At 73.1% G+C, this 56,312-nt stretch carries 51 protein-coding genes and 1 riboswitch (1 of these 52 running past the window's edge); of the genes, 21 read left to right on the forward strand and 30 right to left on the reverse strand.

All coding sequences use genetic code 11. The features are described 5' to 3' along the window. Nucleotides 1–93: 93 nt before the first annotated feature. The 5 genes from ACZ3KP_RS04285 to ACZ3KP_RS04305 form a co-directional block, all read right to left on the reverse strand. Complete coding sequence (locus ACZ3KP_RS04285) at nt 94–1,068, reverse strand: SMP-30/gluconolactonase/LRE family protein (RefSeq protein ID WP_467496183.1); 975 nt, start codon at nt 1,066–1,068, stop codon at nt 94–96. A 41-nt stretch (nt 1,069–1,109) separates the two neighbouring features. Beyond that, the gene (locus ACZ3KP_RS04290; RefSeq protein ID WP_467496184.1) at nt 1,110–1,232 is read right to left on the reverse strand and encodes a hypothetical protein; all 123 of its coding nucleotides are present in this window, start codon (nt 1,230–1,232) and stop codon (nt 1,110–1,112) included. After that, entirely contained in the window at nt 1,223–1,675 is a 453-nt protein-coding gene (locus tag ACZ3KP_RS04295; protein WP_467496186.1) for a hypothetical protein, read from the reverse strand. The genes ACZ3KP_RS04290 and ACZ3KP_RS04295 overlap by 10 nt, the downstream gene beginning before the upstream one ends. Nucleotides 1,676–1,767: 92 nt before the next feature. After that, a complete protein-coding gene (locus ACZ3KP_RS04300; protein WP_467496188.1) occupies nt 1,768–2,544 on the reverse strand; it encodes a polysaccharide lyase family 7 protein in 777 nt (258 codons plus the stop codon). A 123-nt stretch (nt 2,545–2,667) separates the two neighbouring features. After that, complete coding sequence (locus tag ACZ3KP_RS04305; RefSeq protein ID WP_467496190.1) at nt 2,668–3,882, reverse strand: carbohydrate-binding protein; 1,215 nt, start codon at nt 3,880–3,882, stop codon at nt 2,668–2,670. Nucleotides 3,883–4,127: 245 nt separating this feature from the next. On the opposite strand from ACZ3KP_RS04305, the gene ACZ3KP_RS04310 reads away from it, so the two are divergent. The 3 genes from ACZ3KP_RS04310 to ACZ3KP_RS04320 all read left to right on the forward strand — a co-directional run bounded on the left by ACZ3KP_RS04310 (nt 4,128) and on the right by ACZ3KP_RS04320 (nt 7,297). Continuing rightward, nucleotides 4,128–5,255: a GNAT family N-acetyltransferase gene (locus ACZ3KP_RS04310; RefSeq protein WP_467496192.1), complete on the forward strand. Its 1,128-nt coding sequence runs from the start codon at nt 4,128–4,130 to the stop codon at nt 5,253–5,255. 128 nt (nt 5,256–5,383) lie between these two features. Beyond that, nucleotides 5,384–6,211 carry a PP2C family protein-serine/threonine phosphatase gene (locus tag ACZ3KP_RS04315; protein ID WP_467496194.1) on the forward strand — a complete coding sequence of 276 codons (828 nt, stop codon included), beginning with the start codon at nt 5,384–5,386 and terminating at the stop codon, nt 6,209–6,211. Nucleotides 6,212–6,292: 81 nt separating this feature from the next. Continuing rightward, a complete protein-coding gene (locus tag ACZ3KP_RS04320; RefSeq protein WP_467496196.1) occupies nt 6,293–7,297 on the forward strand; it encodes an MASE1 domain-containing protein in 1,005 nt (334 codons plus the stop codon). Nucleotides 7,298–7,339: 42 nt separating this feature from the next. Here the strand turns inward: ACZ3KP_RS04320 and ACZ3KP_RS04325 are convergent, their stop codons facing one another. Next, nucleotides 7,340–7,831: a peptidylprolyl isomerase gene (locus tag ACZ3KP_RS04325; protein WP_358980788.1), complete on the reverse strand. Its 492-nt coding sequence runs from the start codon at nt 7,829–7,831 to the stop codon at nt 7,340–7,342. A 356-nt stretch (nt 7,832–8,187) separates the two neighbouring features. After that, nucleotides 8,188–9,111 (reverse strand): SGNH/GDSL hydrolase family protein, encoded by a 924-nt coding sequence (locus ACZ3KP_RS04330; RefSeq protein WP_467496198.1) that lies wholly within the window; start codon nt 9,109–9,111, stop codon nt 8,188–8,190. Between the two features lie 238 nt (nt 9,112–9,349). Here ACZ3KP_RS04330 and ACZ3KP_RS04335 point away from each other — a divergent pair, with 238 nt between their 5' ends. Next, nucleotides 9,350–11,485 (forward strand): discoidin domain-containing protein, encoded by a 2,136-nt coding sequence (locus ACZ3KP_RS04335; protein WP_467496200.1) that lies wholly within the window; start codon nt 9,350–9,352, stop codon nt 11,483–11,485. Nucleotides 11,486–11,489: 4 nt separating this feature from the next. On the opposite strand, the gene ACZ3KP_RS04340 is transcribed toward ACZ3KP_RS04335, so the two are convergent. The 5 genes from ACZ3KP_RS04340 to ACZ3KP_RS04360 all read right to left on the reverse strand — a co-directional run bounded on the left by ACZ3KP_RS04340 (nt 11,490) and on the right by ACZ3KP_RS04360 (nt 14,983). Continuing rightward, nucleotides 11,490–12,614 (reverse strand): acyltransferase family protein, encoded by a 1,125-nt coding sequence (locus ACZ3KP_RS04340; protein ID WP_467496202.1) that lies wholly within the window; start codon nt 12,612–12,614, stop codon nt 11,490–11,492. Nucleotides 12,615–12,914: 300 nt separating this feature from the next. Then, complete coding sequence (locus tag ACZ3KP_RS04345; RefSeq protein WP_467496204.1) at nt 12,915–13,415, reverse strand: hypothetical protein; 501 nt, start codon at nt 13,413–13,415, stop codon at nt 12,915–12,917. Next, nucleotides 13,399–13,890: an RNA polymerase sigma factor gene (locus ACZ3KP_RS04350; protein WP_366890609.1), complete on the reverse strand. Its 492-nt coding sequence runs from the start codon at nt 13,888–13,890 to the stop codon at nt 13,399–13,401. The genes ACZ3KP_RS04345 and ACZ3KP_RS04350 overlap by 17 nt, the downstream gene beginning before the upstream one ends. An 86-nt stretch (nt 13,891–13,976) precedes the next feature. After that, entirely contained in the window at nt 13,977–14,597 is a 621-nt protein-coding gene (locus tag ACZ3KP_RS04355) for a class F sortase (protein ID WP_467496207.1), read from the reverse strand. After that, entirely contained in the window at nt 14,594–14,983 is a 390-nt protein-coding gene (locus tag ACZ3KP_RS04360; RefSeq protein ID WP_467496209.1) for a sortase-dependent protein, read from the reverse strand. Before ACZ3KP_RS04360 ends, ACZ3KP_RS04355 begins: the two co-directional genes overlap by 4 nt. A 219-nt stretch (nt 14,984–15,202) precedes the next feature. On the opposite strand from ACZ3KP_RS04360, the gene ACZ3KP_RS04365 reads away from it, so the two are divergent. The 3 genes from ACZ3KP_RS04365 to ACZ3KP_RS04375 all read left to right on the forward strand — a co-directional run bounded on the left by ACZ3KP_RS04365 (nt 15,203) and on the right by ACZ3KP_RS04375 (nt 19,956). Further along, nucleotides 15,203–15,637: a Fur family transcriptional regulator gene (locus tag ACZ3KP_RS04365; RefSeq protein WP_358980775.1), complete on the forward strand. Its 435-nt coding sequence runs from the start codon at nt 15,203–15,205 to the stop codon at nt 15,635–15,637. Between the two features lie 35 nt (nt 15,638–15,672). After that, the gene (gene katG, locus ACZ3KP_RS04370; RefSeq protein ID WP_467496211.1) at nt 15,673–17,865 is read left to right on the forward strand and encodes a catalase/peroxidase HPI; all 2,193 of its coding nucleotides are present in this window, start codon (nt 15,673–15,675) and stop codon (nt 17,863–17,865) included. Nucleotides 17,866–18,099: 234 nt separating this feature from the next. Continuing rightward, on the forward strand, nt 18,100–19,956 hold the full coding sequence (locus tag ACZ3KP_RS04375; RefSeq protein WP_467496213.1) for a M1 family metallopeptidase: 1,857 nt from the start codon (nt 18,100–18,102) through the stop codon (nt 19,954–19,956). 52 nt (nt 19,957–20,008) lie between these two features. Here ACZ3KP_RS04375 and ACZ3KP_RS04380 read toward each other — a convergent pair whose 3' ends face one another. The 5 genes from ACZ3KP_RS04380 to ACZ3KP_RS04400 form a co-directional block, all read right to left on the reverse strand. After that, entirely contained in the window at nt 20,009–22,366 is a 2,358-nt protein-coding gene (locus ACZ3KP_RS04380; RefSeq protein ID WP_467496215.1) for a SpoIIE family protein phosphatase, read from the reverse strand. Nucleotides 22,367–22,474: 108 nt separating this feature from the next. Beyond that, nucleotides 22,475–23,179, reverse strand: coding sequence for a GNAT family N-acetyltransferase (locus tag ACZ3KP_RS04385; RefSeq protein ID WP_467496217.1), 705 nt, complete (start codon nt 23,177–23,179; stop codon nt 22,475–22,477). Between the two features lie 225 nt (nt 23,180–23,404). Next, a complete protein-coding gene (locus tag ACZ3KP_RS04390) occupies nt 23,405–25,237 on the reverse strand; it encodes a phospholipase C (RefSeq protein ID WP_467496219.1) in 1,833 nt (610 codons plus the stop codon). A gap of 150 nt (nt 25,238–25,387) precedes the next feature. Further along, nucleotides 25,388–26,635, reverse strand: a complete 1,248-nt coding sequence (efeB, locus tag ACZ3KP_RS04395) for an iron uptake transporter deferrochelatase/peroxidase subunit (protein ID WP_467496221.1) — start codon at nt 26,633–26,635, stop codon at nt 25,388–25,390. Beyond that, nucleotides 26,632–27,828 (reverse strand): EfeM/EfeO family lipoprotein, encoded by a 1,197-nt coding sequence (locus ACZ3KP_RS04400; protein ID WP_467496223.1) that lies wholly within the window; start codon nt 27,826–27,828, stop codon nt 26,632–26,634. Before ACZ3KP_RS04400 ends, efeB begins: the two co-directional genes overlap by 4 nt. A 241-nt stretch (nt 27,829–28,069) precedes the next feature. Here ACZ3KP_RS04400 and ACZ3KP_RS04405 point away from each other — a divergent pair, with 241 nt between their 5' ends. The 4 genes from ACZ3KP_RS04405 (at nt 28,070) to pgm (ending at nt 32,202) form a co-directional block, all read left to right on the forward strand. Then, complete coding sequence (locus ACZ3KP_RS04405) at nt 28,070–29,122, forward strand: enoyl-CoA hydratase/isomerase family protein (RefSeq protein ID WP_467496225.1); 1,053 nt, start codon at nt 28,070–28,072, stop codon at nt 29,120–29,122. Nucleotides 29,123–29,228: 106 nt separating this feature from the next. Continuing rightward, nucleotides 29,229–29,365, forward strand: a riboswitch (cobalamin riboswitch). A 37-nt stretch (nt 29,366–29,402) separates the two neighbouring features. Continuing rightward, nucleotides 29,403–29,624, forward strand: a complete 222-nt coding sequence (locus tag ACZ3KP_RS04410; RefSeq protein WP_132890727.1) for a CbtB domain-containing protein — start codon at nt 29,403–29,405, stop codon at nt 29,622–29,624. A gap of 22 nt (nt 29,625–29,646) precedes the next feature. Next, nucleotides 29,647–30,402, forward strand: coding sequence for a CbtA family protein (locus ACZ3KP_RS04415; protein ID WP_467496228.1), 756 nt, complete (start codon nt 29,647–29,649; stop codon nt 30,400–30,402). Between the two features lie 159 nt (nt 30,403–30,561). Further along, the gene (gene pgm, locus ACZ3KP_RS04420; RefSeq protein WP_467496229.1) at nt 30,562–32,202 is read left to right on the forward strand and encodes a phosphoglucomutase (alpha-D-glucose-1,6-bisphosphate-dependent); all 1,641 of its coding nucleotides are present in this window, start codon (nt 30,562–30,564) and stop codon (nt 32,200–32,202) included. A 493-nt stretch (nt 32,203–32,695) separates the two neighbouring features. On the opposite strand, the gene ACZ3KP_RS04425 is transcribed toward pgm, so the two are convergent. Next, complete coding sequence (locus ACZ3KP_RS04425; protein WP_467496231.1) at nt 32,696–35,995, reverse strand: BTAD domain-containing putative transcriptional regulator; 3,300 nt, start codon at nt 35,993–35,995, stop codon at nt 32,696–32,698. 228 nt (nt 35,996–36,223) lie between these two features. Here ACZ3KP_RS04425 and ACZ3KP_RS04430 point away from each other — a divergent pair, with 228 nt between their 5' ends. After that, nucleotides 36,224–36,916 (forward strand): hemerythrin domain-containing protein, encoded by a 693-nt coding sequence (locus tag ACZ3KP_RS04430; protein ID WP_467496233.1) that lies wholly within the window; start codon nt 36,224–36,226, stop codon nt 36,914–36,916. Beyond that, on the forward strand, nt 36,909–37,856 hold the full coding sequence (locus ACZ3KP_RS04435) for a pyridoxamine 5'-phosphate oxidase family protein (RefSeq protein WP_467496235.1): 948 nt from the start codon (nt 36,909–36,911) through the stop codon (nt 37,854–37,856). Before ACZ3KP_RS04430 ends, ACZ3KP_RS04435 begins: the two co-directional genes overlap by 8 nt. Nucleotides 37,857–38,087: 231 nt before the next feature. Here the strand turns inward: ACZ3KP_RS04435 and ACZ3KP_RS04440 are convergent, their stop codons facing one another. The 4 genes from ACZ3KP_RS04440 to ACZ3KP_RS04455 form a co-directional block, all read right to left on the reverse strand. Further along, nucleotides 38,088–39,344 carry an RNA polymerase sigma factor gene (locus ACZ3KP_RS04440; RefSeq protein ID WP_467496237.1) on the reverse strand — a complete coding sequence of 419 codons (1,257 nt, stop codon included), beginning with the start codon at nt 39,342–39,344 and terminating at the stop codon, nt 38,088–38,090. A gap of 7 nt (nt 39,345–39,351) precedes the next feature. Beyond that, nucleotides 39,352–39,693, reverse strand: a complete 342-nt coding sequence (locus ACZ3KP_RS04445; protein ID WP_467496239.1) for a YciI family protein — start codon at nt 39,691–39,693, stop codon at nt 39,352–39,354. Then, nucleotides 39,690–40,436 (reverse strand): nuclear transport factor 2 family protein, encoded by a 747-nt coding sequence (locus tag ACZ3KP_RS04450; RefSeq protein ID WP_467496241.1) that lies wholly within the window; start codon nt 40,434–40,436, stop codon nt 39,690–39,692. The genes ACZ3KP_RS04445 and ACZ3KP_RS04450 overlap by 4 nt, the downstream gene beginning before the upstream one ends. 97 nt (nt 40,437–40,533) lie before the next feature. Next, a complete protein-coding gene (locus tag ACZ3KP_RS04455; RefSeq protein ID WP_467496242.1) occupies nt 40,534–41,865 on the reverse strand; it encodes an FAD-binding protein in 1,332 nt (443 codons plus the stop codon). A 359-nt stretch (nt 41,866–42,224) separates the two neighbouring features. Here ACZ3KP_RS04455 and ACZ3KP_RS04460 point away from each other — a divergent pair, with 359 nt between their 5' ends. From ACZ3KP_RS04460 to hypE, 8 genes are all read left to right on the forward strand, one after another. Next, complete coding sequence (locus tag ACZ3KP_RS04460; protein ID WP_467496244.1) at nt 42,225–43,316, forward strand: acyltransferase family protein; 1,092 nt, start codon at nt 42,225–42,227, stop codon at nt 43,314–43,316. 20 nt (nt 43,317–43,336) lie between these two features. Continuing rightward, on the forward strand, nt 43,337–45,007 hold the full coding sequence (locus tag ACZ3KP_RS04465) for an enoyl-CoA hydratase-related protein (RefSeq protein WP_467496246.1): 1,671 nt from the start codon (nt 43,337–43,339) through the stop codon (nt 45,005–45,007). Next, a complete protein-coding gene (locus tag ACZ3KP_RS04470) occupies nt 45,004–45,585 on the forward strand; it encodes a hydrogenase maturation protease (RefSeq protein WP_467496248.1) in 582 nt (193 codons plus the stop codon). The genes ACZ3KP_RS04465 and ACZ3KP_RS04470 overlap by 4 nt, the downstream gene beginning before the upstream one ends. Nucleotides 45,586–45,693: 108 nt before the next feature. After that, complete coding sequence (hypB, locus tag ACZ3KP_RS04475; RefSeq protein ID WP_467496250.1) at nt 45,694–46,416, forward strand: hydrogenase nickel incorporation protein HypB; 723 nt, start codon at nt 45,694–45,696, stop codon at nt 46,414–46,416. After that, on the forward strand, nt 46,413–48,776 hold the full coding sequence (hypF, locus tag ACZ3KP_RS04480; protein WP_467496252.1) for a carbamoyltransferase HypF: 2,364 nt from the start codon (nt 46,413–46,415) through the stop codon (nt 48,774–48,776). Before hypB ends, hypF begins: the two co-directional genes overlap by 4 nt. Nucleotides 48,777–48,779: 3 nt before the next feature. Then, a complete protein-coding gene (locus ACZ3KP_RS04485; protein WP_467496254.1) occupies nt 48,780–49,070 on the forward strand; it encodes a HypC/HybG/HupF family hydrogenase formation chaperone in 291 nt (96 codons plus the stop codon). Continuing rightward, nucleotides 49,067–50,194 carry a hydrogenase formation protein HypD gene (hypD, locus tag ACZ3KP_RS04490; protein ID WP_467496256.1) on the forward strand — a complete coding sequence of 376 codons (1,128 nt, stop codon included), beginning with the start codon at nt 49,067–49,069 and terminating at the stop codon, nt 50,192–50,194. Before ACZ3KP_RS04485 ends, hypD begins: the two co-directional genes overlap by 4 nt. 67 nt (nt 50,195–50,261) lie before the next feature. After that, a complete protein-coding gene (hypE, locus tag ACZ3KP_RS04495; RefSeq protein ID WP_467496775.1) occupies nt 50,262–51,251 on the forward strand; it encodes a hydrogenase expression/formation protein HypE in 990 nt (329 codons plus the stop codon). Nucleotides 51,252–51,299: 48 nt separating this feature from the next. On the opposite strand, the gene hypA is transcribed toward hypE, so the two are convergent. From hypA to ACZ3KP_RS04535, 8 genes are all read right to left on the reverse strand, one after another. Continuing rightward, entirely contained in the window at nt 51,300–51,638 is a 339-nt protein-coding gene (gene hypA, locus ACZ3KP_RS04500; protein WP_132890742.1) for a hydrogenase maturation nickel metallochaperone HypA, read from the reverse strand. A gap of 7 nt (nt 51,639–51,645) precedes the next feature. Beyond that, nucleotides 51,646–51,840, reverse strand: coding sequence for a hypothetical protein (locus ACZ3KP_RS04505; protein ID WP_467496258.1), 195 nt, complete (start codon nt 51,838–51,840; stop codon nt 51,646–51,648). Between the two features lie 44 nt (nt 51,841–51,884). After that, entirely contained in the window at nt 51,885–52,091 is a 207-nt protein-coding gene (locus ACZ3KP_RS04510) for a hypothetical protein (RefSeq protein WP_358980723.1), read from the reverse strand. Between the two features lie 15 nt (nt 52,092–52,106). Then, a complete protein-coding gene (locus tag ACZ3KP_RS04515; RefSeq protein ID WP_467496260.1) occupies nt 52,107–52,709 on the reverse strand; it encodes a DUF5947 family protein in 603 nt (200 codons plus the stop codon). Next, nucleotides 52,706–53,257 carry a NifU family protein gene (locus ACZ3KP_RS04520; protein ID WP_467496262.1) on the reverse strand — a complete coding sequence of 184 codons (552 nt, stop codon included), beginning with the start codon at nt 53,255–53,257 and terminating at the stop codon, nt 52,706–52,708. The genes ACZ3KP_RS04515 and ACZ3KP_RS04520 overlap by 4 nt, the downstream gene beginning before the upstream one ends. Continuing rightward, nucleotides 53,250–55,040 carry a nickel-dependent hydrogenase large subunit gene (locus ACZ3KP_RS04525; protein ID WP_467496264.1) on the reverse strand — a complete coding sequence of 597 codons (1,791 nt, stop codon included), beginning with the start codon at nt 55,038–55,040 and terminating at the stop codon, nt 53,250–53,252. The genes ACZ3KP_RS04520 and ACZ3KP_RS04525 overlap by 8 nt, the downstream gene beginning before the upstream one ends. Nucleotides 55,041–55,109: 69 nt before the next feature. Then, nucleotides 55,110–56,198, reverse strand: coding sequence for an NADH-quinone oxidoreductase subunit B family protein (locus ACZ3KP_RS04530; RefSeq protein ID WP_467496266.1), 1,089 nt, complete (start codon nt 56,196–56,198; stop codon nt 55,110–55,112). Nucleotides 56,199–56,201: 3 nt separating this feature from the next. Further along, nucleotides 56,202–56,312 carry the 3' end of a hypothetical protein gene (locus tag ACZ3KP_RS04535; protein WP_467496268.1) on the reverse strand. The gene runs 1,386 nt beyond the window's last position, so only the last 111 of its 1,497 coding nucleotides appear in the window; its start codon lies off the right edge, out of view; it ends in the stop codon at nt 56,202–56,204.

Genomic DNA, 56,312 nt, shown 5'->3' on the forward strand with positions numbered 1-56,312 from the left:
CGCCCGGCGGCCCCCGCCCCCCCCCCCCGGCCCCCCGCCGCCCCCCCCCCGGCCCCCCCCCCCCCCCCCCCCCCCCCCCCCCCGCGTCCCCCGTCACGAGCGCACGAAGTGGGCGCGCAGTCTCGCCTTCAGCAGGTTGGGGTCGCGCTGGGTGGAGTAGGCGGCGCCGGCCACGTACACGTCCCGGCCCCGTACCGCCAGCGAGGTCGGGTTGGACAGGCCCTCCTGCACCGTGAGGACGGTGGCACGGGTGCCGTCCGGGCGGACCTGGACGACCTCGTTGGAGGGGTTCAGCGCGGCGAGCACGAGGTCGGAGTGGCCGGGGAAGACGAAGTCGTCGACGCCTGCGAGGCCGGTCGCCTTCGTCTCGACGGGCCCCGCCGTCCCGTCCTCGCCCACCGGGATGCGCAGCAGGGTTCCCAGGTCGCTGTTGGTCACCCAGACCGCGTCCTTGTGGACCTTGACGCCGTTGGCTCCGCCGCCGGCCGCACCCGGCAGGTGGGCCAGGGCGCTGCCCGTGGCCCACGCCGTGGGGGCGCCGCCCGCCTGCGGGACGCGCCACACGGTGCCGAGCACCGAGTCGGCGGCGTAGAGCACACCGTGCCGCTCGTCGAGGGCCAGACCGTTGGGCAGGCCGTCCGACGGCAGTTCGGCGATCTGCTCGGGCGTGCCGCCGCCGGCCGGGACGCGCCAGATGCCGGTCCTGTTGGTGCCGGTGGCGTAGTTGACGTACAGCGTGCCGTCGTGGGCGCGGGCCAGGCCGAGGGCGACGGCGCTGTTCAGCAGGGGCGTACGGGGGCTGCGCTCGGCCGGCAGGGTGGCGAGGACGCGTACCCGGCGCTCCCGGGTGACCCTGGCGACCTGCCGGGCGAACGCGAAGGACACGTCGACCGAGCCGCCGCGTTCGGCGACGACGTTCTCGGGTGTCTGGCCGGCGGCCAGATCGAAGTGCGCGACGACACGGGCGTTCGAGACGAGCGGCTCGTCGCTCGCGGCCGGAGCCGTCGCGAGCAGGCCGATCACGAGCGCGGCCGGGGCGACCACGGCCGCGCGGGGGAATCGGGGCATGTGACCTCTTTCGACGGGAGCGCAGGGCTCCGGCGTACCGGTCACACCAAAATGACGGCTCCCCGGCCGCGTTCGAGGTCAGCCCCGGCCGGGACGTCGCCCGCCCGGCGCACGGCCTGGCCCCGCCTGCCGCGCAGCCGGGTGACGGCTCCGCTCAGTTCCACAGGGGGATCGTCATGACCTGCGAGAATCCCTCCGGCCTCGCGCCGGAGTAGGTCAGGCTCAGCCGCGTGAACTGCTGGACGTCCGGGTGCTTCTTCCACGCCGTCGGGCGGTCGAGCCGCACCGTCACCGGGTAGCGGTGGAAGGTGCCGGCCGCGCAGTACGGCTTGCAGTCGTTCACCCAGTTCACGCCCTGGGCGACCGCGCCGGTGTCGTTCCACCGGAGCCAGTGCATACCGGCGAGCACGCTGTTGCCGTCGCCGCAGGCCAGGATGAAGTCGGTCGGCCGGTACCGCTGGTGCCAGAGGCAGTCGACGAGCACGGGATGCCGGGCCGCCCGCGACGCGGCCTGCGTCGGCGGCGTCGCGGAGGCCGTTGTCATGCCCGCCGTGAGCAGCAGGGCCGCCCCGAGTCCGATCACCGTTCCCAGCACTGGTCTGCGCATGGTCGCTCCCACCCGTACCGCCGTAGTTGCCTCCCTTCGACGCTACGACCGTCACTGCGGATGTACCACTTGCGGCGTAGGGGCACCGGGATTCACCCGTGGGTGACGGTCAGGCCGTAGAACGCGACCCGGGCCCCGTTCGTGGTGCTGTCGGAGGACGACTGGTTGTACGAGCCCGCCTTGAAGTACTGCCGGTACGGGGCGAAGGAGGACGGGATGGCGTAGTGGGTGGTGGTGCCGTTGACGGTCAGGTCGACGGTGTTCCCACCGGAGACCGCGATGGTGTAGGTCCAGGTCTTGCCGAGGGAGACGTGACCGACGGCGTGAGGGGTCTGGCCGCCGTCGGGGGAGTTCTCGGTGCCGAGCACGATGTCGCCGTCGGAGTGGTAGTACAGCTCGAGGAGCGGCTTGGTGGAGGAGCCGCCGGTGCCGAGGTGGATCTGGCCCACGCAGACGTTCTTGGTCACCGAGACCACCCGCAGGGTCGCGCTCATCCGGTGGCTGCCGCTCAGTGCCCAGTTCGCGGCGGAGCCGTCCCGGTTCATCTCCCGCAGTTCGGAGCGGGCGTAGCTGGAGTTCGGGGTCGTGACCCCCTTCTCGGGCGCCCAGAAGGTCATCGCGCCGTCCCGGGTGTCGGTGTAGAAGTAGGCGTCCTGGTAGCCGTTCGCCCCCTGGAGCCGGGACGAGGGGATGGTGGTCGGTGAACCGGGGGAGCCGACCGGCTCCTGGAGCTGCCAGATCGACAGGTCGAAGTTGCCGCCGGGGGCGACGTTCGGGTTCGCCGCGTCCGCGCTGCCGCCGAACAGGACGGTCAGGGCGAGGGCCAGGCCCACGGCGACGGGCGCCGCGGGCAGCCGGGAACGGAACATGTGGGGGGATCCTTCCGCCGGGTGGACGCACCCAAAGTATGTTCGCCTATGTGAACTCCGGCCGCATCCGTAACCTACGATGACCCGAGAAGTTAAAGGTGCGGACCAATCCCGTCAAGAGGTTCAGCAGGCGCCCTCGTCCAGCCAGGGGCCCCACTCGGAGGCACCGGGCACCTCGTTCTGGGTCCACCACTTGGCCTTCCAGTTGTGGCCGCCGTACGAGGCCTCGTCGTCCTTCACGTAGACCGCCGTCGCGCTCCAGGCGGTCTTGCAGGAGGTGGGGGTCGGTGTCGGGGTGGGAGTGGGGGTCGGGGTGGTGGTCGGCGGGGTGACCCCGGCGAACTGCACGGAGTACCTGGCGAAGTCCCAGGAGTTCTGCGCGACGCTGGAGCAGGTGCCGGAGGTGCGGCCGCCGTTGTCGGCCGGAGTGCACTGGCGGTCGCGGTTGAGGGACCAGAAGGTGAAGCGGTCCATGTGGTGGCTCGTGGCGTAGTCGAGCACGGTCTGGAAGTCGGCCTGGCTGAAGTACTCGCCGCTGTCGCTGCGGCCGTTCATGCCGGAGAAGCCCTCGTGGGCGTAGGCGGTCGCCTGGTCCCAGCCGAAGGTGGACTGCAGGATCGAGTTGAAGTTCGTGAGCGCGGCGGTCTGGCTCGCCGCCCCGCTGAACCCGCCGTCGAACGGCATGATGGAGAAGTTGTTCGGGGTGAACCCCTGGGACTTCGCCTCCAGCAGCATCTGCTTGCCGAACCAGCCGGTGCCGTCCGCGGTGCCGGCCGTGGTGACCGAGACGTACAGGCCCGGGTTGTTCTGCTGGAGGATCTTCGCGGCGCCGATCTCGTTCCTGATCGCGGCGGTGTTCTCGTACTCCGGCTCCTCCAGGTCGAAGTCGATCGCGTGCAGCCCGTACTTGGTGACGACCTGCTGGTAGGCCGCGGCCGTGGCGGAGGCGTCCGCGCAGGTCTGGCCCAGTTTGGTACCGCCGTAGCCGCCGATCGAGACCGAGACGTCACCGCCCTTGGCGCGGACGGTGTCGATGACCGAGCGGACGGCGGTGTCGGAGGAGACCGGCGCGGTGCCGCCCCAGGTGGGCGAGCAGCCGCCGCCGTTCGGGGCCAGGACGAACGCCAGCTGGAAGGCCTTGAGGCCGGTGGCGTCCATGATTCCGGCCGCGTCCGGCGGGTCGTTGTCCAGCGGCATCAGATAGGGGGCGGCGGCGTACCACCGGTTGCTCAGCGCGGCGGTCGCGCCCGAGGCGTCGGTCGTGACGAGCGCGGTGGTGCCGCCGGCGGCGAGCGCGACGGCCGCCGCCGCGCCCAGGCACGCGCGAAGGGTTCTCATCGGTTGCCTCCAGGGGTGGGGGAGTCGTCCCAGCTTCCGGAGGTGACGCGGCCACGTCAATAAATTGGACTGGACCAAAGCGCACTTTGGACTAGACCATGCAACTTCTTTGCTCTGGCCGGTAGTAGCCCACCGAAATGAGCTGTTCGCCCCCCGTCCCCCGCCGGCGGTGGCACTCTTGACAGCGCGCGTACTGTTTCGCGACGTTTGAGCGACGACACGCGTTATGGGGGGAGCGGTCGGCCATGCGATCCAGAGGCCAATCTGAGGTGGACATCACGATCCACAGACCCGGCGAGCTGACCCAGTCGCTGTGCCGGGCCTGGCACCGCGCGATGGACGAGTCGCCGGAGTACGCCAACCCCTTTCTGGCGCCGGAGTTCGCGATCGGTGTCGGCAAGCACCGCTCCGGCGTGCGGGTGGCGGTCCTGCGCGAGGACGGGGAACCCGTCGGGTTCCTCCCCTACGAGCGCACCGCCCTCGGTGTCGGCCGCGCCGTCGGCCTGGGGCTCTCCGACTGCCAGGCGCTGGTGCACCGGCCCGGAGTCACCTGGGACGCCCAGGCGCTGCTGAGCGCCTGCCAGTTGGCCATCTTCGAGTTCGACCACCTGGTCAGCGAGCAGACACCTTTCGCCCCGCATGTCACCGGGACCTTCGCCTCCCCGGTGATCGACGTCAAGCCCGGCGACGGCGGTTACCCCGAGTGGCTGCGCGCCACCTACCCGGGACTGGCCAAGACCACGCTGAAGAAGGAGCGCCGGATCGGCCGCGACCTCGGCGAGCTGCGCTTCGAGTTCGACGAGCGCGACCCGGCGGCCCTGCGCACGCTGATGCGCTGGAAGTCCGCCCAGTACCGGCGGACCGGGCGCATGGACCGCTTCGCCCGCCCCTGGATCGTCGACCTGGTGGACCACCTCTTCCACGTCCGCGAGGAGCACTTCACCGGGGTGCTGTCCGTGCTCTACGCCGGGGACCGGCCGGTGGCCGCGCACTTCGGTCCCCGGTCGGCCACCGTGCTCGCCGCCTGGTTCACCGCCTACGACCCGGAACTGCGCTACTACTCGCCCGGGTTGATGATGCATCTGCGTACCGCCGAGGCCGCGGCACGCGGCGGTGTCACCCTCGTCGACCTGGGCCGGGGCGACAAGGAGTACAAGGACTGGCTGAAGACCCGCGAGCTGCGGGTGGGCGAGGGGTTCGCCACCCGAGGTCACCCGGTGGCGGCGGCACACCGGCTGTGGCGCCGCCCGGTCCGCGGCCTGCGCAACACCGTCCTCGCCCATCCGCGGCTACGCGACCCCGCGGACCGGCTGCTCCGGACGGTCGGCACCCTGCGGGCGTCCCGCAGGCCCGACGGCCTGCACGAGGAATGAGCGCGCCGCCCCGGCCATGGTCCGGCGGTCCGGGCGCGCTCGCTCGTCCGGCATGCGCACTATGATCCTGTAAAGTAAAGAATCAGGTGGTATGCCCTGGAAGGGTGCCGCCTCGGCCGGAGTGACCCATGCCCCGCAACCGCTCGACGGACGACGACGAGCTCCTGGTCAGACTCAGGTCGCTCACCGCCCAGGCGCGCGAGCGGGCCGAGTACCAGCGCTCGCAGGTCGAACTGGCCGTGGCCCTGCAGCGCGGCATGCTGCCCCGGGAACTGCCCGACACCCCCCGCGTCCATGTGGCCGTCCGCTACGCGCCCGCCTGCCACGGACTCAACGTGGGCGGCGACTGGTACGACGCCTTCACCCTGCCCGACGGCCGTATCGGGCTGTCCATAGGCGACGTCCAGGGCCACAACATCGAGGCCGCCGCCTTCATGGGCCAGGTCAGGGCCGGCCTGCGGGCGCTCGCCTCGGTGACCGGCGAGCCGGGCGAGCTGCTCGCCCGCACCAACGACCTGCTGGTGTCCCTGGGCAGCGACCTCTTCGCCACCTGCATCTTCATGCGGCTCGACCCGGCGACCGGGCTGCTGGAGAGCGCCCGGGCCGGGCACATCCCCTTCGTCTGGGCCACCGCCGACGGCAAGTCCGGGATCGGCGAGGACGAGGGCGGACCGCCCCTGGGGATCGACCCGGGCGTCGAGTACCCGGTCTCCCGGTTCCGGCTCACCACCGGCGGGATGTTCGTGCTGCTCACGGACGGTGTGGTGGAAGGGCCGTCGATGAACATCGATGAGGGCCTGGACCAGGTGGTGCGCCTGGCCGGTGTCGCCGCCGTCGCCCGTCTGGAGGCGCGGTCCCTGGCCGCCGCTGTGATCAAGGGCGCGGAACAGGTCGGCCATGAAGACGACGCGGCCGTCCTGGTCGTGGGCCACGACGGCCTCGACTACACGCCGTAGGACCGGGGCGGCGGCCCGGCGGACGGCCCGCGGACGGCCCTCGCCTCGCCGACCCGGCCGCCGCGGTGTGTGATGGCTGCTGTGGTGGCATTCCGCGTACTGCGCCGACCGACCGTCCTCGTCCTGCGGACGCCGGCCGTGGCCGCCTGCTACTACGGGGCGGCCCGGCTCGGTCTGCTGCGCCGGCTCACCGTCGAGGGCGCCGTCTTCACCCCGGTCTTCCCGTCGACGGGCGTGGCCCTGGCCTGCCTGCTGGTCCTCGGCCTGGGCTGCTGGCCGGGCATCACGCTCGGCGCCTTGCTGCTCGTCCTGTCGCTCGGCCCGCCGGGGCCGGACACCGTCGGCATCCTCATCGGCAACACGGGCGGCCCGGTCTGCGCCTACCTGCTGCTGCGCCGGGCCGGTTTCCGCACCGACCTGAGCCGACTGCGGGACGGTGTCGCCCTGGTGTTCCTCGGGGCGCTCACCGCCATGCTGGTCAGCTCCGTCGTCGGCATGGTCTCCCTGCTCCTCGTCGGCAAGGTCGCCGCGAGCAGCTTCTGGCCGAGCTGGCTGGCCTGGTGGGTCGGTGACGCGATGGGCGTCCTGCTCGTGACCCCGGTCCTCCTGCTGCTCCTCGAAGCCCGTCGGCCGCCGCACCTGGGCCGCTGGAAGGAGGCCCTCGCTCTCGCGGTCGCCACCGTGGTCCTGGTCCCGGTGGCCACGCACAGCTCGCTGGGCGCGCTCTTCCTCGCCTACCCGGTGCTGATCTGGGGCGCCCTGCGGTTCCGGCTGGTCGGCAGCATGCTGTGCGCCCTGTTCACCTCGGTCCTGGCCACGATCGCCGCCACGGACGGCGTGGGCGCGTTCGCCGGGCTGTCCCCCGTCGAGGTGATGGTCAAGCTCCAGTTGTTCAACGGTTCCATGGCCCTGACCGCGCTGCTGCTGTCGGTCGTGATCACCGAGCAGCGCAACACCAGGCTCTCCGTCGCGGAGGCCTGCGAGGAGCTGGCCCAGGCGCTGGAACACCTCACCGCGCACGACACCCCGGCCGGGCGGGCACCACCGGAGGTGGAGCGGTTGCGGCGCGCGAGGGACGAACGGTGACCGGGCGGCCGCCCGGTCACCGTCCCGTACCCGGGCCTGCCGTCAGACGGTGCCGCTCGCGGTGATCTCGACCTTGGCCTTGGGGGCTCCGCTGCGAGTGCCGTAGCCCTCGATCTTCGTGACCAGGTCCTGGCCCTCGACGACCTCACCGAAGACCACGTGCTTGCCGTCGAGCCAGTCGGTCACCACGGTGGTGACGAAGAACTGCGAGCCGTTGGTGTTCGGGCCCGCGTTGGCCATGCTCAGCAGGAACGGACGGTCGTGCTTGAGCTGGAAGTTCTCGTCCTTGAACTTCTCGCCGTAGATGCTCTTGCCGCCCGTGCCGTCGCCCCGGGTGAAGTCACCGCCCTGGAGCATGAACTGGGGGATGATCCGGTGGAAGCCCGAACCGGCGTAGCCGAAGCCGTGCTGGCCGGTGGCGAGCTCGCGGAAGTTGCGGGCCGTCTCGGGCACCACGTCGTCGAACAGGTGGAACACGATCCGGCCGGCCGGCTCGTTGTTGATCGAGATGTCGAAATAAACGTTGTCGCTCATGCAGGCCAACCTATCGCGAACCGCCGCGAGGTCCCTCCCGCGGGGCCGCACGGCCGGGGAGGTGGCGCGCCGGCGCGGCCCGCCCCCCGGCCCGCGGCCGCGGGAGGCCCGCTACGGCCGCGGGAGGCCCGCTGGGCCCTGTCGTCACATTCCCGCCTGCCCCGCGACGCCATGCACGCTCCCCCAGCCTCCGGCCGGGGGGACCCCCACTCGCCGCACCGGGCCCAGACCCAAGTACATCCAGTACGTGGGCCAGGGCCCGGCACTCCCCAGCCTTCGGCCGGGGGACCCCCAGAGCACACACCTGACGCCGCAGGGCCGCCCTACGGGCGACGACGGGAATGTGACGACAGGGCCTAGTAGCGCCCCTCCAGCCGGTCCAGCACGGCCTGGGCCATGACCGCCTCGCCCGTGGCGTTGGGGTGCGCGGGGGCCGCGGGCGACGTCGGCCGGAGCGGCTCGATCCAGCGGTCGGCGGGAGCCTTGCACATGTCGTGCCCGACGGTCGGGCCGTACGTGTCCACGTACCGGGCGCCGTTCCAGGCGGCGACCAGGCGCAGCACCAGATTGAGCCGCTTCTCGGTGTCGCGCAGGTACGGGAAGTCCTTGGCCGCGAAGGGCACTGTCGGATAGCAGCCGCTGCCGTCGTCGGGCAGCAGGTCGGGGTAGCCGACGACCAGGATCCGAGCGTGCGGGGCCCGGGCGCGCACGGCCCGCAGCACCTTGTCGACCTTGGGCACGGTCCGCAGGACGGCCAGCACCAGCTGGTCGGTGCCGGAGGCGTTGTAGTACTGCCGGCAGGGGTCGCCGGCGAGGTCCTTGGAGCTGAGGCCCGCACAGGTGGCGATGATGGAGCCGAACCCCATGTCGTTGCCGCCGATCTGGACCGTGACCAGGTCGGTGTCCCGCCGCACGGCGTCGAGCTGGGGCCCGTTCGTGCCCTGGGCCTGCCACATCTGCGCGGTCGTCGCGCCGGAACAGCTCACGTCCTTGAACGCGGTGACCTCCCGGGCCGCCGCCACCAGGGAGGGGTAGTTGTGGTCGGAGCGGGCGCAGTCCGCGTCGACCTGGGTCGGGATGGCGGGGCCCGAGGTGTAGGAGTCGCCGAGCGCCACGTAGCTCGTACCGCGGTCGTCGCCGTGGCCGCCGCCGTGCGCCGCGGCCGGTGTCGTGGACGCGGCCACCAGGGCGCAGCCGCCCAGCGCGGCCGCCACGGCCGCCCTCCGCCGGCGCCTTCTCGCCGAACCCTGTGCACCCTGCGACGGGCTGCCGTACGACATGAGGATCCCCCCTGGAACCGGGACGCGCGCGGAACCGGTCCCGACGGGCGGCCCGCACACGTGTGTCGGGGGTCTGTATACCGCCCGGTAGGAGTCCCCAGCCAGAGGTCGGACGTCGAGAATTCTGATGCCGAAGACTTGTCGCCGGTATATCTCAGTACTTAAATCAAATCCTGAACTAAGCATGGGGGTCCGCCGGTTCGCAGGCGTGCCCCGTGCCCACCGCAGGGAGCCGCTGATGAGACGACTGAGATCCCTGGGCGTGGTGCTCGCCGCCATGGCAGCACTGCTCGCCCTGCCCACCGCCCACGCGCCGGCGGCGCGGGCCGCCGACACCCCGCTGTCCCAGGGGAGGACGGCCACCGCCTCCGCCGAGGAGAACGCCGGGACCACCGCGGGCAACGCGGTGGACGGCAACACCGGCACCCGCTGGTCGTCGGGCTTCTCCGACGACCAGTGGCTCCGGGTGGACCTGGGCGCCACCGCGGACGTCACCCGGGTGGTCCTCGACTGGGAGGCCGCGTATGGCAAGGACTACAAGGTCCAGATCTCCGCCGACGGCACCACCTGGACCGACCTCGCCACCGTCACCGGTGGGGACGGCGGCACCGACACCCTCGACGTCTCGGGTCAGGGCCGGTACGTCCGGATGCAGGGCGTGCACCGCGCCACCCAGTGGGGCTACTCCCTGTGGGAGTTCCAGGTGTACGGCACCACCACGGGCACACCCCCGGTCCAGGGCGGCGGCGACCTCGGCCCGAACGTCATCGTCGTCGACCCGTCCACGCCGAACCTCCAGGCGAAGTTCGACTCCGTCTTCGCCCAGCAGGAGTCGGCGCAGTTCGGGACCGGGCGCTACCAGTTCCTGCTCAAGCCGGGCACCTACAACGGCATCAACGCCCAGATCGGCTTCTACACCTCGATCTCCGGCCTCGGCCTCAACCCCGACGACACGCAGATCAACGGTGACGTCACGGTCGACGCCGGCTGGTTCAACGGCAACGCCACGCAGAACTTCTGGCGTTCGGCGGAGAACCTCGCCATCACGCCGTCGAGCGGCACCGACCGGTGGGCCGTGGCTCAGGCGGCCCCCTTCCGCCGCATCCACGTCAAGGGCGGCCTCAACCTCGCCCCCAACGGCTACGGCTGGGCGTCCGGCGGTTACATCGCCGACTCGAAGATCGACGGTACCGTCGGCCCGTACTCCCAGCAGCAGTGGTACACCCGGGACAGCTCGGTCGGCGGCTGGACCAACGGTGTCTGGAACATGACCTTCTCCGGCGTCCAGGGCGCCCCGGCCACCAACTTCGACTCCGGCCCGTACACCACGCTGGACACCACTCCCGTCTCGCGCGAGAAGCCGTTCCTGTACCTGGACGGCGGCGCCTACAAGGTCTTCGTCCCCGCGAAGCGCACCAACGCGCGGGGCGTCTCCTGGCCGGCGAACGCGGGCACCTCCCTCCCCCTGGACCGGTTCTACGTCGTCAAGCCCGGCGCCACCGCCGCCACCATCAACCAGGCCCTCGCCCAGGGCCTCAACCTCCTCTTCACGCCCGGCGTCTACCACCTCGACCGGACCATCGACGTCACCCGGGCCGACACCGTCGTCCTCGGCCTCGGTCTCGCCACCCTCGTCCCGGACAACGGCGTCGACGCCCTGCACGTCGCCGACGTCGACGGGGTGCGGCTCGCCGGGTTCCTCATCGACGCGGGCCCGGTCAACTCCGACACCCTGCTGCGGATCGGCGCCCCCGGCTCCACCGCCGACCACTCCGCCGACCCCACGACCATGCAGGACGTGTTCGTCCGCATCGGCGGCGCCGGACCCGGCCTCGCCACCAACTCCGTCGTGGTCAACAGCAACGACGTGATCATCGACCACACCTGGCTCTGGCGCGCGGACCACGGCAGCGGAGTCGGCTGGAGCACCAACCGGGCCGACTACGGCCTGCGCGTCAACGGCAACGACGTCCTCGCCACCGGACTGTTCGTCGAGCACTTCAACAAGTACGACGTCTACTGGAACGGCGAACGCGGCCGCACGATCTTCTTCCAGAACGAGAAGGCGTACGACGCCCCGAACGCCGCCGCCGTCACCCACGACGGCGTCGTCGGCTACGCGGCCTACAAGGTCGCCGACACCGTCACCACCCACGAGGCGTGGGGCCTGGGCAGCTACTGCAACTACACGGCCGATCCGACGATCGTCCAGTCCAACGGCTTCCAGGTGCCGACCGGTCCGGGGATCAGGATGCACGACCTGCTGGTGATCTCCCTCGGCGGCATGGGCCAGTACGCCCACGTCGTCAACACCACCGGATCACCCACCTCGGGGACCAGCACCACCCCGTCCAAGGTGACCCTGTTCCCGTGACCGGTCAGGCCGTCGTCCTCCGCCGCGCCGGGAGCCGCAGCAGCAGCCGTCGCGCCGGGCCCTCCACGCCCTCGTAGAGGAGCCAGGACAGGCCCAGCGACACGGTGAAGGCGACGAGGGCGGCGGCCGTACCGGTGAGCAGGTCGAAGCGCGGGCGGACGCCGAGCAGCTGGGTGCCCGCCCGCAGCACCAGCAGATGGACCATGTAGAACGCGAACGACAACTCGCCCAGCCGCACCAGCCGGCGGCGGCGCCACATCGAGGGCAGACCGCGCAGGTCGGCCTGGGCCGCCGCCGGGATGAGCACGGCGAAGCCCATGACGGTGCAGGCGGTGGCCGCGTAGTCGTCGGTGACCTGCGGGACCAGGAAGTAGCCGATGACGGCCAGCGCCAGCGAGGCCTCCAGGCCCGGGCCGCGCCACCGGCCCAGCAGCACCAGGCGCGCGACGGCGGCGCCCAGCACGAACTCGGGCAGCCGGGCCGCGGGGAAGGAACCGATCGGCTGGTCCCACCAGTGGTGCGCGTCCGTCCAGGCCAGCGCGAGCACGGCGAGGACGGACAGCGCGGCCAGCACCGTCGCGCCCCGCCCGCCCAGTCGGCGCAGCACCAGCGCCAGCAGCGGGAAGGCTGCGTAGAAGAAGGCCTCGCAGGCCAGCGACCAGCTGACCGGGTCCAGCGTCTGCCACCAGGGACGCCACCAGGAGTGCACCAGGAAGACGTCGGCCAGGCCCTGCGGGAGGGTCGGGCGCGGCTGGTGGGGCAGCGTGAACGTCATGACCAGTGCGAGGACGACGGTGACCAGGTGCACGGGGTAGATCCGGGCGACCCGCCGCCACCAGAAGCGCGGCGCCCGGTCCCCCGGCCGCGCGGACCACATCAGTACGAACCCGGACAGGATGAAGAAGAACGACACCCCCGACGCACCCGCCTCGAACCCCCAGGTCATCAGACGGCCGCCGGTGCCCCCGAAATAGCGGAAGTTGTGCACGTGCAGCCCGAAGACCAGCAGCGCGGCCATCCACCTCAGCCCGGTGAGGGACGGCAGCGGTGGAGCCGGGGCGGGCGGCTGTGCGGGGGACGGTGGCGCGGCGGCCGGAGCGGTCGGAGAGGCCTTGGTCGCCGTCGTCATCGAGTCACCTGCCGGAGGTTTCGGGCGTGGAGCATGAAACGGAGCGTTGCCCGTTCCACACCGTTCATTCCGGCCACGTACGAAACATCACACCAACGCCGAGGGGCGGCCTCGGCCATTCGGGCCGCAGCGGCCGGACGGGCGGGTGCGACCCTACCCGGGCGGCCGACGCGCCCGGGGGCTCGCGGGCGGCGCCGCGACGCCCGGTGCGACGCCGTGGCCCGTGCCTTTGGGCCGCCGACGACGCGCCGAAACCCCCGGGCACGAACGTGTGACCCGCCTGTCGCCGGGTTGACGCCGCTACGAGCGGCGCGGCGTGGCGACGGCGCTCGGCCGACTGTCGGACGGTGCGTCACGGACCGCCGTCGGAGTCGCGGACCGTCCGGACGCGGGCGACCTCGTGACGTCGCCCCGCGTCGGCCGGCTGGGCGTGGGCTGCGGCGCGGTGCCGCCGCGCGTCGGCGCGACGCTCGGGCTCGGCCGGGGGGCGTCCGGTGTCGGAGAGGTCCGCGGACGCTGCGGGGCGGTCGGGCTGGCGGCCGGGGGCGCGAGCGGGTCGCGGGGCGTCGTCGGCGCCGCGGGCGCCGCCAGATGCAGCGACATGGCGACGAAGGCGGCGACGGCGCAGGTCACCCCGGCTCCGGCAGCCGTACGCACCAGCCGGCGGCGGCCCGCGGCGCGCCGGATCTCCTGGTACCGGCCGGGCGGGGGCCCGAGGTGGGCGGCAGGCGGCCGCAGGATGACGGCGAGCGGATCGTCCGGGCCGCCGAACTCCGGCTCGTCGTCAAAGCGTGTGGTCAAGGCTTCTCCTCAGGTGGCCGCGGAGCAGTTCTCGGGCCGCGTGCAGATCGGCCTTGACGGTTCCTTCCTTGCGCCCGGTCAGCTCGGACACCTCCCGGATCGGCATGTCGGCGTAATAGTGCAGCAGGATCGGCACCCGCAGCCGCTCCGGCAGCGACTGCACCAGCAGCCGTACCGAGGGGTCCGTCTGCTCGGCGTGCGGGCGGGTGGCGGCCTCGGAGCCGACGCGGCGCACCGTGCGCCGCTCGCGCTCCAGCTTGCGCCAGTGGTCCCGGACGAGGTTGGCCGCGGTGACGTAGAGGAAACCACGGGGCTCCTCCACCTTCGTCCACCGGGCCCACAGCCGGGTGAACGCCTCCGAGGCGATCTCGTGTGCCGTCTCGTCGTCGTCGACGAGGCGGCGGCACCAGCCGGCCAGGCGCGGGTACAGGGCGGCGAACAGCTCGGAGGCCGCCGTGTCACGGGACCGTTTCAACGTTCTCCAGGGTCGCAGGGATTCGCCGGGGAGGATGCGGGACCGGTGGCGTACGTTCCACCGGTCCCGCGTCCGTGCCGGCGCGTTCAGGGTGTCGTGCGGGTCAGGGCCGCGAAGACGATCACGTTGTCGAGATAGCCGTTCCCGGTGCGCTGACCGCCGCAGGTGATCAGCCGCAGCTCCGGGCGGTCCACGTCCCCGTACACCTCCCGCGTCGGGAAGTGTGCCTTCGCCACGGTCCGCACCTCGCGGACGGTGAACACCGCCGATCTGCCGTTCTCCAGACGCGTCACGATCTGCTCGCCGCCGCGCAGCTCGGCGAGGCGGCGGAAGACGCCGTCCCCGTAGGAGCCGACCGTGACGTGGCCGAGGATCACCGACGGGCCGACCTGCCCCGGGGTGGGGGAGTAGCGGTACCAGCCCGCCCGGTCGTGCGCGGTGACCGGCGGCACCTGCACCGTGCCGTCGGCCGCCAGGCCCAGCCGCAGCAGCGGGGTGTCCACCCCGATCGCCGGGACCCGCAGCCGGACCGGTACGGAACGGCCGAGCGGGGCGGGCGTGGCGGAGCCGGTGGCCGTGGCCGACGGTGCGGGCGGCTGCTGCCGGGAGACCGCGGTGGCCGCCCGGTGCGGTGTCTGCCCCGCACAGCCCGCCAGCAGCGAGGCCGTCGCGGCGGTGAGCAGGGCGCGCCTGGAGAGCGGGGTCATGCCCCGGTCGCCCGGCGGCGGCGGACGACGAACACCGCGGCGCCCGCGGCGAGCACGACGGCGCCCGCCCCCGTGCCGATCAGCGCGCCGTCGGAGCCGGAGCCGGAGGAGGTCTCCGTCACACCGGTGTCGGGGGCACCCTGCGGCACCGCGGAGACCTGACGTGAGCCGCGGCCCGGCAGGTGACGGGCGTCACGGGTCGGCACGGGGGTCGCCGCCCGGGTGGGCTCGGTGGACCGCGCATCGGACGGCACGGGGGAGGGGGCGACGGTCGGCACGGCGCTGGCGACCGGGCTCGGGGCGGTGCCGGAGGCGAACGCGGGCACGGTGGTGCCCAGCACGGCGGTGCAGGCCAGGGCCGTGGCGCTCAGGACGGTTCGGCGCATGAGGACGCTCTCTTTCGTGGGCCCGCACCGGTCGGCGCGGGCTGTGTGACGGAATCGAGCGGAGAGACGACCCGCACCCCGGCAGGGTTGTAAAGAGATGGCAAAGCCGGGCGGCGGGCGGGTCGCTGCTGCGGCGCGACCGCCGTTGGCTGGTTCGTCACCAGGCTTGAGTGGATTGTTTTCTTGAATCATTCGTGTTTTTGAGGTTAGGTGGTCGCCATGACCGCATCCCAGCCCCCGACGACCGCCGAAGAACTGCGCGGTGCCGGCCTGCGGGTGACGGCCGCCCGCGTCGCGCTGCTGGAGACCGTCCGGCACGGCGACCACCTCGACGTCGAGGCCATCGCCTCGGGCGTCCGCGACAGGGTGGGCCACATATCGCTCCAAGCCGTGTACGACGCGCTGCACGCGCTCACCACGGCCGGACTCATACGGCGCATCGAACCGGCCGGCAGCCCGGCCCGGTTCGAAGGACGCGTCGGCGACAACCACCACCACGTCCTGTGCCGGTCGTGCGGTGCCGTCGCCGACGTGGACTGCGCGGTCGGCGAGGCGCCGTGCCTGACCGCTTCGGACGATCACGGCTTCGCGATCGACGAGGCCGAGGTCATCTACTGGGGCCTGTGCCCCGCCTGTTCAACCGTCAGTTCCTGAGTACGTCGATCTGCCCTTCCGGAAGGATTTCCCCCATGTCCGAGACCCAGGAGAACGCCGCGGGCAAGTGCCCGGTCGCGCATGACCGCGCCCCGCACCCCACCCAGGGCGGCGGCAATCGCCAGTGGTGGCCCGAGGGGCTCAACCTGAAGATCCTCGCCAAGAACACCGACGTCGTGAACCCCCTGGACAAGGGCTTCGACTACGCCGCGGCGTTCCAGGCCCTCGACCTCGCGGCCGTGAAGCGGGACATCGCCGAGGTGCTGACCAACTCCCAGGACTGGTGGCCGGCCGACTTCGGCAACTACGGCCCGCTGATGATCCGGATGGCGTGGCACAGTGCGGGCACCTACCGCATCTCCGACGGCCGCGGCGGCGCCGGCGCCGGCCAGCAGCGCTTCGCCCCGCTCAACAGCTGGCCGGACAACGTCAACCTGGACAAGGCCCGCCGTCTGCTGTGGCCGGTCAAGAAGAAGTACGGCCAGTCCATCTCCTGGGCCGACCTCATGGTCCTCACCGGCAACGTGGCCCTGGAGACCATGGGCTTCAAGACCTTCGGCTTCGGTGGCGGCCGCGAGGACGTCTGGGAGCCCGAGGACGACGTCTACTGGGGCCCCGAGAAGGTCTGGCTCGACGACCAGCGCTACACCGGCGACCGCGACCTGGAGAGCCCGCTCGGCGCCGTCCAGATGGGTCTGATCTACGTCAACCCGGAGGGCCCCAACGGCAACCCGGACCCGATCGCCGCGGCCCGCGACATCCGTGAGACGTTCCGCCGGATGGCGATGAACGACGAGGAGACCGTCGCCCTCATCGCCGGCGGCCACACCTTCGGCAAGACGCACGGCGCCGGCCCCGCGGATCACGTGGGCGCCGAGCCCGAGGGCGCGCCGATCGAGCAGCAGGGCCTGGGCTGGAAGTCCACCTACGGCACCGGCAAGGGCGGCGACGCGATCACCAGCGGCCTGGAGGTCACCTGGACCACCAAGCCCACCCAGTGGAGCAACGACTTCTTCGGCATCCTCTTCGGCTACGAGTGGGAGCTGACGGAGTCCCCGGCCGGCGCCAAGCAGTGGGTCGCCAAGGACGCCGAGGCGATCATCCCGGACGCGCACGACCCGTCCAAGAAGCGTCTGCCCACGATGCTCACCACCGACCTGTCGCTGCGCTTCGACCCGATCTACGAGCCCATCTCGCGCCGGTTCCACGAGAACCCGGAGGAGTTCGCGGACGCGTTCGCCCGCGCCTGGTACAAGCTGACCCACCGTGACCTTGGCCCGAAGTCCCTGTACCTCGGCCCGGAGGTCCCGGCGGAGACCCTGCTGTGGCAGGACCCGCTGCCCGAGGCCGAGGGCGAGGCCATCGACGCCGCCGACGTCGCCGCGCTCAAGGCGAAGCTCCTCGACTCGGGTCTGACCGTCTCGCAGCTGGTCTCCACCGCCTGGGCGTCGGCCTCGACGTACCGCAACAGTGACAAGCGCGGCGGTGCCAACGGCGCCCGTATCCGCCTGGAGCCGCAGCGCGGCTGGGAGGTCAACGAGCCCGACCAGCTCGCCCAGGTGCTGCGCGTCCTGGAGGGCGTCCAGCGCGACTTCAACACAGGTGCCAAGAAGGTCTCCCTGGCCGACCTGATCGTCCTCGGCGGCGCCGCCGCCGTAGAGAAGGCCGCCAAGGACGCCGGCTTCGCCATCGAGGTGCCCTTCACCCCGGGCCGGGTCGACGCCACCGAGGAGCACACGGACGCCGAGTCCTTCGCGGCCCTGGAGCCCACGGCCGACGGCTTCCGCAACTACCTCGGCAAGGGCAACCGCCTGCCGGCCGAGTACCTGCTCCTCGACCGCGCCAACCTGCTCGGCCTCAGCGCCCCCGAGCTGACCGTCCTGGTCGGCGGGCTGCGCGTGCTCGGCGCCAACCACGGCCAGTCGAAGCACGGTGTGTTCACCGAGACCCCGGGTGTGCTGACGAACGACTTCTTCGTCAACCTGCTCGACTACGGCACGGAGTGGAAGTCGACCTCCGAGGACCAGACCACGTTCGAGGGCCGTGACCTCGCCACCGGCGCGGTCATGTGGACCGGCACCCGTGCCGACCTGGTCTTCGGCTCCAACTCCGAGCTGCGCGCCGTCGCGGAGGTCTACGCGAGCGACGACGCCAAGGAGAAGTTCGTGCGGGACTTCGTCGCCGCCTGGACGAAGGTCGCGAACGCGGACCGTTTCGACCTGGTCTGATCCCCCGGTAGCGCCCGGCGCCCGCCGCCCGGGCCGGCCCTCACCGGCCGGCCCGGGCGGCGGCGCGTCCGGGGTTCGCGGAGGGCCCGGCCAGGCGGACTAGTGACATGCCCTGGTCAATTCTGTCAGGCTTCGGACTCGCACCACGTGACCCGTGACCGCTCCCCGGCGCACCCCTGCCGGACGGGCGGTCTCCGAGCAGGCCGGAATCCCGGCCGCCGTAAAGGAGTTCGTGTGAGACCGACCCCCCACAAGGCCATCGTCACCAGCGCGCTGGCCGTCGCGGCAGTCGTCGCGGCCCTGCTCCCCGGCACCACCGCGACGGCTGCCGAGCCCACGACGGCCGCCGAGCCCACGGCCTGCGCCCCCGCCCAGCTGATCGGCAATGGCGGCTTCGAGAACGGCACGTCCCCCTGGACGCAGTCCTCGACCGGTGTGATCACCACCCGCTCCGGCCAGTCCGCCCACGGCGGCAGCGGCTTCGCCTGGCTGGACGGCACCGGCGCCACCCACACCGACACGCTCTCGCAGAGCGTCACCGTCCCGGCCGGCTGCGCCGCCACCCTGACCTTCTGGCTGCACGTCGACACCGCCGAGACGACGTCCTCGACGGCGTACGACAAACTCACCGCGAAGATCGGCGGCACCACGCTGGCGAGCTACTCCAACCTGGACAAGAACACCGGGTACGTGAAGAAGTCCTTCGACGTCTCCGCGTTCGCCGGCCAGACCGTCACCGTGGCCTTCACCGGCACCGAGGACTCCAGCCTCCAGACCAGCTTCGTCCTCGACGACATCGCCCTGGACACCTCGGCCGCCACCACCCCGGGCGACACCACCCGCACCCCGGCCGCGCCGTCCTACACCGTCAGCCTGACCAGCAACTCCACCGGAACCAGCTGGACCGGCCACGAGAGCGTGACCTTCACCAACGCCTCCGCGACCGCGCTCAGCGAGATCTACCTCAGGCTGTGGGACAACTACCACGGCACCTGCTCGGCCCCGCCGATCACCGTCAGCAACCTCACCGGCGGCACCGCGGGCGCGCTCTCGGTCGCCTGCACGGCGCTTGAGGTCGCCCTGCCGACCCCGCTGGCCCAGGGCCAGAGCACCACGATCGGCTTCGACCTCGGCATCACCGTCCCCAGCGGCGCCGACCGCTTCGGCTACGACGGCGCGTTCAGCATGATCGGCAACGCGCTGCCCGTCCTCGCGATCCGGGACGGATCCGGCTGGCACCTGGACCCGTACACCAACAACGGCGAGTCCTTCTACTCGCTGGCCGCCGACTTCAAGGTGACCCTGGACCACCCCAGCGGCCTGCTCGTCCCGGCGACCGGCACCTCCGTCGACACCCCCGGCGCCAGCGGCCGTACCGTCACCACCGCGACCGCCGCCAAGGTCCGTGACTTCGCCTGGGCGGCCGGTCCGTTCAGCAAGATCTCCGGCACCTCGCCCGGCGGGGTCCCGATCAACATCTACTCCGTCTCGGGCATCAGTTCCTCCAGTGCCCAGTCGATGCTCAGCACCGCCAAGTCGGCCGTCGACGCCCACGCCGGCCGTTTCGGGGCCTACCCGTACGGCGAGCTGGACGCGGTCATCGACAACAACTTCTGGTTCGGCGGCATGGAGTACCCGGGCTTCGTCCTCGACCTGGTCAGCACCACCGCGCTCACCCACGAGATCGGCCACCAGTGGTGGTACGGGATCGTCGGCGACGACGAGTACAACAGCCCCTGGCTGGACGAGGCGTTCACCGACTACGCCACCGACCTGGCGCAGGGACTGACCGGCACCAACTGCTGGAACAACGTCTCCTGGGCCTCGTCCGCGGAGAAGATCACCAACTCGATGGCGTACTGGGACGCCCACTCCTCCCGCTACTCCACCGTCGTCTACGGCTACGGCAAGTGCGCCCTGCACGACCTGCGCCGCCTGATCGGTGACACCGCCATGACCAACCTCCTGAAGAGCTACGCCGGTTCGCACTGGTACGGCGTCTCGACCACCGCCGAGTTCAAGGCGGCGGCCCAGGCGGCCACCAGCACCGACCTGACGTCGTTCTGGACCACCCACCGCATCGACGGCTGACCGAAGCGGGACGGCCGCCGCTCCGCGGCCGTCCCGCCCGCCGCCGAAGCCGTCAGGGAATGGCCAGCTCGGCCCAGATGGTCTTCCCCGACGAGGTGTACCGGGTGCCCCAGCGCTGCGACACCTGCGCGACCAGGAACAGGCCCCGGCCGCCCTCGTCGTCCCGGCGCGCCCGGCGCAGGTGCGGGGCCGTGTGCGCGTTGTCGGAGACCTCGCACAACAGGGCACGGTCCCTGATCAGCCGCAGCACGACGGGCCCGTCGGCGTACCGGATGCTGTTGGTGACCAGCTCGCTCACCACGAGCTCCGCGGTGAACGCCAGGTCGGACAGCCCCCAGCTGTCCAGTTGGCGTTCGGTGTCCGTGCGGGCCCTGGCCACCATCGCCGGGTCCGGGGGCAGCTCCAGGTCCGCCACCTGCCCGGCGTTCAGCCGCCGGGTCCGGAAGAGCAGCAGGGTGGCGTCGTCCGCCTGCGGCCCCGGCGGCAGCGTCGCCATCACCCGGTCGCACAGCTCCTCCAGCGGACAGCGCTGCCAGGTGAGCACATGGGCGAGCCGGTCGATACCGCTGTCGATGTCGGTGCGCCGGTCCTCCACGACCCCGTCGGTGAACAGCGCCACCACGCTGCCGTTGGACAGGCTCAGCTCGACGTTCTCGTAGGGCAGGCTGCCCAGGCCCAGGGGCGGCCCGGGGGCCAGCGCGGACAGCGCCACCGAGCCGTTCGCGTCCGCCACGACCGGCGGCGGGTGGCCCGCGCTCGCCCAGACGCACCGGCCGCTGACCGGGTCGTAGATCGCGTACAGACAGGTCACCCCGAGCGCGTCGTCGCCCAGCCCGTCGTCCCCGTGCGGCTCCGCGTCCAGGGAGACCAGACCGTCCAGGCGGGTGAGCAGCTCGGCCGGGTCCAGGTCCAGCAGGGCCAGCGTCCGCACGGTGGCACGCAGCCGGCCCATGGTCGCCGCCGCGTGCACCCCGTGCCCCACCACGTCCCCCACGGTCAGCCCCACCCGGGCCCCGGACAGCGGGATCAGGTCGAACCAGTCACCGCCCACGCCCACCCGGCTGTCGGCGGGCAGATACCGGTACGCCACGTCGACCGCGCTCTGTTCCGGCAGCCGCTGCGGCAGCAGGCTGCGCTGCAGCACCAGGGCCGCCGCGTGCTGGCTGGTGTAACGGCGGGCGTTGTCGATGCCGACGGCCGCCCGCTCGGCCAGCTCCACCGCGAGGGTCTGCTCCTCGGGCCCGAACGGGTCGGGGTTGCTGCTGCGCCGGAAGGTGGCGAGGCCGAGGACGGCGTCCCGGGCGAGCAGCGGGACGTAGAGGCTGGTCCGCCGGGCGGCGGAGCCGTCCCCCGCCGGGCCGGCGTCCAGCACGGGGCGGCTGGTGGCCAGGCTCTGCGCCTGCGATGACGTGGGCGGATAGGAGACGGGGCTGGTCCGGAACTCCTCCGGGGTCCGGCCGTGCATCCGCAGCAGACTGTGCCCCGGCGCGGAGCCCGTCGGCGGCTGCCGTCCCTCGATGACCGCGGGCGGCAGATCCACCAGCACCTCGTCGGCGAGCTGCGGCACCGCCACGTCGCCCAGCTCCGCGGCCGTGCGGCGCACGTCGAGCGAGGCACCGATCCGCTTGCCCGCCCGCACCAGCAGCGACAGCCGCTCCTGGGCGCGATAGCGGTCGGTGATGTCCAGGGACTCCTCGAACAGCCCGAGCGGCTCGCCCCGGGCGTCCACCAGCCGGTGGTACGAACAGGACCAGACGTGCTCACGGACGGGGTCGGCGGGAGCGCGCCCGCGGTAGTGCATGCCGAGGATCGGTTCCCCCGTCGTCAGCACGTGCTCCATCACCTGCTCCTCGTCGGGAGGGTGGTGGCGGGAGATGAACTCGCCCTCGGGAAACAGATCGGCGGCGGGCCGGCCGACGTACTGGGCGACCCCGGCGAGCTCCTGGTCGGTGGAGACGTTCCCCCAGACGACCTTCATGTCCGTGTCGAAGATGGTCAGCCCGACGGACGACTCGGTCGTCAGCCCCTGCAACAGGGCCAGCTGCGCCTCCCAGGCGCGCAGCGCCTCCAGCTCCGCGGCGACCACGACGGTCGCGGCGGCGCCCTGGTGCGACAGCGGGCTGAACGTCACGGCCGCGCGCAGGGTGTGTCCGTCCCGGTGGCAGAGGTCCAGGACGGTGCCGCGCGGTCGGTCCGCCCGGCACAGCGGCGACACCCGCTGTCCGGGCGCCGCCAGCAGCCGCTCGGCCGGCCGGCCGAGCACGTCCTCGGGCGCGTGGCCGAGCAGGCGCTGCGCAGAGACACCCCACCCGCAGACGCGGCCTTCGGCGTCCAGCACCGCGGCGGCGGCCTTCGAGAGGTCCAGGGGGCTGTGGAAGTCGACGTCGGCAGCATGCGGAAAACGATCCATGGCACCGCTTCCCTCCGTGCCCCCTCAGCATCCCGTGCCGCACGGCGGACGACAACCGCACACCGAGGGGACGGCACACCCGGGGCACGGCACACCGCGGGCGTCGGTTCAGGGGGTGCGGAAACCCCGGAAGGTGACCTGCGCGCGGCTCGTGAAACCCAGCCGTTCGTAGAGCCCGATCGCGACGGTGTTCGCCTCGGCGACGTGCAGGAAGGGGCGGTCGCCGCGGGACAGCACAGCGGCGGCGAGGGCGCTCACCAGGCGGGCGGCGTGGCCGCGGCCGCGGGCCTCGGGGGCGGTGCAGACCGCGCTGATCTCGGTCCAGCCCGGCGGACGCAGCCTTTCCCCCGCCATGGCCACCAGCCTGCCGTGCTCACGGACGCCCAGGTAGGTGCCGAGTTCACGGGTGCGCGGCCGAAACGGCCCCGGCTGGGTCCGTGCGACGAGGTCGAGCATATCCGGCACATCGGCCGCACCCAGCTCGACCACGTCGGCGGCGGCCGGGCCGCGGGCGGGAGCGGGCGGGCCGTCGCCGGCCCAGACGAGTTGCCGGCCCTCGAGGACGAAGACCTGCGCCCAGTCCGGGGGCGGGGTGGCCGGGCTGCTGAACAGGTCCGCGAACGCGTCCCGGCCCAGCAGCCGGGCGAGGTCGGCCCAGTCCGCCGGGCCCGGATCGGGGGGCAGTGCGCAGAAGGTCGCCACGTCCGGCAGATAGGTGGCGGCCCGGCCGAGCCGGCGGGCGAGCCCCGCGTGCCGCCCGCGCAGCGAGGTGCCCACCGGGTCGTCGAGCGCGACGCTCGCACCGCCCGCCATCGTGCCCCGCCCTTCGCGTCGTGCCTGGGCCGGCCGGGAGCGCGATACCGCGCGCCGTCGGCGTCCCTGCCGCGGCTCATCGTATCCACCGTGCGCGGGCTGCGCGGCGCGCTCCGAAGACGGCTCGTGCCGTCCCCTGACCCGTCGGCGGCCGGCGGCTGGGAACGCCGCTCGGCACGGTCCGGGGAGGCGGACCGTGCCGAGCGGGTCAGGACGTGGTGGGCGTCAGGCGGTGGTGCGCTGCTTGCGGCGCAGCGTCAGGTAGGTGCCCGTGGCGCCCGCGGCCACCAGGGCGCCCGCCCCGAGGCTCACCGGAAGCGTCGGGAACTCGCCCGATCCGGTCGTGGCGGCGGTGTTCACCATCGCCGGGCCGGGGGTGATCCGCGTGCTGACCGCGGCCACGTGCCGGATCGGGCCGACGGACCTGATCGAGCCGTCGGACTTCAGCAGCACCTGCTTGTCGTTCGGGTGCCTGAAGTCGAACATGCCGTTCAGCGAGCCCGCGGTGGCGTCGAACGAGTGGTCGCCGATCCGGCCGGTGCGCCAGTTGTCCTCGATGAACCGGGTGATCGAGGCCTGGTCGGTCAGCGTGTGGTCGACCTTGTTCACCTTGCTGTAGGGCGAGATGACCAGCAGCGGCTGCCGGGTGCCGGGTCCGCAGCGGTCGGCGTAGCCGCCGGACGCGGCCGGGCCCGACTGGCAGGCCGCGCTGTCGAGGGCCTTGCCGTTGGAGCCGACCGTGGTGTCCTTGGAGCCGTTGCGGGGCTTGACGTAGGCGTGGTCGTACCAGCCGTCGGAGTCGTCGTAGGCGACGATGATCGCGGTGGACTTCCACTGCGGCGAGCTCTGGATGGTGTTGATCTCGTTGACGAGGAAGTGCTGCTCGTCGGTCGGGTCGGAGTAGCCGGCGTGGCCGTCCTGGTACGCACCGGCCTTGAGGAAGCTGACGGCGGGGAGCTTGCCCGCCTTGGCGACCGCGGTGAAGTCGCTCAGGTCGTAGTTGTGGTTCGCCCGGCCGTTGTGACCGATCTCGTTCACGTTCTTCGGCGCCACGTGGTGCGGGTTCGCCGTCGACCGGTAGTACGAGAACGGGTTGTGGTGCGGGCTGTAGTCGACCACGGAGGCGCCGCCCACGTTGGTGTGCGTGGTGTCGCACTTGGCGTAGGAGCCGGACGTGCCGGCGTAGGCCGTGGACGGACGGAAGCCGCCCTGGAACCAGCCCCAGGTCACCTTCCTGGCGTTGAGCAGGTCGCCGATGTTCTTGCCCTGCAGCGCCGCGAGCGCGCTGGTGCTGGTGTGGTCCTTGTCGGAGCAGTCGTCGAAGGCCGGGTCGGGGTCGTTGACGACGGTGCCGACACCCTTGGCGTTCGGGGACGCGATCGCGTACGAGTCCGGGGCCGGGGTCTGCTTGCCGGTGACCGGGTCCACCGAGACCGCGCCGTGCGTCTGACCGGACACCAGGTTGAGCGCGCCGGGCGTGGACGGCCCGTAGACCGAGCTGTACGAGCGGTCGTTGAGGGCGTAGTGCTGGGCGTAGTTCCACAGCCCGGTGACGGTGTTGCCGTCGTAGTAGTCCATCACCAGGCCGGGCTCGCCGAACAGGCCGCCGGAGCACTTGTCGACCTCGGTGTTCTGCACGAACCGGTCGGCCCTGCCGCCGTCGTAGGCCAGCTGCTCGGGACCGTAGGAGTGGTTCTGGTCGCAGGTCATCGCCTGCGCCGGGGTGAGCCGCTTGGGCAGGTACTGGTTCGGGTTCTTCGTCAGCAGCCCGGCGTGCGCGAGGGTGTCGACGTCCTTCGGGGTGTTCTTCGCCGCCGTGAACTTCGTCCCGTCGGTGTTCGCGGCCTTCGGGTAGGTCGCGAAGTAGTGGTCGAACGAGATGTTCTCGTCGAACAGCACGACCACGTGCTTGACGGGCGTCGTGGTCGACGGCCCGCCCGGGTGTCCGGCGGGTACGGCGGCCCAGCTGGGCGCGGTACCACCGAGGACCGTGAGCGCGGCGGCCCCCGCGAGAGCCCCGAGGCTCCTGATCGCCGTTCGTCTTCCTGTGCTGGCCATGCTGGTTCACCCTCCGGGCATGAACGTCACTGCGTCGTACGAGCAGGGATGCTTCGCCCGTTGCCGGGCGTCGCGGCGGAGTCATGATGGCGGCCGAATGAACACCGGGTCAGGGATGCTGGGGCAAGTCTTGACCGCGTGTTGACCGATTCAGGTCAGGAGCGCGCGTCCGTACCAGTCGGCGGTGTCCCGCACGCCGGGCAGCGCGAAGAAGTAACCGCCGCCGAACGGTGAGACGTAGTCGGCCAGGGGTTCCCCGGCGAGCCGTTTCTGCACGGTTTCGAACTGCCGGGCCAGGTCCTGCTGGTAGCAGCTGAACAGCAGCCCCATGTCGAGGTTGCCGTTGCCGTCCATGCCCCGGTCGTAGTTGTAGGCCCGGCGCAGGATCCGCTGGTCGGCGGTGGCCGTGGTGCGCGGGTTGGCCAGCCGGATGTGCGCGTCCAGCGGGATCACGTCCCCCTTGGGGTCGTCGGCGTACTTCGGGGTGTCGTGCTCGGCGTCGCCGTCCAGGGGTGCCCCCGACTCGCGGGAGCGGCCGAACATCCGCTCCTGCTCGCTGAGCGCGACCCGGTCCCAGAACTCCACCAGCATCCGGATCAGCCGCACCACCTGGTAGCTGCCGCCGACCGTCCACTCCGGCTCGTCCGTGCCCCTGCCCACCCACACCAGCCGGTCCATCTCACGGGCACTGGTGGTCTCGGGGTTCGCGATGCCGTCCTTGAAGCCGAACAGGTTGCGCGGGGTGCCGGACGGCCGGGGCGGGCTGGAGAAGCCGTCCAGCCGCCAGCGGACCTGCATGCCACCGCGGGTGTGCCGGGCGATGTCGCGCAACGCGTGCAGCACCGTGTCGGTGTCGTCGGCGTGCAGTTGGAGGCTGAGATCGCCGTGGCACCACTCGGGCCTGAGGTCGTCGTCCGGGAAGGCGGGCATCGTCGTCAGCCGACGCGGCCTCAGTTTGCCCAGGCCGAACCGGTCGTCGAAGAGCGAGGCGCCGACGCCGACGGTCACCGCCAGGGCTCCGCACGGTACCCGGCCGCCGAGGACGCCCGAGTCGGCGGGCGGGGCGGTGATGCCCACCGGGTCCGGGGTGCCGCCCGAGGTCAGGAAGCGGGCCCGGTCGGTGAGCGTGCGCAGCAGGTCGGCGAGGTCGGCCCGGCCCTCGGCGGTGACGTCGAAGGACGTGAACACGGTCGTGCGCCGGGGCGTTGCGGTCACGGACTGCTGGCGGAGGCCGTGGAAGGGTGCGACGGCCGTGGTGGCCGGGGCGGCGGAGGCGGTGGTGTCCGCGGCCGGGGCCGCGGCGCCTCCGGCCGCCAGCCCCGCTCCCGTGAGGGCCGCTCCGCGCAGGAAACCGCGGCGGCCCAGTCCGCTCGGGCCCGTCCTCGCCTCGGTGCTCACACCGTCCTCCGGGGATCGCACAGGGTGGCCACCGGGGCCAGCCGCTCCACCAGGTCGCCGAGGACCGCGTCGACGTGCTCGCGCTGCCGGCGGCTCAGCCCGGCCAGCGGTGTCCAGGTGCCGTCGTGCCCGAAACCGTCGAGCGTCCGGCCGGCCCGGTCCAACGCGCCGCGCAGACCGGACAGACCGGCGTACCGGCCGGCCAGCACCAAACGCAGCCGGGCCAGCACCTGTTCGGTGCCGTCCAGGTTGGCGCGGGCGGTGGCGAGGTTGCTGCCGCTGCCGTAGTCGGTCCGGCCGGTCAGCTCGAACTGCACCGTGTTCTCCAGGATCTCGTGCGCCCGCAGCCCCAACTGGGCCGGGTCCATGCGGGTCCCCGCCCAGTCGTCGCGCAGCGCGGTGACCGCCTTCAGCAGGGCGGCCGCCGGGGCCCGCAGCCCGGTGGCGGACTCGCCGTGCCACAGGCCGTACTCGACGCGGTGGAAGCCGGTGAAGTCCTTGTCGTGCACCCCGCCGGGCAGCCCCGCGTCCGTTCCGTTGATCGCCCGGTCCGCGTCGCCGAAGGCGTCGTACGCGGCGCCCATCCGCTCGTACTGCAGGTGCGCGGGCAGCCAGGCGGTGCGGGCGGCGGCCAGGTCGCCGCGGTCGACCGCGTCCCGCAGACCCGTGGTCAGCCGTACGACCTCCAACAGGCCGGTGCCGACCCACTTCTGGTAGGCGAGCGCCGGCGGGATCAGGTCGTGCTCGGTCACCGGGGCCGCGGCCGGTCCGCTGCGGCCCCCGCCGATGTGCACGGTCGGGCCGGTGACGGCGTCGGCGTCCTCGGGCACGCACTTGAACGCGTACGCGCCCCTGCCCAGGCGCACGGTGAGTTCCCGGGTGGTGCCGGGGCCGATGCCCTCGACCTCGCCGTAGACGGCCTGGCTCCTCGGGTCCTCCAGGAGGACCTCGGCGGCACCGTCGGTCGGGTTGTGCAGGTCGAAGACCTGGACACCGGAGACCGGCGTGGTCCACCCACGTCCGCAGCCGCTGGGGGACACCTCCACGGGGGTGTGCGGCAGCGCGGACGGGTCGGCGTGCGCCGGGCGTGAGCCGTGCGTGAGCGCCAGTACCCCGGCCGTCAGGCACGCGACGGTGACACCGACGACCGCCCAGGGACGCGACGACCTCCCTGTGAGGCCGGACAACACCATCCCGAGCTCCCGGGTTTCGTACCGTTCGTGATCGCCTCATGGTAGGCAGCCCTCTGTACTCGAACGGCCGTCCAGGCAAACCCATGACCAAGAGTTCCCTGCCGGTTCACCCGGCATCCGGGAGGGGTTCCCGGACACGGCGCGAGAGGATCGTTCGTGTTCGACGTCCCCGGCAGCTTGTGGAAGGAACCGACGAGAGCATGCGTGTCGACATGGCCCGTGGCCTGACCGAGGCGTCCGGATGACCGGCGCCGAAGCACCCGTCCTGCTGCACGTCGAAGGACGGGCCGCGCACATCACCCTGAACCGGCCGAAGGCCATCAACGCGCTGTCGCACCCCATGGTGGAGCGCATCGCCGAAGCCCTGACCGACTGGGAGCACGACCCCGCCGTCGAGACCGTCGTCATCACCGGGGCGGGGGAGCGCGGCCTGTGCGCGGGCGGCGACATCCGCGCCGTCCACGACGACGCCCGCGACGGCGACGGCACCGCCGCGGCCGCGTTCTGGCGCGACGAGTACCACCTCAACGCCCGGATCGCCCGCTACCCCAAGCCGTACGTCGCCGTCATGGACGGCATCGTCATGGGCGGCGGGGTGGGGATCTCCGCGCACGGCCGCGTCCGGATCGCCACCGAGCGTTCCCGGATCGCCATGCCGGAGACGGGAATCGGCTTCGTCCCCGACGTGGGCGGCACCTACCTGCTCAGCCGGGCCCCCGGCGAACTGGGCACCCATCTCGCCCTGACCGGGGCCGGGATCGGCGCCGCCGACGCCGTGCTGTGCGGACTCGCCGACCACCACCTGCCGTCCGGCGCGCTCCAGGCGTTCGTCGCCGACCTCGCCGAACTGCCCGTCCCCGAGGCGGTCGCCCGCCACGAACGGCCCGCGGCCGAAGGGGAACTGGCCGGTCACCGCACCTGGATCGACACCTGCTACGCCGCCGACACCGTCGAGGAGATCGTCCGCCTGCTGCTCGCACACGGTGACGCGGCGGCGAAGGAGGCGGCGCACATCCTGCTCGGCAGGTCCCCGACGGCCCTGAAGGTCACCCTGCGCGCACTCCGCGGAGCCCGGCAACTGGACACCCTGGAGCAGGTGCTGGACCAGGAGTACCGCGTCTCCTGCGCCACCCTGACCACTCCTGACCTGGTGGAGGGCATCCGCGCCCAGGTCGTCGACAAGGACCGCGCCCCGCGCTGGTCCCCGGCCACCCTCGACGAGGTCACCGAGGCCGACGTCGACCGCTTCTTCACCCCGCTCGGCGCCCGCGAACTGGGCCTGGCCCGCCCCTGAAGAACCCCCGACGGGACCGCGGCGGGCGGCGGCCGGGCCCGCCCGTCGACCGCACACCGGGCGCGAGAGGAAGATCACGCCTGGTGACGCGGTCTTGGCCGGGCCTCCGACACGCGGTACGGTCGGTCCGGTATCGACGACGGCGAGACGGAAGCCGGTGGGAATCCGGCACGGTCGCGCCACTGTATGCAAGAGCCCCCGGGCCCTTGCGAGTCAGACCCGTGGCTGTCGTCCTGTGCACCACCGAGATGGGACGCGAACTCCCAGAGGAGGTTCTGCCATGGCGCAGACCGTCGCCCAGCCGACAGCCACCACCCCCGCCGTCCCCGCCAAGCTGCCGCTGTCCGCGATAGCTCCCTGGGCGGTCTTCTTCGGCATCCTGATGCTGGTCCTGCTCTACTTCGTCGGCGCCGAGCAGGGCGCCACCTCCGTGTTCAGCGGCACGGACGTCCACGAGTGGGTGCACGACGCCCGCCACCTGCTCGGCTTCCCCTGCCACTGACGCGAGGGACGCCGTCCAGCCCATGAACTCCGCAACGGTACGAAACCTCCTGGTGCGGGGCATGCTCGCCGGCCTCGCCGCCGGCCTGCTCGCCCTGGTGGTCGCCTACCTCCTCGGCGAGCCCTATGTCGACAAGGCGATCGGCTTCGAGGACGCCCACGCACACGAGCACGAGATGGTCGTCGTCTCCCGCTCCCTCCAGTCCACCGCGGGCCTCGCCACCGGTGTCCTGGTGTACGGGGTCGCCTTCGGCGGCATCGCGGCCCTCGTCTACTGCTTCGCCCTCGGCCGCGTCGGCCGGTTCGGTCCCCGGGCGACCGCCCTGCTGCTGTCCGGCTGCGCGCTGCTCGCCGTGTACGTGGTGCCGTTCCTGAAGTACCCGGCCAACCCGCCGTCGGTGGGCGAAGCGGACACCATCGGCAGGCGCACCACGCTGTACTTCCTGATGATGCTGCTCAGCGTGCTGCTGGCGGTCGCCGCCACCCTCCTCGGCAAGCGCCTGCGGGCGAGCCTCGGCACCTGGTGGGCGACCGTGGTCGCGGTGACCGCGTTCGCCGTCGTGATCGGGCTCGCGTACCAGTTCCTGCCGGTGGTCAACGAGGTCCCGAAGGACTTCCCGGCCACCCTGCTGTGGCGGTTCCGGCTCTCGGCGCTCGCCATCCAGCTGGTGCTGTGGAGCGGATTCGGCCTGCTGTTCGGCGAGTTGGCCGAGCGGCAGCTCAACCCGAGGCCCGCGAGGGCAACGGCCGCCCGGCGTACCGTGCCCGCCGCGCACTGACCGACCCACGAGACGCGAGGGCCTCCGGAACCGTCCGGAGGCCCTCGCGCGTTCGGCCCACCGGCCGGCGGTGAAACGGCCCCACGCGCGCGTGCGTCGCCGCTGACAAGGGAAGATGGGCGGTGAGTGATCGAGCAACGACAGCGGAGGAATGGACTCATGCCGCATGAGCGAGCGGGCCGGCCGGCGGCTCCGGAGGACCTCGTCGACGTGGCCCGGCTGGTCACGGCCTACTACGCGCTGCACCCCGACCCGTCCGACCCCGCCCAGCGGGTGGCGTTCGGCACCTCGGGACACCGCGGGTCGTCCCTGACGACCGCGTTCAACGAGGACCACATCGCGGCCACCAGCCAGGCCATCTGCGAGTACCGGAGCGGCCAGGGCACCGACGGACCCCTCTTCCTGGGCGCCGACACCCACGCCCTGTCCGAACCCGCCAAGGTCACCGCCCTGGAGGTGTTCGCCGCCAACGGCGTGACCGTCCTGATCGACAGCGCCGACGGCTACACGCCCACCCCGGCCGTCTCGCACGCCATCCTCACCCACAACCGGGGCCGTACCACCGGTCTCGCGGACGGCGTCGTGGTCACCCCCTCGCACAACCCGCCCGCCGACGGCGGCTTCAAGTACAACCCGCCCAGCGGCGGCCCCGCCGCCTCCGACGCCACCTCCTGGATCCAGGACCGCGCCAACCAGATCATCGCGGGCGGGCTGAAGGACGTACGGCGCGTCCCCTACGAGCGTGCGCTCGCCGCGGACACCACCGGCCGGTACGACTTCATGGGCGTCTACGTCGACGACCTGCCCAGCGTCCTCGACCTCGACGCGGTCCGGGCCTCCGAGCTGCGCATCGGCGCCGACCCGCTCGGCGGGGCCTCCGTGGCCTACTGGGGCCGGATCGCCGAACGGCACGGTCTCGACCTCACCGTGGTCAACCCGTACACCGACCCCACCTGGCGGTTCATGACGCTGGACTGGGACGGCAAGATCCGGATGGACTGCTCGTCGCCGTACGCGATGGCCTCGCTGATCGAGAAGCGGGACCAGTACCGCGTCGCCACCGGCAACGACGCCGACGCGGACCGGCACGGCATCGTCACCCGCGACGCCGGTCTGATGAACCCCAACCACTACCTGGCCGTCGCCATCTCCTACCTCTACCGCCACCGTGGGCAGTGGGCGGCGGACGCCGGCGTCGGCAAGACGCTCGTCTCCTCCTCGATGATCGACCGGGTCGCCGCCGACCTCGGCCGCCGGCTCGTGGAAGTGCCCGTCGGATTCAAGTGGTTCGTCGACGGACTGGTCAGCGGTGCGATCGGGTTCGGCGGTGAGGAGTCGGCCGGCGCGTCCTTCCTGCGCCGGGACGGCTCGGTGTGGACGACCGACAAGGACGGCATCCTGCTCGCCCTGCTCGCCTCCGAGATCACGGCCGTCACCGACCGGACCCCGTCCGAGCACTACGCCGACCTGACCGCCCGTTTCGGTGAGCCCGCCTACGCCCGCATCGACGCCCCCGCGAACCGCGAGGAGAAGGCCTTGCTCGCCAAGCTCTCCCCGGCCCAGGTCACCGCGCGGACCCTGGCGGGCGAGCCGGTCACCGCGGTGCTCACCGAGGCCCCGGGCAACGGGGCCGCGATCGGCGGCATCAAGGTGACCACGGAGAACGCCTGGTTCGCGGCCCGCCCCTCCGGCACCGAGGACGTGTACAAGATCTACGCCGAGTCCTTCCAGGGCCCCGAGCACCTGGCCCGGGTCCAGGAGGAGGCCAAGGCGGTGGTCGACGCAGCCCTCGACGCCTGACGCCGGGCGCCGACCACGGTGGCCGGCCAGGCCCGGCAGCACGTGCGGGCGGCCGCCGACCACGGTGGCCGGGCGGGTTCGGTGGCGCGTGTGGCCGGGCGCCGATCACGGTGGCCGGCCAGGCCCGGCAGCACGTGCGGGCGGCCGCCGACCACGGTGGCCGGGCGGGTTCGGTGGCGCGTGTGGCCGGGCGCCGACCACGGTGGTCGGGTGGGTTCGGCGGCGCGTGTGGCCGGGCGCCGACCACGGTGGTCGGGCGGGTTCGGCGGCTTGTGTGGGTGGGTGTCGGTGGCGGTGGCCGGGGGGCGTCCGGCCGTACTGTCGGCGTCGGTGGCGGTGGCTGGGCACGTGGGGTCGCCTGTTCGGGCGGTCGGTGTCGTCCCGGGGGTCCGGTGTGGCCGGTGCGGCTGCGGATCGGGGTGGCCCCGGCGGGACGGATCCCGTCGTACGCGGGGGCCGCCGGGCCGTGGTCGTCGTCGGTGTGCGGCGCCGGTCAGGTGGTGAACGTGCGCCGGCCGGCTCGGGACTCCGACAAGCGGGTCGCCGCGCGGCGGGCGCTCGCGGCGAGGTGGGCCGAACCCCAGGCGTGTGCGGTGCGTTCGGCCAGTGCGTAGGCTTCGGCCGCCGCCCGGTCCTCGCCCAGCAGCCGGTACACGTCGGCCAGGGCGTGGGCGAGCGGCCGGCTCGCGTACGCCGCGCCCGCCGCCCCGGCGAGCTGGTCGCGCAGCGGGACCAGATGCCCGAGGAGGGCCGCCGCCGCGTCGCGGTCCCGGTGCAGTACCGCGAGCTGCGCCCGGAAGTCGAGTTCCAGGCCGTGCAGATGGTCGCGCCGCGGCTCCGGATCGACCGGTACGGCCAGGGACTCGTCGAGCTTGCCCAGACGGGCCAGGACCAGGGCATGCGCCACGGCGACCGGGTCACCCACCGACTCGTACACGGCCCGCACCATCGGCTCGATCTCGGCCGCCCGGTCCTGGGCGAGCCGCATGGTGATCAGGCCCAGTGTGCGCAGCCCGGCGGCATGGTGGGCGCCCACCCGCTGGAGCAGGGAGTCGGCCTCGGCGTAGTCGGCATCGGCCGCCTCGAAACGCCCGCCGACGGCGGCCAGCATCGCACGCGTCGCCGCACTGAGCCCCTGCGCCCACACCAGCCGGTAGCGGCGGGCCAGGGCCAGGCCCTCGGTGGTGTGCCGGTGCACGGCGGCGGGGTCGTTGGCGGCTCCGGCGGTCATCGCGTCGAGGTGCTCGCAGACCCAACGGTAGGCGGGCAGGTCGTGGGCGCCGGCGAGGGCCCGCAGTTCGGCGGTGAGCGGCGGCCGTGTGGCGGCCCGCGTCTCGTGCGGCAGCAGCCGTGCCGAGGTCATCAACGCGGCGGCCAGCAGCCGGGGTTCGCCGTCCGCGCGGGCGAGCGCCAACTGGTCGCGGGCCGCCTGTGCGGCCCGGGGGGCGTCGTCGGCGGCGACCGCGTCGACCAGCACCTGAAGGACACGGGCGCGGGTCGGGCCGTCCGGTCCGGGGGCGGCCGCGAGCTGTTCGAGCCGGGCCACAGTGGTCCGGTCGTACGGGCCTTCGAGCCGGCTGCGCCAGGGCGCGGGCTCGGTCCAGGCGCCGTAGACGGCCGCGACCAGGTCCCCGCGGTCGGCCTGTTCGGCCAGTTCCACGGCACGCTGCCGGGTGCGCCGGGCGGCGTCCGTGGCCCCGGTGCGCACCTGCGCGCCCAGCAGCCGTACCAGCAGCTCGATCAGCCGGTCGGGCGGGGTGTCGGGGCCGCTCGCCGCGGTGTGCGTGTCGATCGCCTGCTGGATCAGGGTGACGGCGACGTCATGGACGTACCGCCGCTCGGCGGCCTCGGCGGCCCGCAGCGCGTAGTCGACGGCGAGCGGGGCGTCGGACGCGCTGCCCGAGCGGGCGAAGTGGTGGGCGAGCGCCGCGAGTTCCCCGGGGCGGTGGTGGCGCAGCAGCCGGGCGACGCGGGCGTGCAGCCGGGAGCGCCGGGCGCCGGACAGGTCGGCGTACACGGTGTCGCGGACCAGGGCGTGCACGAACCGGACGTGCCCGGCGCGGGGTTCGGTCAGCAGGTCGGCGGCGAGCGCGGCGTCGAGCCCTTCGAGGACCTCCTCCTCCGCCGCCTCGGCGCAGTCGACCAGCAGTGCGACCTCGGCCTCCAGTCCCAGCACGGCGGTGAGCCGGACGACGGACCGGGCGGCGGGAGGCAGCAGGGCGAGCCGTCGGCGCAGCACGTCCCGTACCCCCTGCGGGACCTCGGAGATCGCCACCAGCGCGCCCTCGTCGGCCAGCAGGCGGGCGCTCTCCAGGACGTAGAACGGATTCCCGCCGGTACGTTCGGCCAGTGCCGCGACGGTCGCCGGATCCACGGGCGCCCCGCAGACGGCGTCGACGAGGGTGGCGGTGTCCTGCGGCGGCAGCCCGCCGAGCGTGATCCGGTGCGGGGCGGCCGGGGCGAGCTGGGCGAGGGTCTTCAGCAGGTGCTCGCCGACCTCGGCGGGCCGGTACGCGGCGACGACGAGCAGCGGCACCCCGGTCACCGCGGCCGCCGCCTCGACCAGGGCGAGGGTCTCGGCGTCGGCGCGGTGCAGGTCCTCCAGCAGGACGGCGAGAGGGGTCTGCGCGGCAGCGGTACGCAGCCAGGCCGCGAAGGCGCGGTGCATGCGGAACCGGCCGGCGGTGGCCTCGTCACGGCCGGGCGCCCCGGGACGGTCGGTGGTCCCGTCGCGGCCGGCGTCGGGCGTTCCCTCCGGTTCCGGCAGCAGCACCGCCAGCTCACCGGACCGGACCGGGGGTACCTCACGGGCGAGTGCCCCGAGCGCCTCCACCCAGGCCCAGGCCGGCGGTGCGCCCTCGTACTCGGGGCAGCGGCCGATCACCACCAGCCAGCCGGACTGCCGCAGCCGGTCCGCCGCCCGGTCCAGGAACGCGGACTTGCCGGCCCCGGCCTCGCCCGTCACCAGCACGATCCCGCCGCCCCGCCGCGCGGCCCGTGCGGCCGTCGCCACCGCGCCCAGTTCGTTCGCCCGGCCCACGAACAGGGTGCGCCCGGCGTGCGCGGGCACGGCGGTGACCGGTTCGGGCACCGCGGCGCGCAGCACGTCCAGCCGCCCGTCGAGCACGGCCCGCTCCAGCTCCCGCAGGGCCGGTCCGGGGTCGCAGCCGAGTTCGTCACGCAGCACCGCGGTGGCGCGGCGCAGCGCCGTGAGCGCCTCGCCCTGCCGGTCGCAGGCCCAGTGCGCGAGGGCGAGCAGCCGCCAGCCCTCCTCGCGCAGCGGGCTGCTGAGGACCAGCGACTCGGCGTCGGCCGCGGCCTGGGCCGCACGGCCGGTGCGCAGATCGGCGGCCACGGCGAGTTCACGGGCCTCGGCGAACAATCCGGTCAGCCGGGCCACCTCCGCACCGGCCCACTCCTCGTCGGCGTGCTCGGCGAAGGCGGGACCCCGCCACCAGCCGAGCGCCTCGGCGAGCAGCCGCCGGGCCTCCTCGGCGGGCGCGGTGCGGGCCCGCCCGACCCAGCTCTCGAACCGCCAGGCGTCCACCGCGTCTTCGGCCAGCCGGAGCGCGTACCCGGGCGGGGCGGTGACCAGGACCGTGGCCGGGGCCCGCGGCGGCCGGTCCGGCTCCAGGGAGCGGCGCAGGTTGGACAGGTAGGCGTGCAACGACGCGGTGGCCTTGGCCGGCGGCTCGCCCCGCCACAGCGCGTCCGCCATCCGCTCGACCGGTACGACACCGCCCCGGGCCGCGATCAGCAGCGCCAGGACGGCACGCTGCCGCGGAGCACCCAATTCGACCGGTGTCCCGTCGACTTCGGCGCCCAGAGGGCCCAGGACTCGCAAACACAGCACGGCGCGGGAATCTACCCGAGCGGCGCGTCGATCCCGTCAACGGACGATAAACGCGGCACGTACGGAACCGCCCGGCCACCCCGCCAAGCCGGCCGCCAAGCGTACGCCAAGAGGGGGGCGCCACGCTGGGCGGCCGACGCAGACATCTGATCGTTGGAGCAAGCGAGCGTGTCCCTCAACAGCAGCCATGACGCCCCGGCCACCACCGGGCGTCCCCATGTCCACGAAATGGTCGTGGTCCACCGGGTCTTCCGCCGGGAGGCGGCACTCCTGCCCCGCCTGGTGCGCACCGTGCCCGAAGGCGACACGGCCCGCGCGGCCCGGGTCCGCGCGGTCCTGGACGACTACATGACGGGCCTGCACCATCATCACCATGCCGAGGACGAGCTGATCTGGCCGCTGCTGCGCTCCCGGGCGGCGCACGACGAGGCGCTGGTGGAGCGGATGACCGAACAGCACGAGGCGATCGACCGCACCCTGGCGGCCGTGGCCGAGTGGGCGCCCCTGTGGGAGCGGTCCGCCGACCGGATACCCGGCGAGGAACTCGCCCTTGCCCTGGACGCCCACCGCACCGCGCTGCTCGCCCACCTCGACGAGGAGGAGCGGTCCGTACTGCCGCTGGTCGCCGAGCATCTGACCGTCGCCGAATGGGACCTGGTCGGACAGCGCGGCATGCAAGGACTGCCGAAGAACAAGCGGCTGCTCGCCCTCGGGGCGATCCTGGAGGAGGCGACACCCGAGGAGAGCGCCTACTTCCTCGGCAAGGTCCCGCTCCTCGGCCGGCTGCTGTGGCGGGCCGTCGGCCGTCGCCAGTACGAGGCCCTGTGCCGGACCATGCGCGCACCGTTGGCCGGTGAGTAGACCGGTGACCGTACTCGGCTCCGCTCCGCTCGACGTCCTGGACGCCTACCGCACCTGCGAGTTCGCCACCCTGGGCCGCGACGGCACGCCCCTGGCCTGGCCGACGGCCGTGTGGCGGCGTCCGGACGGGACACTGCTGCTCAGCACGTCGCTGGCGTTCGCGCAGAAGGCGCTGAACATCCGCCGGGACCCGCGGGTGGCCCTGCTCTTCTCCGACCCCACCGGCAGCGGTCGTACGGAGCCCCCGCAGATCTTCGTCGGCGGACTCGCCGAGTGCCCCGACGAGATCATGACCGGGACCCGGGGCGCCGAGGACTACTGGCGGATGCTGTTCGAACGGCAGCCGCACAGCAGGTCGTACCTCCTGCCGCCGATGCGGCCGCTGATGGACTGGTACTACCTGCGCCTGCTGATCACCGTGACGCCCCGACAGGTCGTGCTACGGCCGCAGTTGCCCGCGCCCGACGCGCCGGCGGCGACGCCGGCGCAGGCACCGGCGCGGGACGGCGGGCTGGTGGGTGCCGCGCAGCTCGCCCGGTTCCCGACGGCCGTGCTGGCCGCCCGCGACGCCTCCGGCGCGCCGGTGCTGGCCCGGACCCGGCCCCGGCCCACGGCCGACGGCTTCGCCGTGGACGTGCCCGCCGACTGCGCGGCGGCACCGGGCCCCGCCTCCCTCCTCGGGCACCGCCACGACGAGCGGCTGAACCACATGCACAACGCGCTCGTGCGCGGCGAACTGCGGGAGGGCGACGCGGGACCGGTACTGGTACCCGCCAAGGTGGTCGAGCCGATGGGCTCGGGCCGGGCGGGGGACGCGGTGAGCGTGCTGCGCGCCACGAGGCGGGCCACCGACCGTTACCTGTCCCGGCGCGGACTGCCCCGGCCCCGCGTCCAGTGGCAGGAGTTCAGGTCACTGGCCCGGGACGCGCGCCGGACCTGACCCCGCGGGTGCCCCTCGGCACGCGGACGCGACGCAGCTGACGTCCGCGGTCGGCAGCCGGCCGGTCCCGAAGTGGGCCCCGACCGTCGCGTCGCCGCAGTCGCCGCCGTACCCGCCGAGCACCGCGGGCCGGTCCCGGGGGCGACGGCCGGGGCGGACGCAGAGAGGTTGCCGTGCGCCCTCCCGCCAGACTGTGGCCCCCGGCCGCGTCGACGTATGGCCGTCTCCCGGCTACGCCGACCGGCACTGTGCGCGCCGTTTCTCCAGGAACCTGCGTTCCGCGGCGTTCGCCACCGACTCCAGGGCCCGTCCGTACGCTTCGGCCGCCTCCCCCAACCGCCCGGCGCGCCGCAGCAGATCCGCCCGGGTGGCGGGCAGCAGGTGGTAACCGGCCAGTTCGCCCTCCGCCTCCAGTTCCGCCACCAGGGCGAGCCCGGCCTCGGTGCCCTCGGCCATGCCCACCGCGACCGCGCGGTTGAGCCGGACCACGGCCGAGGGGACGAACCGCTGGAGTTCGCCGTACAGCCCCGCGATGTCGGCCCAGTCGGTGTCGGCGGCGGTCGCCGCGGTGGCGTGACACGCCGCGACGGCCGCCTGGATCTGGTACGGGCCGGGGCGGCTGCGGCGCAGGGCGCCCGCGAGCAGCGCCACGCCCTCGTCGATCTCGGCCCGGTCCCATGCCGTGCGGTCCTGGTCCTCCAGGGTCACCAGGTCGCCGGTCGCGTCCACCCGGGTCTCCCGGCGGGCGTCGTGCAGCAGCAGAAGCGCCAGCAGGCCGGTGACCTCCGGTTCGTCGGGCATCAACCGGGCCAGCAGCCGGGCCAGCCGGACGGCTTCGGCGCACAGCCCGGCGCGGATCAGGTCCGTGCCGCCGCTGGCCGTGTAGCCCTCGTTGAACAGCAGGTACAGCACGCCGAGGACGCCCGTGGTGCGTTCGGGCAGGAGGTGCGCTGGCGGCACCCGGTACGGGATCCCGGCGTTGCGGATCTTCCGCTTGGCCCGCACCAGGCGCTGCGCCATCGTCGCCTCCGGGACCAGGAAGGCGCGCGCGATCTCGGGCGTGGTCAGCCCGGCGAGGGTGCGCAGGGTCAGCGCGACCCGCGCCTCGACGGACAGGGCGGGATGGCAGCAGGTGAAGATCAGCCGCAGCCGGTCGTCCGCCACCCCGCTGTCGTCCCCGTCGTGATCGGGGTCGTACGGCCCCTCGTCCCGCGTCACCGCCGCCTCCCGCAGCTTCGCCGCCCCCACCGCCTCCCGGCGCAGCACGTCCAGGGCGCGGTTGCGGGCGGTCGTGGTGAGCCAGGCCCCGGGGCGGCGCGGCACTCCGTCGCGCCGCCACCGTTCCAGGGCCTGGGCGAAGGCGTCCTGCGCGCACTCCTCGGCGAGGTCCCAGTCGCCGGTCACCCGGATCAGGGTGGCGACGATCTGGGCCCACTCCTCGCGGAAGGCCGCGGAGACGGCCTCCTCGACCTCGTCAAGGGGACTCACGTGGCGTTCACTCCCAGACCGGCCGTACCTCCACCGAGCCGCCGGCGAGCGCGGCGGGGTGCCGGGAGGCGAGCGCGACGGCCTCGTCGAGATCGGCGACCTCGATGATGTCGACGCCCGCGACGTACTCCTTGGTCTCGGCGAACGGCCCGTCGCTCAGCAGCACCTCGTCGCCCCGGACGCGCACGGTGGTGGCGTCGGCGGCGGGCCGCAGCCGGGCGCCGCCCTTGACGACGTCACGACTGCGGACCTCCCGGATGTACGAGGCGAAGCGCGGGTCCTCGGCGATCTCGGCGGGGCTGAGCTCCGTGCCGCCGACCGGGGTGCAGATGAACAGCACGTACTTCATGACCGCTCCTTCCGGTCCGCGCCGCCGAGCGGGACCGAGACGTGCTCGTGGGCGATGACCCAGCCGAAGCCGGTGTCCCGGTAGCCGGTGGTGACCCGGACGAGCCGGTCCAGGGGCTCCCCGGTCACGCGGGTGCCGTGGATCCGGACGAGGGCGTGGCTGAAACAGCTGCTCTCCCCGGGCCGCACCGTGAGCCGGCGCACCTCGCGGTGCACGGGCCCCGCGAGGGCGGCGAACCACGCCTCGGCCTGCTTGCGGACCTCGGCGGTCCCCGACCGCGCCTCGACGTCGGCGGGCCCGAAGAGTTCCGCGTCGGGCGCGTAGCAGGCCGTCAGCCGGTCGACGTCCCGCTCGCGCGCGGCCGCGGTCAGCTCGGCGTCGATCCGGCGGACGGCCGTCCCGGCGTCCTCCATGAGGTCCTCGTCCCAGAACGGCCGCACCTCCATCGCCCCGACGGTGGCCACCGGATGCGCGGCGGCGATGCGTACCGCCTCCTCCAGGCTGCCGCAGTCGACGACGTCGAACCCGGCGACGTACTCCTTCGTCTCCGCGAACGGTCCGTCGGTCCGCAGCACCTCACCGTCCCGCACCCGCACGGTGACCGCCGTGTCCGGCAGCCGCAGCCGGTGCCCGTACAGCCGGGTCCCGCCGCGCACGCCGTGCTCCTCCACCCAGGGCTCGACCGGCGCCATCGCGGAGGCGTCGGCGGTGTCGTCGCCGCAGACCAGCAGCATGTACTTCATCGTTCCTCCCAGTGCTCGAAAGCTTCCTACACCCCACCGACGAACGGCGCCGGGCGGAATCGACACCACGACCGCAGGAATTCCCCGAGCGGTGGTCCTACCCCTGCGCCCACATCCCGTGTCCCCGGCCCAGGACTCCCCGCGGGTCGTGGACGCTCTTGGCCTCGGCCAGCGTCTCCCACCGGCTGCCGTAGTGCTCCCGCCAGTCCGCGGGGGACATCGGCAGCGCGTTGACCGGGTAGGCGACGCCCCCCTGTGCCCGCGCGTACGCGTACGCCGTGCGGTTCGCGGCCACCATCGGGCCGGCCGTGCCCGGGGCCGCCGTGCGCAGCAGCGCGAACAGGAGGACGATCTCGCCTCGCGGACGGCGGAACAGCGGCGCGCGCAGGGTGCCGGTGAGCAGGGGGTAGAGCAGGACCAGGCCGTTCTCGCGCAGGTCCTGGAAAGCGGGGTCGGCGAGGATGCCGGTGACCACGGACGCGGCGGTGTCCTCGGGGAGCAGCAGGTTGAGCCAGGGGTGCGGGTACAGCCACTCACCGGTCGCCCGCAGGAGCTCCTCGTCGGTGGCGACCCGGTTCGCGAACTCGGCGTAGCCGAGGTCCTCGGTCTCGGCCGAGTCGAAGGACAGGCCGCGCAGGAGCATGTCGTCGTCGGGAGCGCTCGCCTCCCGGTGGGCGGCCACCGCCTCGATCATGTGGGTCCAGCCGCCGGGCGCAGGGCGGACCTGACCCTCCAGATGGGCGAAGCGCCGGTCCGTGGCCAGCAGGCGCTGGTCGGAGAGGTAGCCGTCCAGGCCGGGGTAGTACAGGCAGTAGCGGCGGACCCGGGTGGGCGCGGGGGACAGGCGCAGGGTGGCCCGGACGATGACGGCCACCTGGCCGAGGCCCGCAAGCACCGCGTGGAAGAGGGCGCCGTGCCGGTCCCGCGAGCAGACCACGTGCTCCCCGGCCCCGGTCACCACCTCCAGCTCCAGCACCGAGTCCGCCACCAGCCCGTGCCGGTGGCTCGCGCCGCCGAGACCGCCCGCGCTCAGCACACCGCCCACGCCCGCGCCCAGGTAGTCGGTGAGGACGGGCGGGGTCAGCCCGAACGGGAGGCTCGCCGCGAGCACGTCCCGCCACAGCGCCCCCGCCCGCACCTCGACCCGGTCGCCGGTGACCGGTCCGACGGCGTTCAGCTCACCCAGGTCGAGGACGATCCCGCCCGGCGCCTGTCCCTGCCCGTACAGGGAATGGCCGCCGGACCGCGCCGCCACCGGGATGCCGTGCCGGCCGGCGTACGCCAGCGCGTCCCTGATCCCGGCGGCCGACCGGGGCCGCAGCACGCCCAGCGGCGGGGAGTGCACGAGACCTCCGAAGTCCGCTGCCGCTTCCCGGAGCGTCTCCGGGCGGGTGTCCAGCAGGTCCACGAATCCGGCGGAGGCAGACACGACACGGTCCGACGACGTCACGCGGCACGCTCCCAGAAGGCATCGGTCGACAGGGCGGCACCCATTCTCGCGGCGGGGGCGTCACACGGGCGCCGTTTCGCGCAACGCGGCCGGGGCACGACGGAGGGTTTACCGCGGCGAATCCCGGAGAGCAGCGTCTCCGGAACAGTGCCCCCCGTCCCGGGCCCGGCGCCTGTCCGTCCCGTCCCCCGGTCGCTCCGCGGAGCGTACGTTCATGTGAGAGGTGTTCTGGTCTGTCCGGCCCCCGCGAGCCAGCAACCCCAACCGCCGACGCGTCACCCACGAGCCCGGCGCACCGGCCGACGGCCCCACCACCGACCACGGGCAACAGCCCGCCGGTGGCAGCCCGGGGCGGCCCACCGGTCGCGAAGCGGGACGCCTACTTCGACAACGCGAAGTACCTGGCGATCGTGCTGGTGGCCGTCGGGCACGCCTGGGAGCCGCTGCGCTCGGACAGCCGCACCGTCACCGCGCTCTACACGTTCGTGTACGCCTTCCACATGCCGGCCTTCATCATCATCTCCGGCTACTTCTCCCGCGGCTTCGACGCGAGCCCGGCCCGCGTCCGGCGGCTGGTCACCGGCGTCGTCGTGCCCTACGTCGTCTTCGAGGTCGCCTACACCCTCTTCACCCGGTGGAGCGACCACGCCCCGGACCGGGACATCAGCCTGCTGAACCCGCTGTACCTGACCTGGTTCCTGGCGGCCCTGTTCATCTGGCGGCTGACGACCCCGATCTGGCGCCGGCTGCGGTGGCCGCTGCCGGTCGCGCTCGCCGTCGCGACGCTGGCGAGCGTCTCGTCGTCCATCGGCGGCGACCTCGACCTCCAGCGGGTGCTGCAGTTCCTGCCCTACTTCGTGCTCGGTCTGTCCCTGCGGCCCGAGCACTTCGGCCTGCTGCGCCGCTGGAGCGTGCGGCTGTGCGCCGTACCCGTGGCCGCGGCGGCCCTCGCCGTCGCGTACTGGTCGGTGCCGCACCTGGGCTACCGCTGGTTCTTCCACCGGGACAGCGCCCAGCAACTCGGCGTGCCCGCCTGGTACGGGCCCGTCATGACCTTCGCCACCTTCGGCTGCTCCCTGCTGCTGGTCGCCTGCTTCCTCGCCTGGGTGCCGGGCCGCCGCACCTGGTTCACCGTCCTCGGCGCCGGCACGCTCTACGGCTACCTGCTGCACGGCTTCGTCGCGCAGGCCGCCAAGCCCGCCCACTGGTACGCCCCGTCCTGGATGCACGGCCCCCTCGGCGCGGTGACGGTGACCCTCGTCGCCGCCGTCGTGGTGACCCTGCTGTGCACCCCACCGGTGCGCCGGGTCTTCCGGTGCGTGATGGAGCCCGGGATGCGGTGGGCGTTCCGGACCGGGGACGGCCAGGACGGCCGAGTGGCCCAGGACGGGCGGCGAAACGCCGCGCGGGTCCTTCCCGGGAGCCGCTGAAGCGGCGAACATGCCGCACCATGGACATTCTGCTCATCGCCAGCGCGTTCAACAGCCTGTCCCAGCGGATCCACGCCGAACTGACCGACCTCGGCCACCAGGTGGACGTCGCTCTGGCGGTCCGGGGCCCGGACGCCGTCCGCGCCGCCGTCCGCGCACGGCGCCCGGAGCTGATCATCGCGCCGATGCTGAGGACGGCCCTGCCCGACGACGTCTGGCAGCGGCACACCTGCCTCATCGTGCACCCGGGACCGCTCGGCGACCGGGGCCCCTCCTCCCTCGACTGGGCGATCGCCGAGCAGGCCCCCACCTGGGGGGTGACCGTCCTGCAGGCCGAGGCCGCGATGGACGCGGGCGCCGTCTGGGCGAACGAGCCGTTCGAGGTGGCGCCGGTCGGCAAGAGCGACCTCTATCGCAACGAGGTCGCCGACGCCGCCGTCACCGCCGTCCACCGGGCCGTACGACGGTACGCGGACGGCTCGTACAAGCCGCTGCCGCAGAGTGATCCGGCGATCCGCTCCCGGGTGGTCTGGCGTGACGTCTTCACGCAGGAGCGGCGGCGGATCGACTGGAGGGCCGACGACACGGACACGGTGGTGCGCAAGCTGCGCGGGGCGGACTCGCAGCCGGGGGTGCTGGACGAGATCCGCGGCCGGGAGGTGTTCCTGCACGGCGGCCACCCCGAGGGCGAACTGCGCGGCGTCCCCGGCGAGTTGCTGGCGACGCGGGCGGGCGCGGTGTGCCGGGCCACCCGCGACGGCGCCGTGTGGATCCCGGAGCTGCGCCCCCGCAGGAACTCCGGCGACCCGGCCCCCTTCCGCCGCCCCGCGGCCGACGTCCTCGCCGACCCGGCGCTCCCGCAGAGCCCCGCCCCGCTGGAACCGGCCCCCGGCCGCCGCACCTGGAACGACATCCGCTACCGGCAGCACGGCGACGTCGGACTCGTCACCTTCTCCTTCCCGGGCGGCGCCATGAGCACGGACCACTGCCGCAGGCTGCTCGCCGCCTACGAGTACGCCCTGGCCCGGCCCACCCGGGTCCTCGTGCTCGGCGGCCGGCGCGACTTCTTCTCCAACGGCATCCACCTCAACGTCATCGAGGCCGCCCCGGACCCGGCCGTGGAGTCCTGGGCCAACCTCAACGCCATGGACGACCTGGTCGAGGCCGTGCTGCGGACCACCGACCGGCTGGTGGTCGCCGCACTCGGCGGCAACGCGGCGGCCGGCGGCGTCATGCTCGCCCTCGCCGCCGACGAGGTCTGGTGCCGTTCCGGCGCCGTCCTCAACCCGCACTACCGGCGGATGGGCCTGTACGGGTCGGAGTTCTGGACGTACTCGCTGCCGCGCCGGACCGGAGCGGAGACCGCCCGGCGGCTCACCGAGGAGGCGCAGCCGGTGAGCGCCGTGACGGCCGCCCGGCTCGGGCTCGTCGACCGGCTGGTACCGGTGCCCGCCCAGGACTTCACCGCCGAGGTCGAGCGCCTGGCCGCCGCCCTCGCCGGCGCCCCGGACCTCGACCGGCGGATCGCCGCCAAGGCCGAGGCCCGCCGGGCGGACGAGGAGGCCCGCCCGCTCGCCACGTACCGCGCGGAGGAGCTGGCCCGGATGCACGCCCTGTTCTTCGACTCCGGCGCCGCCTACCACGTGCTGCGCTCGGACTTCGTCCGCAAGGTCCCCGGCGGCGCACGGTGACCCGGCTGCTGGTGGCCGGCGTCGGCAACATCTTCCTCGGCGACGACGCCTTCGGACCGGAGGTGATCCGCGCCCTGGCCGACCGCCCCCTGCCGTCCGGGGTACGGGTGCGGGACTTCGGCATCCGGGGCATGGACCTCGCCTACGAACTGCTCGACGGCTGGACGGTCGCCGTCCTCGTGGACGCGGCGGCCCGCGGTGAACGCCCCGGCACACTCTCCCTGATCGAGCCCGAACCGCCCGTCGGGGCCCCGGCGGCCGTGCCCGAGGCACACGGCATGGACCCGGCGAAGGTGCTCGCCCTCGCCGCCCACCTCGGCGACGAACCCCTGCCCCGCGTCCTCGTCCTCGCCTGCGAACCGGGCGAGCTGCCGCGCGGCGACGAGGACATCGCCCCCGGTCTCAGCGCACCCGTGCGGGACGCGGTCGGGCAGGCGGTCGCCGCCCTGCACACCCTCGTCCCGGCACTGCTCGGGGATCCGTCGGCCACACCCGCGTTGGCCCGCCCGGAGGAATCCGCGCCCCCCGCCACGGCCGGTCGCCCGGCGACAGCCACCACGGGCGCGGAGGATCGCTGAGTACCGCCACGGGGCGAACCTCGCCCGCCGCGGCGCCGCCGGACCAGGACGGAACCCACCGCTTGGCCGGTCCTGCCCCCACCCCAGCGACCGAGGAGCGGATCGCCCATGTGTCAGTCGGAGGAGGTCACCCGAGCCGTCCTGGCCAGGAACGACGGCCTGGCCGCAAGCCTGCGCGACGACCTGACCGCCCGCGGGGTGAGCGTGCTGAACCTGCTCTCCAGCCCCGGCAGCGGCAAGACCGAACTGCTCGGCCGGGTATTGGCGCGGGCGCTGGAGCGGGACGTCCCCGTCGCCGCCTTCACCGCCGACCTCGCGACCGAGAACGACGCGACGCGCCTGGCCCGCTCGGGGGCTCCGGTGAAACAACTGCTCACCGACGGGCTGTGCCATCTGGAGGCCCGTCAGGTCCGCGGGCACCTGGAGGGCTGGCTGCCGCCGGACACCGCGCTGCTGTTCGTGGAGAACGTCGGCAACCTCGTCTGCCCCGCCTCCTACGACCTCGGCGAACACCTGCGGATCGTGCTGATGGCGGTGACCGAGGGCGAGGACAAGCCCGCGAAGTACCCCACCGCCTTCGGCTCCGCGCACCTGGTGGTGCTCACCAAGACCGACCTCGCGGGACCGGCCGGATTCGACGGGACCGCCTTCGCCGACCAGGTACGGCGGGTCAACCCCGGGGTGGAGATCGTCCCCACCTGCGCCCGTACCGGTGAGGGCGTCGAGGCACTGCTCGACCGGGTGCTCGCCGTCCGGGACGGCGCCCCCGCGCACCGGCCGCCGCTCGCCCCGCACCCGCACGGCCACAGCCACGCCCCGACCGCCCCGTGACCGCGCCCACCACCACGTCGGCGGCCGTCCGCCGGCGCGTCACGGTACGCGGGACCGTACAGGGCGTCGGCTTCCGCCCCTACGTCCACCGGCTGGCCGCCGCCCTCGGCCTCACGGGCTTCGTCGGCAACACGGCGCACGGGGTGTGCATCGAGGTCGAGGGCCCGGCGGCGGACGTCGAGCGGTTCTGCGGGCGGCTCGCGGACGAGGCGCCGCCGCTGGCCACCGTGACCGCCGTGGCCGTCGAGGAGACGCCCGCCACCGGCACGGACCCCGGCTTCACGATCCGGGCCACCGAGCAGTCCGCCCCGGGCCGCACCCTGCTCCCGCCCGACACCGCGACCTGCGCCGAGTGCCTGCGCGAACTCGCCGACCCGGCCGACCGCCGCCATCGGCACCCCTTCATCACCTGCACCCACTGCGGGCCCAGGTTCACCGTCGCCACCGCGATGCCCTACGACCGCGCGGTCACCACCATGTCCGCCTTCGCCATGTGCCCCGAGTGCGCCCGGGAGTACGAGGCCCCCACCGACCGCCGCTTCCACGCCCAGCCCGTGGCCTGCCCCGACTGCGGTCCCCGGCTGCGCCTGGTGCCGGCCGCGGGGAGCGGAGTGAGAGCGGCTCGCGACGGTGACGCCCTCTCGCAGGCGCGAGAACTGCTCGCCGCCGGGCGGATCCTCGCCGTCAAGGGGATCGGCGGCTACCACCTGGCCTGTGACGCCTCCGCCGCCCACGCCGTCGACACCCTGCGCACCCGCAAGGCGCGCGGCGACAAGCCGTTCGCCGTGATGTGCGCGGACCTCGCCGAGGCCGAGCGGATCGCCGAGGTCGGCCCGGCCGAGCGCGCCGCCCTCACCAGCCCCCGCCGCCCCATCGTCCTCCTGCGTCCCAGGCGGGGCGTCAGGCTGGCGCCGGGCGTCTGCCCGGGCAGCCCGCACCTCGGCGTGATGCTGCCCTACACCCCCGTCCACACCCTCCTGCTCGGCCTGCCCGGCGACCCGTCCGGCCCCCGCGTCCTCGTCATGACCAGCGGCAACCGCTCGGGCGAGCCCATCGTCACGGACGACGACGAGGCGCTGACCCGGCTGTCCGGGCTGGCCGACGCCTGGCTCGCGCACGACCGGCCCATCGCCTCGCCCTGCGACGACTCCCTGCTGCGGATCCGCGCCGACGGCACCGAACAGGTCCTGCGCCGCTCCCGCGGATACGTGCCACGCCCACTGCGGCTGCCGGTGCCCGTGCGGCCCGCGCTCGCGGTGGGCGGCGACCTGAAGAACGCGCTCTGCCTCGGCGAGGGCGACCTCGCCTGGTTCGGCCCGCACATCGGCGACATGGGCGACCTGGCCACCCTGGAGGCCGCCGCCGCGGCGGAGCGGCACCTGCGCCGGCTGACCGGCGTCCGCCCCGAACTGGTCGCCGCCGACCGGCACCCCGGCTACCACTCGTCCGCCTGGGCCCGCCGCCGCAGCGCGCGACTCCCCTCGTCGACACCGGTGTTCGTGCAGCATCACCACGCCCACACCGCCTCCGTCATGGCCCAGGCGGGCCTGGACGGCACCACCCCCGTCATCGGCGTCGCCTTCGACGGCACCGGTTACGGCGACGACGGCACCGTCTGGGGCGGCGAGGTGCTCGTCGCCGACTACACCGGCTACCGCCGCCTCGCCCACCTCGCCCCGGCCCCGCTGCCCGGAGGGGACGCCGGGGTGGCCAACCCGTGCCGGACGGCGCTGGCCCGGCTGTGGGCGGCCGGCCTGCCGTGGGACCCGGACCTGCCCAGCGTGTCCGCCTGCACGGCCGAGGAACTCAGGCTGCTGGAACTCCAGTTGGCGAGCGGAGTCGGCTGCGCGACCACGTCGAGCATGGGCCGGCTCTTCGACGCGGTGTCGTCCCTCGCGGGCGTGTGCCACCGCGCGGGCTACGAGGCCCAGGCGGCCCTGGAGCTGGAGGCCCAGGCCTGCCTGGCCTGGGACCTGGACACCGCCGCGTACCCGTTCGGCGACCGCTTCGACCCGGCCCCCGCCCTGCGCGCGCTCCTCACCGACCTGCGGCGCGGCACCCCGGTACCGGTGATCGCGGCCCGCTTCCACCGGGGCCTCGCCCACACCGTCGCCGCCCTCTGCCGACGGGCCCGCCGGGACACCGGACTGGACACCGTCGCCCTCACCGGCGGGGTCTTCGCCAACGCACTGCTGGAGAGCGCGAGCGCCGAACTGCTCCGCGACGACGGCTTCACGGTTCTCCTGCACGGCGAGGTCCCGCCGAACGACGGCGGGCTGGCGCTCGGGCAGCTGATGGTCGCGGCCCACGGACGGCCCGGCCACGAGGGACGGAAAACAGCCCGCTACGAGACGGAGTGACCCATGTGTTTGGCAGTGCCCGGCAGGGTTGTGAGCATCGACGCCACCGCCGATCCGCTCACCGGCCTGATCGACTTCGGCGGGGTGCAGAAACAGGCGTGCCTGGAGTACGTGTCCGACGTGCGGGTGGGGGAGTACGTGATCGTCCACGTCGGCTTCGCCCTGCAGCGGCTCGACGAGGAGTCCGCCCTGGCCTCCCTCAAGCTCTTCGAGGAACTAGGTCTCCTGGAGGAGGAGTTCGGCGACGCCTGGCGGCAGGCCGCCCAGCAGGCGGAGGGGAACGAGGCGCGGTGAAGTACATCGACGAGTTCAACGACCCCCAGCTGGCGCGCCGGCTGCTGGACGAGATCCGCGCCACCGCCACCCGGCCCTGGGCCCTGATGGAGGTGTGCGGCGGTCAGACCCACTCGATCATCCGGCACGGCATCGACCAACTCCTCCCGCAAGAGGTCGAGTTGATCCACGGGCCGGGCTGCCCGGTCTGTGTGACGCCACTGGAGTGCATCGACAAGGCGCTGGAGATCGCCGCCCGCCCCGACGTGATCTTCTGCTCGTTCGGCGACATGCTCCGGGTGCCCGGCACCGACCGGGACCTGTTCCGGGTCAAGGGCGACGGCGGTGACGTCCGGGTGGTGTACTCCCCGCTGGACGCGCTCCACCTGGCCGTCCGGCACCCGCAGCAGCAGGTCGTCTTCTTCGCCATCGGCTTCGAGACCACCGCCCCCGCCAACGCCATGGCCGTCCACCAGGCCAAGCGGCTCGGCCTGACCAACTTCAGCCTGCTGGTCTCCCACGTGCGGGTCCCCCCGGCCATCGAGGCCATCATGACCGCGCCCAGCTGCCGGGTGCAGGGCTTCCTGGCCGCCGGGCACGTGTGCAGCGTGATGGGCATGGGCGAGTACCCGGAGCTGGCCGAACGGCACCGGGTCCCCATCGTCGTCACCGGCTTCGAACCGCTCGACATCCTGGAGGGCATCCGGCGTACCGTCCGCCAGCTGGAGAACGGCGAGCACCGGGTGGAGAACGCCTACCCCCGGGCCGTGCGCGAGGGCGGCAACCCGGCCGCCGTCCGCATGATCGAGGAGGTCTTCGAGGTCACCGACCGCTCCTGGCGCGGCATCGGCCGGATCCCCGGCAGCGGCTGGCGGCTCAGCGAGGCCTACCGGGCGTACGACGCCGAGCACCGCTTCGACGTCACCGGCATCCGCACCGAGGAACCCGCCGAATGCCGGGCCGGCGAGGTCCTGCAGGGGCTCATCAAGCCCACGGACTGCGCGGCCTTCGGCACCACCTGCACCCCCCGCACCCCGCTCGGCGCCACCATGGTCTCCAGCGAGGGCGCCTGCGCCGCCTACTACCTGTACCGCCGGATGTCCGAACCGGCGCCCGTGCGCGAGGAGATGAACCCCGTTGGCTGAACAGACCGTGGTCGACCCGGCGAACTGGAGCTGCCCCGCACCGATCCGGGACCAGCCGGTCGTGGTGATGGGCCACGGCGGGGGCGGCGCGCTCTCCGCCGAACTGATCGAACAGGTCTTCGCCCCCGCTTACGGCAACGCCCTGCTCGCCGGCCTGACCGACTCGGCCGTCCTGCACCTCGGCGGCGCCCGGCTGGCCCTGTCCACGGACTCCTACGTCGTACGGCCGCTGTTCTTCCCGGGCGGCTGCGTCGGCGACCTCGCCGTCAACGGCACCGTCAACGACCTGGCGATGAGCGGCGCCCGGCCCGCCTACCTCTCCGCCGCCTTCGTCCTGGAGGAGGGCGTGGCGCTGTCCGTCGTGGAACGCGTCGCACGGGCCATGGGCGCTGCGGCCGAGACGGCCGGGGTCACCATCGCCACCGGTGACACCAAGGTCGTCGAGGCCGGTCACGGGGACGGCGTGTACGTCACCACCGCCGGGGTCGGGCTGGTCCCCGAGCGGGTGGACATCCGGCCGCAGCGGGCCAGGCCCGGGGACGCCGTCATCGTCAGCGGGCCGATCGGCCTGCACGGCGTCGCCGTGCTGAGCGTGCGCGACGGGCTGGAGTTCGGCGTCGAGATCGCCAGCGACACCGCTCCGCTGGCCGACCTGGTGGCGACCATGTTGGACGTCACCCCGGAGATCCACGTCCTGCGCGACCCCACCCGGGGCGGTCTGGCGGCCTCCCTCAACGAGATCGCCCGGGCCTCCGGGACCGGGGTGCGGCTCAGCGAGCGCGCCGTCCCCGTGCCGGACGCGGTCGCCAACGCCTGCGGCTTCCTCGGCCTGGACCCGCTCTACGTGGCCAACGAGGGCCGCCTCGTGGCCTTCGTACCGCCCGCCGACGCCGAGGCCGTGCTGGCGGCGATGCGCGCCCACCCGCAGGGAGCGGGCGCCGTGATCGTCGGGGAGTGCGTCGCCGAGCACCCCGGGATGGTGGTCATGGCCACCGGCCTGGGCGGCACCCGGGTCGTGGACCTGCCGCTCGGGGAGCAACTGCCCCGCATCTGCTGACCGGTCCGCCGACGAGGATCCCGCCCGCGCCGCCGCGCGCCGGCGGGGTCATTCGACGGCGGTGATCTCCAGTTCGCGGCCGCTGCGCAGCTCCGTGGCGGGCCGGTCGCAGCGCGGGCACCAGAAGAACGGCGGCATGCCCACCGCGAACTCCTCGGCGCACGGTGTGCACCAGGCCACCGCGGGCACCTCGTCCACCACCAGCCGGGCACCCGCGACGGCGGTGCCGTCGCGGGCCACCTCGAAGGCGAAGTCCAGGGCGTCGGGGACGACCCCGGACAGCTCGCCGACCCGGACGGTCACCGCGGTCACGCGGTCCGCGCCGTCCGCCCGGGCCCAGGCGTCGGCCTGCTCCACGATCGCGGTCGCGATCGACAGTTCGTGCACGTCCGGCTCACGGATACCGGCGACGGGCGCGCAGGCCCCCGGCGATGCGCCAGATCTTCATCTCGCGCATCATGCTGGGGATCTCGGTGACGAACAGCGTCAGGACCAGCGCGCCCACCACCGCGATCTCCGCGGTCAGCACGCGCTGGGCAGCCGTCCCTGTCCTTCTTCCTCTGGTCTTCACGCTTCCTCTGGTCTTCACGTGGGGGACTCCCTTGCTCTCGCTGGCCCGGCCCGGGATCGGGGTCATCCGGGCGGGATGTTCGGCATGACGTCCAGGAGGGCGTCATGGCGCTTCCAGTGGATGTTGGTCGAGCGCCGCGCGTCTGCGGTGCCGTCCTGGTGGTGTCCGGTCTGCTTCTTGTAGGGGCCCTCGTTGCCCTGGTGCATGCCGGGCACGTGGGACGGGGTGTCGGGCCGCGCCTGGGGGCGGCCGACTCTGATGTTGCCCATGGTGTTCTCTCCTTCCTAGGACCGTTCGGTGAGCTCCTCGAAGAAACGGGCCACGGCCGGCCACATCCGGCCGCCGCCGGACAGGCCCCGCCATTCCCGGCGCACCACGGCGAGCATGCGGTAGCAGTCGTCGACCGGTGCGATCCAGTGGTGGTCGAGGCCGTGCACGGTGTTGACCAGCAGGGCCTCGACATCGGGGGTCAGACCGGCCAGGGGCGGACAGCCGGCGACCGCCCGCTGCCAGGCCGCCGCGTCCACCTCCCAGCGCATGGCACCCGCCGGGCTCGGCCCCTGGGCGGTGACCGAGCCGTCGGCGCGCGGTACGAAGAAGACCAGGCCGACCGGGACCCCGAGGGCCGCCGTGTCCACCTTCCCCAGGCGGACCCGGCGGGTCGGGATCAGCCGGAACTGCCCGTCGTCGGTGCCCTGGTGGCCGTCGGCGAACAGCACCGAGCAGGGCCGGCAGGCGCAGCGGACCTGGTCCTGACCGGTGTCGTACAGGTGCGGGTGGTCCGCGGCCACCGGGGCGGCGCACAGGTCGCACTCCTCCGTCCGTGCCGTCGGCCGGTGGTCGGCGGCGGAACGGACGAGGCGGGCCAGGGCTCCGTCGGCGGTCACCGTGCCTCCTGCGGCCGGTGCAGGGCGTCCAGAGGGACGAAGGCGGGCGCCGGGGCCTCGGCCACCGGCTCCACGCCGGCCAGCTCCGGGGCCGCGGCGAGCACGGCCTCCCGGACCGCGTCGGTCACCTCCGTGGTACCTCCGCCGCACCCGGAGCCGCAACCGCCGCCCGAGGCCAGCCGCACCCGGCCCACCTCGCCCTCCACCCCGGCCCACTCGACGTCGCCGCCGCGCTCGCGCACCGCCGGGCGCAGCCGCTCCACCGCACGGGCGGCCCGGCGCTCGGGTGCGTCGGGGTGGATGTCGTGCAGCACCAGGAGGTGGTCGAGGAGTTCGTCGTCGGCGAGTGACGCGGCCAGCGGCGGGTCCGCCCGGTCGAGGACGCGGGCGAGCGCCTCGCCGTAGACCTCGATGAGCAGACGTACCGCCTCCACGGCCGAGCGGCCGGCCGGGCCCTGTGCGGTCTCCAGACCCTCCAGGAGGGTGTCGAGGCGGGCCAGCCGGGCCTCGACCTCCGGGCCGTCGAGCCGCCCGACGGCCTCAGCCATGGTTCGCCCCGTACGTCGGCGAGTGCGTGACGGTCAGGGTCTTCCCCTTGCCGGTGTACATGTGGACGCCGCACGGCAGACAGGGGTCGAAGCTGCGGACCGTGCGCATGATGTCGACGCCCTTGAAGTCGTCCGGGCCGTTCTCCTCGAAGATCGGCTGGCCCATCACGGCGTCCTCGTAGGGGCCGGGGGTGCCGAACTTGTCGCGGGGGCTGGCGTTCCACGGGGTCGGCGGGTAGGGGTGGTAGTTGGCGATCTTCTTGTCCTTGATCACCAGATGGTGGGAGAGGACCCCGCGCACGGCCTCGTGGAAACCGCAGCCGATCGCCTCGTCCGGGACCTCGAAGTCCTCGAACACCTTGGTGTCGCCGGAGCGCACCAGACCCATCGCCTCTTCCAGGAACTGCAGGGCCATGGCCGCCGCGTAGGCGACGAAGTACGGCCGGGCGCGGTCCCGTTCGAGGGTGTTGGACCACTTCGGGATCTTCCACTCCAGGGTGGTCTCCGGCAGGGACTCGCCCTTGGGCAGCGAGATCCGCACGCTGTGCCCGGTGGCCTTGATGTACGGCGTGTCCACGAGGCCGCTCAGCGCCGTCGACCAGAGCCGGGCCAGCGGCCCGCCGCCGGTGTCCAGGGCGAGGTGGTCGCCGGTGCGCCGGTCGAACCAGCGCGGGCTCATCACCCAGCTGTAGTTGCCCTCGAAGTCCCGCTTCTGCGGCACCGGGAGGGTGGTCTGGTTCCACGGGTGGCGCATGTCGACGGGGTTGCCGAGCGGGTCGTGCGTGACGAACGGGTCCTCGTTGACCCAGTCCTCGTAGAACGAGGAACCCAGCATGATCCTGAGGCCCAGGTTGATGTCGACCAGGTTGTTCGTGACCAGTTCGCCGTCGACCACGATGCCCGGGGTGACGTACATCGCCTTGCCCCAGCGGTCCATGTTCTCGTACCGGTAGTCGACGACCTTCGGGTCCTGCCAGGCGCCCCAGCAGCCCAGGAGGATGCGCCGCTTGCCCACTTCCTCGTAGCCGGGCAGCGCCTCGTAGAAGAAGTCGAAGACGTCGTCGTTCATGGCGACGGCCTTCTTCACGAAGTCGATGACGTGCATCAGCCGGCTGAGGTAGTCGGTGAACGCGGTCGGCTGCGGCATGGTGCCGACACCGCCCGGATAGAGCGTGGAGGGGTGGACGTGCCGGCCCTCCATGAGGCAGAACATCTCGCGGGTGGTCCGGGAGACCTTCAGGGCCTCCTTGTAGACCTCGCCCTCGAAGGGGTTGAAGGCCTTCATGATGTCGGCGATGGTCCGGTAGCCGTGGATGTCGCCGCGCGGTGCGTTGGTCTTCTGGGCGCGGGCCAGCACGCTCGGGTTGGTGGCCTTGACCATCTGCTCGCAGAAGTCCACGAAGACCAGGTTGTCCTGGAAGATCGTGTGGTCGAACATGTACTCGGCCGCTTCGCCGAGGTTCACGATGTGCTCGGCGAGCGGCGGCGGCTTCACTCCGTACGCCATCTGCTGGGCGTAGTCGGAGCAGGTGGTGTGGTTGTCGCCGCAGATGCCGCAGATGCGGGAGGTGATGAAGCCCGCGTCGCGCGGGTCCTTCCCCTTCATGAAGACGGAGTAGCCGCGGAAGAGGGAGGAGGTGCTGTGGCACTCCACCACCTCCCGGTTGGCGAAGTCGATCTTCGTGTAGATGCCCAGGTTTCCGATGATCCGGGTGATCGGATCCCAGGACATGTCCACGATCTGCGCGGGCTTGCGCCCCTTGTGCCGGGCCTCGGTTGTCATCGGCGTTCGCTGACCTTTGCTGTGGGGGACTGGGGTGGGGGGATTCGCCGTGGCGGGAGCCGTGACGCGTCAGGGGCGCCAGCGCGGGGCGTACCCGCTGGTGAGCTTGCGCTTGTTGTGGCGCCACTTGGGTTCGTGGTTGACCAGTTCGTTGGTGAAGCCGCGCAGCCGGCGGATGACCGCGCCGTACGGCTTGATGGCCAGCGAGGAGAGGGTGCCGCCGGGCGGCTCGTCCATGAACGGCATGAACGCGTCCGGGAAGCCCGGCATGGTGCAGCCGATGCAGATGCCGCCGACGTTCGGGCAGCCGCCGATCCCGGCCATCCAGCCCCGCTTGGGCACGTTGCAGTTCACGACCGGGCCCCAGCAGCCGGTCTTGACCAGGCACTTGGGCGAGTTGTAGTCCGCCGCGAAGGTCGCCTGCTCGTAGTAGGCGGCGCGGTCGCAGCCCTCGTGGACCGTCTTCCCGAACAGCCACTGCGGACGCAGCATGTGGTCCAGCGGCGGCGGGGGAGCGGTGCCGGCGGCGTGATAGAGCACCCAGACCAGGGTCTCCATGAAGTTCTCCGGCTGGACCGGGCAGCCGGGGATGTTCACCACGGGCAGTCCGCCCTGGGACCTGTAGTCCCAGCCCAGGTAGTCCGCGAGGCCCATGGAACCGGTCGGGTTGCCGGCCATCGCGTGGATGCCGCCGAAGGTGGCGCAGGTGCCGATCGCCACGACCGCCCAGGCCTTGGGCGCCAGTTGGTCGATCCAGGTGTTGATGGTCTGCGGCTCGCCCGTCTCCGGGTCGTTGCCGAACGACGTCCAGTAGCCGTCGCCCTCGATGATGTTCTGGTTCGGGATCGACCCCTCGATGACGAGGATGAACGGCGCCAGCTCGCCCCGCGCCGCGGCCCGGTAGGGCGCGAGGAAGTCCTCCCCGCCCAGGCTCGGCGAGAGCACCTTGTTGACCAGGTTGACCTTCGGGATCCCCGGGATCAGGCCCAGGACCAGGTCCTCGATGGACGGCTGGTCGGCGGCCGTCACGGAGACGGTGTCGCCGTCACAGCTCATGCCCTCGGAGATCCACAGGATGGTGATCTCGTCGAACCCCTTGCGTGCCTCGGCTCGGCTCGGTTCGCCGCCGACGGCGGTGGTGCCGCTTGTGGTGCTCATACGCTAGGCCTCCGATGGAGTGGGCCCCGGGGACGACGTGGTCGCCGTCTCTGGATCCGGGACGTCGGTGCCCCCGAGCGGCTCGACTTCGTCGGGCCGGAAGTAGTGGAAACG

It is taken from the genome of Streptomyces sp. NPDC020958, assembly GCF_055562175.1.

What these genes read in the sequence shown, in the direction of transcription:
- ACZ3KP_RS04285 (WP_467496183.1), bottom strand. Translation starts at nt 1,068, where the DNA reads ATGCCCCGATTCCCCCGCGCGGCCGTGGTCGCCCCGGCCGCGCTCGTG.
- ACZ3KP_RS04295 (WP_467496186.1), bottom strand. Translation starts at nt 1,675, where the DNA reads ATGCGCAGACCAGTGCTGGGAACGGTGATCGGACTCGGGGCGGCCCTG.
- ACZ3KP_RS04300 (WP_467496188.1), bottom strand. Translation starts at nt 2,544, where the DNA reads ATGTTCCGTTCCCGGCTGCCCGCGGCGCCCGTCGCCGTGGGCCTGGCC.
- ACZ3KP_RS04305 (WP_467496190.1), bottom strand. Translation starts at nt 3,882, where the DNA reads ATGAGAACCCTTCGCGCGTGCCTGGGCGCGGCGGCGGCCGTCGCGCTC.
- ACZ3KP_RS04310 (WP_467496192.1), top strand. Translation starts at nt 4,128, where the DNA reads ATGCGATCCAGAGGCCAATCTGAGGTGGACATCACGATCCACAGACCC.
- ACZ3KP_RS04315 (WP_467496194.1), top strand. Translation starts at nt 5,384, where the DNA reads ATGCCCCGCAACCGCTCGACGGACGACGACGAGCTCCTGGTCAGACTC.
- ACZ3KP_RS04325 (WP_358980788.1), bottom strand. Translation starts at nt 7,831, where the DNA reads ATGAGCGACAACGTTTATTTCGACATCTCGATCAACAACGAGCCGGCC.
- ACZ3KP_RS04330 (WP_467496198.1), bottom strand. Translation starts at nt 9,111, where the DNA reads ATGTCGTACGGCAGCCCGTCGCAGGGTGCACAGGGTTCGGCGAGAAGG.
- ACZ3KP_RS04335 (WP_467496200.1), top strand. Translation starts at nt 9,350, where the DNA reads ATGAGACGACTGAGATCCCTGGGCGTGGTGCTCGCCGCCATGGCAGCA.
- ACZ3KP_RS04340 (WP_467496202.1), bottom strand. Translation starts at nt 12,614, where the DNA reads ATGACGACGGCGACCAAGGCCTCTCCGACCGCTCCGGCCGCCGCGCCA.
- ACZ3KP_RS04355 (WP_467496207.1), bottom strand. Translation starts at nt 14,597, where the DNA reads ATGACCCCGCTCTCCAGGCGCGCCCTGCTCACCGCCGCGACGGCCTCG.
- ACZ3KP_RS04360 (WP_467496209.1), bottom strand. Translation starts at nt 14,983, where the DNA reads ATGCGCCGAACCGTCCTGAGCGCCACGGCCCTGGCCTGCACCGCCGTG.
- ACZ3KP_RS04365 (WP_358980775.1), top strand. Translation starts at nt 15,203, where the DNA reads ATGACCGCATCCCAGCCCCCGACGACCGCCGAAGAACTGCGCGGTGCC.
- katG (WP_467496211.1), top strand. Translation starts at nt 15,673, where the DNA reads ATGTCCGAGACCCAGGAGAACGCCGCGGGCAAGTGCCCGGTCGCGCAT.
- ACZ3KP_RS04380 (WP_467496215.1), bottom strand. Translation starts at nt 22,366, where the DNA reads ATGGATCGTTTTCCGCATGCTGCCGACGTCGACTTCCACAGCCCCCTG.
- ACZ3KP_RS04385 (WP_467496217.1), bottom strand. Translation starts at nt 23,179, where the DNA reads ATGGCGGGCGGTGCGAGCGTCGCGCTCGACGACCCGGTGGGCACCTCG.
- ACZ3KP_RS04390 (WP_467496219.1), bottom strand. Translation starts at nt 25,237, where the DNA reads ATGGCCAGCACAGGAAGACGAACGGCGATCAGGAGCCTCGGGGCTCTC.
- ACZ3KP_RS04400 (WP_467496223.1), bottom strand. Translation starts at nt 27,828, where the DNA reads ATGGTGTTGTCCGGCCTCACAGGGAGGTCGTCGCGTCCCTGGGCGGTC.
- ACZ3KP_RS04405 (WP_467496225.1), top strand. Translation starts at nt 28,070, where the DNA reads ATGACCGGCGCCGAAGCACCCGTCCTGCTGCACGTCGAAGGACGGGCC.
- ACZ3KP_RS04410 (WP_132890727.1), top strand. Translation starts at nt 29,403, where the DNA reads ATGGCGCAGACCGTCGCCCAGCCGACAGCCACCACCCCCGCCGTCCCC.
- ACZ3KP_RS04415 (WP_467496228.1), top strand. Translation starts at nt 29,647, where the DNA reads ATGAACTCCGCAACGGTACGAAACCTCCTGGTGCGGGGCATGCTCGCC.
- pgm (WP_467496229.1), top strand. Translation starts at nt 30,562, where the DNA reads ATGCCGCATGAGCGAGCGGGCCGGCCGGCGGCTCCGGAGGACCTCGTC.
- ACZ3KP_RS04445 (WP_467496239.1), bottom strand. Translation starts at nt 39,693, where the DNA reads ATGAAGTACGTGCTGTTCATCTGCACCCCGGTCGGCGGCACGGAGCTC.
- ACZ3KP_RS04450 (WP_467496241.1), bottom strand. Translation starts at nt 40,436, where the DNA reads ATGAAGTACATGCTGCTGGTCTGCGGCGACGACACCGCCGACGCCTCC.
- ACZ3KP_RS04465 (WP_467496246.1), top strand. Translation starts at nt 43,337, where the DNA reads ATGGACATTCTGCTCATCGCCAGCGCGTTCAACAGCCTGTCCCAGCGG.
- hypB (WP_467496250.1), top strand. Translation starts at nt 45,694, where the DNA reads ATGTGTCAGTCGGAGGAGGTCACCCGAGCCGTCCTGGCCAGGAACGAC.
- ACZ3KP_RS04485 (WP_467496254.1), top strand. Translation starts at nt 48,780, where the DNA reads ATGTGTTTGGCAGTGCCCGGCAGGGTTGTGAGCATCGACGCCACCGCC.
- hypE (WP_467496775.1), top strand. Translation starts at nt 50,262, where the DNA reads ATGGGCCACGGCGGGGGCGGCGCGCTCTCCGCCGAACTGATCGAACAG.
- ACZ3KP_RS04510 (WP_358980723.1), bottom strand. Translation starts at nt 52,091, where the DNA reads ATGGGCAACATCAGAGTCGGCCGCCCCCAGGCGCGGCCCGACACCCCG.
- ACZ3KP_RS04520 (WP_467496262.1), bottom strand. Translation starts at nt 53,257, where the DNA reads ATGGCTGAGGCCGTCGGGCGGCTCGACGGCCCGGAGGTCGAGGCCCGG.
- ACZ3KP_RS04525 (WP_467496264.1), bottom strand. Translation starts at nt 55,040, where the DNA reads ATGACAACCGAGGCCCGGCACAAGGGGCGCAAGCCCGCGCAGATCGTG.
- ACZ3KP_RS04530 (WP_467496266.1), bottom strand. Translation starts at nt 56,198, where the DNA reads ATGAGCACCACAAGCGGCACCACCGCCGTCGGCGGCGAACCGAGCCGA.